The following is a 57,671-nucleotide window of genomic DNA, read 5'->3' as shown; positions in this document are numbered from 1 at the left end:
TTGAATTATCGCTTCTGTTATTACTCTACAGAAGCGATTTTTTTGCTTATCGGTCACTGATTTTTGGTTGCGCCACTAGTGGTTTTTCGGTATGCTGATGGTGAGTTGTTTTTTACAGCGAAAATTATATTTTAAAGGAGCAACACTATGACTCAAATTCCTAATTGTCCAAATTGCCAATCTGAATACGCTTATGAAGATCGCGGGCTGTTTGTTTGTCCTGAATGCGGAAACGAATGGCAAGAGCAACAAGCGGCGGAAGAAGCACCCGTATACAAAGATGCCAATGGCAATATTTTAGTAGATGGTGATACAGTAACGGTCATCAAAGACTTGAAAGTCAAAGGCGCATCTGGCGCCATCAAACAAGGAACGAAAGTGAAAAACATCAAATTAGTCGAAGGCGACCATAACATTGATTGCAAGATCGATGGCTTCGGCCCAATGAAACTAAAATCAGAATTTGTAAAAAAAGGTTAAAAACAAAATCTTCCAGTCATCTTCATAATTTTTTCACCACTTTAATGGTAAAATAAGGTCAAAGATTAAAAGGGGGAATTTTATCGTGTATGGTATGGGCGGATACGGGTTCGGCTTTTTTTATGACCCGACTTTCATTCTCGTAATTATCGGTATGGTGATTTCGCTAGCAGCGTCAGCGTATGTCAAAAGTACCTTTAACAAATATGACAAAGTCAGAAGTAAAAATAATATTACCGGCACAAAAGCGGCGCAGTACATCTTGCAGAGCCAAGGAATCAATAATGTTGGTGTGCAAGCGATCGCTGGTGATTTGACGGATAATTACAATTCAGGCAACAAAATGTTGAGTTTATCGCAATCCACCGCACAATCAACTTCGGTAGCAGCAATCGGTGTTGCGGCCCATGAGTGTGGTCACGCAGTCCAAGATGCCAAAGGCTATTTTCCTTTGCGTTTGCGTCATGCGATCGTACCGATCGCCAATATCGGAACCAGCATCTCGATCCCGTTGATTTTGATCGGGGTACTATTACGAGGCTCGTTTCTGATCAACTTAGGTTTGTTGGCTTTCTCATTGGCGTTTATTTTCCAATTAGTGACCTTGCCAGTCGAGTTCGATGCCTCAAAACGGGCGATCCGTATTTTGGCAGATGGTGGCTTGTTAACAGAAGAGGAAGTACCACAAGCGAGAAGAGTGCTCTTTGCCGCAGCGTTGACCTATGTCGCAGCTGCCGTAGCAACCTTATTGCAACTCTTACGTTTGATTATTTTATTTGGTAATAACAACCGTCGGAATTAATCGACAGTGTGACAGAAAAAAGACCAGCTCAGCATCCTGAACTGGTCTTTTTTCGTTATTCTACTATTAAGTAAACGTAATAGACGTTTTCAACGCTTTTTAAATTTTCTTCAGATAGATTGTTTTCCATTTCAGCAAATAGTTTTAGGTCACCGCCTTGTGCAATGTAAATCAAAGGAATCTCAACATTTTTTTTGATTTCTAGTGGATCTTCTTCAATGTGATAGATTGCTCCCCCGGGAAGATCATTGTCTTCTCCAAGAGAAATATACTGAAATGCCGTAAGATCTGTCGTTGTTTCTGATGCTCCGCCATTGGAAGATAAGTTTACGAACAGCTTTTTTTCTCCTTTAGAAATACCAATTGTTAAATAACCGTTATAATTGCTTTTGGTATCTGTCATTAAGGAAGCAATCAGCTTGTGGGTTGTTTTCTCGCCTTTTTGGTAGTGATTAAAGTAAACCGTCATCGCTCGAGCTTGGGTATTAAATTTTAGCTGTGAGCCAAAATCAAATAACAATCTGGAAAGATCCATTTGATTTTCGACTTGAACTATATGATTATCTGGAACACCCGCTATTTTTTCTCCTCGAAAAGGACCGTAATTGTAATAGTTTAAATAAAGCCCCCCAGGTAGACCAATCAATACTAACAAAGACAGTACAGCAATAAAAATTGTCCTACGTGTGTTTTTTAGTCGAGCTTTTTTCACGATTTTTTTAAATTCTTGATCTTTAATAGTCATGATTCTTTTCCTCCATTCGTTTTTTCAGTTGTTTTCTTCCTCGGTATAATGCTGTTTTGATGCTATCTTCCGAGCGATTCAGTAAGAAGCTTTTTTCTTTTAAGCTCAAATTTTCTGCGTACTTCATGATCAAAAGGGTGGAGGTAGAAACGGGTAATTCTTGAAGTGCTTCATAAAGATCATCATCAGTTTCTTGCCAGTTGATACTAGAAGCAGTCACTGGCAAATACTGCCTGACGATTTCTCGCCGTCGCTTTGTTTGTTTATATAAAGTAAAGTAACCATTGATCCCCACACGAAACAGCCACGGACGAATCGCTTCTGCGGATAAGACCGAATCGATTTCAAGGATTTTCACAACTGCTTCTTGAGCAATATCTTCGGCATCCTGTTGAGAAGCGCCGAGGGACTGCAGGTAATGAACCAAGTCATTCGTTAACTGCAGTAAATAATGTTCGTAAGCATCCAAACGCATTTTTCTCCCTCCTTAACAATACAACAACTGAAAATAAAAAAAGTGAACATCTTTCAACTGAAAAAATCGAAAAAAATCGAGAAAACGTTAAATTAATCGATTGAGTTGTGCTTATTTTCTCAAAGAACAAAAAGAATGACAATGATTGGTTGGAGAAAATCTAGAAATTTTAGCAGAATGAGTAAGAACTAAACGAAAATGAAAAAAACTGCAGTGAAATGACACGTGTTTTCATGTCATTTCACTGCAGTTTTTTATAAAAGGAGATATGCATCTCAGTTGTTTTTAATAGAATCGCTTAAGAATTAATGGATATGACAGATAGGTGCTCTGTCCAAAAATCAGTAAAATCTTTGATTGTTCCATCTTTATTTAGCTGTGCCTGTTCAAATACTGCATTATTTTTTCCGAATGGATCAATTGCGATAATTGTTCCAATCCCAGCACGCTTGGCAGCAAGCAAACCTGAATAAGCATCTTCGATAACAAGACAATCAGCAGGAGCTAAGCCCAATTTGCCAGCCGCTTTAAGAAAAATATCCGGTTGCGGTTTTCCAGGAAAAGAGCCATCGTCATAGACGATCTTATCCCAATCAAACCAGCGTGCTAAATCGAAAGTATCAAAATAAAAAGCAACATTCTCTTTAACAGTAGCCGTGGCAATCGTTAATGGAATCTGCTGGTCAGTCAGCTGATCAAGAGTCGCTTCAAGCCCCTTTGTCAATTGGAGATCGTTCTCATTTTGCAAGCAAAGCATACGATAATAGCTTTCTTTTTCTTCTGACAAGACGGCGATCTCAGAGACAGTCAAATGTTCTGAAATGAAATGTTTTAAAATCTCCGTATTCGTTCGACCATGGATATTTTTTAAAATATCCTCATCTGATAAACCATCTTTTGTATGATCATGAATCATGTGCAGCCAAGCAGCTTCATGTAGATGAGAGTCCAAAAACATTGTTCCGTTGAAATCAAAAATAATCCCTTTCATAGTTACACTCCTATAGTGGTATTTTCGGTTGAATCAGCAATTTGCAGATCGACATATTGTGCATAGTGCTCTTGCAGCTCAGGTGATATTTGACGATCCGTAATGAGTAGGTCGAAGTCATGCAAATTATAAAATACATAAAAATCATCTCGGTTGAACTTTTTGTTATCAACGAGCAGATATTTCTTGCGGGAATTATTTAATGCGATCTGTTGTGCTTCTCCTTCTTCTGTACTGTAAGTAGAAATGGCTTCGTTGTGTACCCCGTTTGAACTGATAAATGCTTTTGTAAACTTTAATCTTCTTAAATTGTCGTTAGTAATCGGCCCAACAAATGCACCGGTATTTTTACGAAAATCACCGCCAATTAGTAAAATTTCCGGTCCATCTGCTTGCGCAAGAATATCAAAAACCGGGTAATTATTAGTAATGATCCGGATTTTCTTGTTCAGTAAATGTGTCGCCAATAGTTCGATTGTTGTACCTGGTCCTAAGAAAATCGTTTCTCCTTCGTGAATCAATGAGGCTGCTGCGGCAGCAATTTCTTTTTTTTCTTGAATCTGTAAAGTGGCTTTTTCGGTGTGAGAAAGTTCTTGATCTAAAGTATAGGAAAGACTTTGGGCCCCTCCATGGATACGTAGCAGCTTGCCCGATTTTTCTAATTCATCTAAATCTCTGCGAACGGTCATATCAGAAACATCTAATTGATTGATGATCTCGTTAACAGTAAGAATTCCTTTTTTATTGACCATTTCTACGATAGTAAACAATCTTTCTTTTTTCAGCATCGTCTTCACCTCTAATTTAAAGATAATCTAACATATAATCGGATAACAGTCAATCCAATTCAAACAAAAACAAACATATTATACTTATTTCATGTTTGTTTCAATAAAATATATCATTTTTTTCCGATTTTTGTGATTATTTATGTTTGTTTTTGTTGACAAATGTTTTGGATGCGATTACAATTCAATCAGTTAGAAAACGCGGAAACTGATTATAGATTTGAGGAGAGATGTAAATGCTGAAATTACCAGAAGATTTTATTTTTGGTGGAGCCACAGCAGCCTATCAGGTTGAAGGAGCCACTAAGGAGGGCGGCAAAGGCGCTGTTGCTTGGGATGCTTTTTTAGAGGAACAGGGTAGATTCAGTCCCGATCCGGCAAGTGATTTTTATCATCAATATGCAAGGGACATTGAATTGTGTGAACGATTTGGTGTGAATGGGCTAAGATTATCCATTGCATGGAGTCGAATTTTTCCTGATGGAACAGGGGAACCGAACCCAGAAGGAATCGCTTTTTATCATCGTGTGTTCGAAGAATGCGCAAAAAGAAACGTAACGCCGTTTGTGACATTGCATCATTTTGATACCCCTAAACGTTTGTTTGAACAGGGAGATTTTTTGAATCGAGAAACAATAGAAGCATTCGTTTCCTATGCCATTTTTTGTTTTCATGAATTCAAAGAAGTGAAAGTGTGGAGTACCTTTAATGAAATCTATCCTGTTGCGACCAATCAATATTTGTTAGGCGTTTTCCCACCAGGAATCAAATATGATTTTACAAAAATCATCGCCTGTCTTCATAATATGATGGTTGCCCATGCACGTGTAGTGAACTATTTCAAAGAAAACGAACTTCCAGGCGAAATCGGTGTCGTTCACTCATTGGAGACGAAATATGCGGCAACAGATGCTCCAGAAGATAAGCATGCAGCCTTTTTAGACGATGCATTGTCGATCCGCTTCTTATTAGATGCTACTTATTTAGGCTATTATTCAACTGAAACCTTGACTGCTCTTGATGAGATATGTGAAGCAAATCAGGCCAGCTATCATTTTCCTAAAGAAGATTTCGTTGAATTGAAAAAAGCCTCCACGCGTAATGACTATTTAGGAATCAATCACTACCAATGCCATTTTGTCAAAGCTTACGATGGAGAAAACGCGATCCATCATAATGGCACGGGTGAAAAAGGGACCTCTGTTTATAAAGTGAAGGGGATCGGAGAACGAATTTATAAAGAAGGAATTCCTCGAACAGATTGGGACTGGCTGATTTATCCAGAAGGTCTTTATGACTTGTTGTTGCGAATTAAAAGCGATTACCCGCATTACAACAAAATCTATATCACTGAAAACGGCATGGGGTATAAAGACCAGTTTGAAGACGGCATCATTATGGATCAGCCGAGAATCGACTATTTGAGAGTCTATTTGGAATCCTTAAGCAAGGCGATAACAGCTGGAGTAAATGTGAAGGGATATTTTTTGTGGTCGCTTATGGATCTTTTCTCATGGACAAATGGGTATAACAAAAGGTATGGCTTGTTTTATGTTGATTTTGAAACCCAGAAGCGTTACCCCAAAGAGTCAGCATACTGGTACAAATTAGTTAGTGAAACCAAAACGATTATTTAATAAGTAATAATGGAGGAAGAAAAGATGAATAAAGAGGAATTACAAATGCTTGGTTTTGAGATCGTTGCTTATTCAGGGGACGCTCGCAGTACATTATTGAAATTATTGAAAGAAGTAAGACAAGGGAACTTTGAGCATGTTGATTCAGCACTGAAAGAAGCCGACGAAAATTTAACCCTTGCACACAATTCGCAAACAAAAATTTTAGCGGAAGAAGCATCGGGGAAAGAGATGGAGATGGGATTCATTTTTATCCATGGACAGGACCATTTAATGACCACTTTGTTGCTGAGGGATCTGATTCAAGACTTTATTGCACTGTACAAGCAGAATCAAGAATAGGAGAAGAACGCTATGGATGGAATCATTAAACAAATCGAAAAAGGAAAACCGTTTTTTGAAAAAATCTCACGCAATAGTTATCTGGGAGCCGTTCGTGACGGATTTTTAACAGCGATGCCGGCTATTTTATTCTCAAGCATATTCATTTTGATTGCTGCGGTTCCTGAGATTTTTGGTTATCAATGGCCTGAAGCTGTCTCCACTTGGTTATGGAAAGTCTATAATTATTCGATGGGGGTTGTAGGGTTACTTGTTTCAGCAACCACTGCTCGCTGCTTGGCTGATTCGATGAATCGCCGCTTACCGAAAAACAAAGTGATCAACACTACCTCTGTGATGCTGGCCTCTGTGGTAAGTTTCCTGTTGCTAAGTGTCTCTCCGATTGAAGGTGGATTTTCAACGGAATACATGGGGACAAAGGGATTACTGGCTTCCTTTGTCGCTGCATTTTTAACAGTTAATTTATATAAGTTTTGTGTACTGAAAGATATTACTATTAAAATGCCTAAAGAAGTTCCTGGAACGATTTCACAAACCTTCCGAGATATTTTTCCATTCTCTTTTTCAGTATTTGCGGCCGTTTTAATTGATTTAGGTATTCGGCAAATTTTCCAAATCTCATTTGCAGAAGCAATCATTACTGTCCTGCAGCCATTATTCACAGCAGCCGACGGTTATTTAGGAATCGCTATTATCTGGGGAGCGATGGCGCTATTTTGGTTTGTCGGTGTTCACGGACCGTCGATTGTGGAGCCGGCAATTGCGGCAATTATCTATGCCAATGTGGAAACCAATCTGCAATTGTTCAATTCCGGTGAACAAGCTTCTAAAGTACTGACAGTGGGTTTAGGGAATTTTGTAGGAACTATGGGAGGAACTGGGGCAACATTGGTCGTTCCTTTTATCTTCCTACTCTTTGCAAAGTCTAAACAATTGAAGGCAGTCGGGAAAGCTTCCTTTATTCCAGTAAGTTTTGCTGTCAATGAACCATTGTTGTTTGCAGCACCCATGATTTTGAATCCTTATTTTTTCATTCCGTTTTTGTTAACACCTGTTGTAAACGTTTGCTTGTTTAAGTTTTTTGTCGATGTGCTAGGCATGAACAGTTTTATGTACGTTTTACCTTGGGCAACTCCGGCACCAATCGGTTTGGTTCTAGGAACGGGCATGGGGGTATTAGCCTTTGTTTTAGCAGCGGTTCTAATCGTCGTTGACTTCCTGATCTATCTGCCATTTTGTAAAGCATACGATGCTGTCTTAGTAGAGCAAGAAGCACAAAAAGCAGAAGTGATCGCAACTGAGGAAGGTGCTTCTGCCACTATTCCTGAGGAAGTACCTGTGGCAGCGAGCCAAGTTATCAACGATGCAAATAAAGAAATCAATGTGTTGGTACTTTGTGCTGGAGCAGGGACAAGTGCGATGTTAGCTAATGCTTTAAAAGAAGGCGCATCGGAATCGAAAGCACCGATCAGTGCAATGGCGGGTGCTTATGGTTCTCATTACGAAATGCTACAGGATTTTGATATGGTGGTCTTAGCACCGCAAGTCAATTCTTACTATGATGATATCAAAGAAGATACCGATCGCTTAGGAATCAAGCTGGTTGCGACAAAAGGAGCAGAATATATCGGATTAACGAGAGATCCTGAAAAAGCCGTTCAATTTATTCTGAGCCAATTTCAATAAAGGAGGAGCAAATTAATGAAAAAGGGAGCTTGGTTGCGTAAAGCCGCTTTATTTGCAGCTGTGATAGGGACTTTGGGGGCTGTTTCAAAAACAGTTGAAGTATCTGCCAGCGAATTTATTCGCGGAGCAGATATTTCAATCCTGTCAGATATGGAAAAATCTGGTGCAAAATATTATGAAGATGGTTTTTCAAAAGATGCCTTAGAGATTCTAAAAAATAATGGTGTCAACTATGTTCGACTGCGTTTGTGGCAGGATCCTTATAATAGTAACGGAGAAAGTTATGGGGCAGGGACAAATGATCTGGAAACGACGATTGCCCTTGCAAAACGAGCAAAAAGTCTTGGACTCAAAGTGTTGCTAGATTTCCATTACAGTGATTTTTGGGTTGATCCTGGGAAACAGAATGTTCCTAAAGCGTGGCAAGATTTGACCTTTGAAGAAATGAATACGGCATTGTATGACTATACAAAGAATGTTCTGTCGGAAATGAAGCAGCTAGACGTTTATCCTGATATGGTTCAGATCGGCAATGAACTGAATAGTGGAATGCTCTGGCCTTATGGCAAGTCTTGGGGAGAAGATGGGGGAGAGTTTGATCGATTGGCTACTTTTTTGAAGTCTGGTGTCCAAGCTGTTCGAGACACTCAACCTAAAACAACTCCAGTAATGCTCCATTTAGCTGATGGTGGCGATACAGGAGCATTTACTTGGTGGTTTGATGAAATCACCAGTCGGGGAGTGTCATTTGATTTAATTGGAGTATCGTATTATCCGTATTGGCACGGTTCAATGAATGAACTTCAAACCAATATGAATACGATCAGCCAACGGTATGGCAAAGAAGTGATCGTAGTTGAAACAGCTTATGGGCATACAATAGCGAATGCAGATACTATGCCAAATGCTTTTGGCGAAGCCGAAGCAGCGGCGGGGGGATATGAACCAACACCGACAGGACAAGCAGAGTATTTGCTGGATCTGGCCGATCGTATTCAAGCGGTGCCGAATGATCGCGGGGCGGGCTTCTTTTACTGGGAACCTCTTTGGTACAACGGAAACGTGAGTTGGGCAACACAAGCAGGTATGAATTATCTCGGTGTTCAATCTACTATGGGAAACGAATGGGACAACCAGGCGATGTTTGATTTTGCTGGAAACGCCTTGCCAAGCTTGCGTGCGTTTAAACAAGCAGGGGCGCAAACAAATCTGGTTAAAAATGCAAGTTTCGAGAGCGATGGACCAACGACCAGTCCTTCTGATTGGCAAACGTGGTTTCAACAAGGAACAGCTGAAGGTACGATCAAAACGGAAGCAGGGACTTTTTTTGGAGACTACAAATTAACTTTTTGGCAGGATCAAGCTTACGAGGCATCAGCTTATCAGAATGTTAGTGGAATAAGCGATGGAACTTACACATTGAGTGCCTATGTAATGTCTGGGGGAGAGTTTGATACCAATCAGTTATATATCAAAAATTATGGTGGAGCGGAACTAAATACTGCGGTTGATAAAACAAGTGAATGGACAAAAATTACAATCAAAGACATTCCAATTACAACAGGTGTTTGTGAAATCGGGGTTTACAGCAAGGCTTCAGAAAATGCTTGGACGAACGTTGATTTTGTTTCATTGGTGAAACAATAGTCTAAGGATTACTACTATTGATTCTCAGATCCCTCTTTCAACCGCATCACTAGCGTAGAAGGCAGGAATCGAACCTGCACCTCGTCTTTGCCAAAAATAACCAGAAATACGTTCCGATCATTTTTACCAAAACGAGTAAAGCGCCAGACTTCATCTACACTTTGTATTATGCCAAAGAGAGTTCAACGATTTCGTAAGAAGCAATGAAAAAATTGCAAAAAGTTGTGCAGAAAACATGAAGGTTGTTTAAGAAAGAGTAACCTTAGAATGCCAGCGTGAAAAAGGAGGAACCAGCTGCATCGAAGCGTAAAGCGCTTCGTTTGGAAACCTCCGTTTTTTCTGAAAAAATCAGATAAAGTTTTCTTGACATTTGTGAGGTGAGAATGTATCATTCTGTTTGGGCACTCTTTACAAGAGTCAGAAAGTGATTTAGAATTTTCGCTCCCTATTCATTTATGGATAGGGAGCTTTTATTATTTTCTAAATGCTTTTCCTGTAAAATAGATTAAAGGAGTTTTTCAGTTTATGACAAAATATATTTTTGTAACCGGCGGTGTGGTTTCTTCTATTGGTAAAGGGATCGTAGCAGCATCATTAGGACGTTTGTTGAAAAATCGCGGCTTGAAAGTAACCATTCAAAAATTCGATCCGTACATCAACGTCGATCCAGGAACGATGAGCCCATATCAACATGGTGAAGTATTCGTAACCGATGATGGAGCAGAGACCGACTTAGACTTAGGTCACTATGAACGCTTTATCGATATCAATTTGAACAAATACTCAAATGTAACAACTGGAAAAATCTATTCAGAAGTTTTGCGGAAAGAGCGTAAAGGAGAATACTTAGGCGCGACTGTTCAAGTGATCCCGCACATCACCAACGAGATCAAAGAAAAAATCATGCGGGCAGCCAAAATGACTGATTCAGATGTGATCATCACAGAAGTCGGCGGAACAGTAGGGGATATTGAATCATTGCCGTTTCTAGAAGCTTTGCGTCAAATGAAGGCAGACGTAGGTGCGGACAACGTGATGTACATCCATACGACGCTGATTCCTTATTTGAAAGCAGCAGGCGAAATGAAAACAAAGCCGACACAACATAGTGTGAAGGAACTGCGCGGCTTAGGGATTCAACCAAATATCTTGGTCGTTCGGACAGAACAACCTGTAGGACAATCAACAAAAAACAAATTGGCCCAATTCTGTGACGTGGCACCAGAAGCCGTGATCGAATCTCGTGACGTTGAGACCCTGTATTCGATCCCATTGGCACTGCAAGCGCAAGGCATGGATCAAATCGTGTGTGATCATTTGAAACTGACTGCACCAGTTGCTGACATGACTGAATGGCAAGCATTGGAAGAAAAGGTGCTGAATTTGAAGAAAAAAGTACGCATCGCGTTAGTTGGAAAATATGTGGAATTGCCAGATGCTTATCTATCAGTTGTCGAAGCCTTGAAACATTCTGGTTTTGCCTTTGATGCAGACATCGAGATCGATTGGATCAAAGCCCAAGAAATCACACGAGAAAACGTGGATTCTTACTTAGGTGAAGTAGACGGTATTCTTGTTCCTGGTGGATTCGGTGATCGCGGGATTGAAGGAAAAATCGAAGCGATCCGATATGCTCGGGAAAACGATGTGCCATTCTTAGGGATTTGTCTAGGGATGCAAATGGCTTGTGTGGAATATGCCCGCAATGTCGTTGGCTTGGAAAATGCCAATTCCGCAGAAACAGATCCTGAAACAGCCAACAACATCATTGACTTGATGGCTGACCAAGAAAACATCGAAAACTTAGGTGGAACATTGCGTTTAGGCTTGTATCCATGTAAAGTGAAAAAAGGCACCAAAACAGCTGCAGCTTATGATGGGGAGGAAGTTGTTCAAGAACGTCACCGTCATCGTTATGAATTCAACAACAAATACCGTGAAATCTTTGAAGCAAACGGGATGGTTTTCTCAGGTGTGTCACCAGACAATCGTTTGGTTGAGATCGTTGAGATCCCAGAAAACAAATTCTTCGTGGGTTGCCAATTCCACCCAGAATTGATTTCTCGTCCAACTCGCCCACAACGCTTGATCAAAGCATTTGTTGGAGCTTCATTAGACAACCGCCAAGCATAATAATCGCTAGCGGCAAACCAAGGAATGAATGTGCGAAACTCCTCATCTCAAGATGGGGAGTTTTTTTGAGTTACGCCATCCCAGTAATCCGTAAAAGGTTGAAACTTGTTTGAGCATTGGTAGAAGGTATCTGTTTCTGCACACAAAAAACTTCCGTCAAAACGACCGGAAGTTTCTGGCTGATGCATTATTTTTTTCGCTAGCAGTTTGAATGAAATCCGCCAGCGGTAACGCATGTTGATTTGCTGGTGCCTAGAGAGGATTATTCTTTTAGCTTATACCCTTGATCCAAGAGCATTTCCTCTGTACGTTCCATGCTGATCCCATTTTCGGTGTTTCCTTCGAAACTAACCCCAGGCAATTGTTTCGCTGAATCATAATCCAACTCATCATAATTGATGGTCAAGGATTCAGTCGCTTCACTATCTGTATAGTCGAGGGAATAGTCCAATCCTTTGACTTGCTGATACTGCTCTGCGATCGGATCAAGTACCGTCTGTGCTTCTTCTTTGGTCGTTACCCCAATCGCTGAATACGGCATGACATTGTTCGCAGTCTGGGTTTTTACTTTATCGCCTTCATAAGTGAAGACCAGTTCCATCGAAACCCCATTTTGATCCATTGTGAATGTTTTGGTTTCTTCTTTGGCCCCCGAGCTGCAACTTGCCAAGAAAAGAACCCCGATGACTGCCAAAAATCCAATAAGCGCTTTTTTCATTTTATCCCTCCTTTTTTACATAATAATATAGCCGCTTTCACAAGGCTATTCTTATGCTCAGAGGAGAAGAAGGAAGGATTTACTGGAAGATTATGATAAAATGACGAAAAAATATGTGAAATTTTTCTCGAATTTTCACATGCCGATTTGTTATCTAACGACCGCAGACAGAAGAGAAAAACCTTACAGAATCGTAGACTTTCAGAAAAGATGATGAAAATGCTGGATTTTTATATTTGTGCAATCTTTTTTTGAAAAGAGAAATTCCTCTTTTTAGTAGCAAATACCGCAAATCTTTGCTAAAATAGCATTGTCGGTTAAGCATTGCTTAACAAATAAAGTTTTTCAAAACTTAGGAGGAATTTTTTATGCCAGTAGTATCAGGAGCTGAATTCTTAAAAGCTGCTCGTCAAGGCGGATATGCAGTCGGCGGATTCAACACAAACAACTTAGAATGGACACAAGCGATTTTAAAAGCTGCTGAAGCGAAAAAAGCGCCAGTTCTAATCCAAACTTCAATGGGTGCTGCCAAATATATGGGCGGATACAAAGTTGCTAAAGACATCGTTACAAACTTGGTTGATTCAATGAACATCACTGTTCCAGTTGCAATCCACTTAGACCATGGTGATTACGATGCAGCAATGGAATGTATCGAAGTTGGTTACACTTCTGTTATGTTTGATGGCTCTCACTTACCATTTGAAGAAAACTTGAAATTGGCTAAAGAAGTTGTCGAAAAAGCACACGCAAAAGGCGTTTCTGTTGAGTGTGAAGTTGGTTCAATCGGCGGAGAAGAAGATGGAATCATCGGTTCTGGCGAATTAGCTGACATCGAAGAATGTAAACAAATGGTTGCAACTGGTATTGATTACCTAGCTTGCGGAATTGGTAACATTCACGGTCAATACCCTGAAAACTGGAAAGGCCTTGCTTTTGACCACTTACAAGCAATCGCTGATGCAGTAGGTTCTGATGTACCATTAGTATTACACGGTGGTTCTGGTATTCCTCAAGACCAAATCGAAAAAGCAATCTCAATGGGTGTTTCTAAAGTAAACGTAAATACTGAATTCCAATTATCATTTGCTAAAGCAACTCGTGAATACATCGAAGCTGGCAAAGATAAAGAAGGCAAAGGATTCGACCCTCGTAAATTATTAGCACCAGGTGTTGCTGCAATCGTTAAAGATGCAGAAGAACACATCGACTGGTTCGGTTCAGCTGGTAAAGCTTAATCTTAATCAAAGATCAAAACTCTTAGAATCACTGATTCTAAGAGTTTTTTTGTTTTCTAAGAAAATATTCTTGATGCGGGGATCAAAAATATACTGCATCTTTTTTCTTTGAGTAATCTGTGCTAAAATTGGAATGATACACATAAATTAAAAAAGAGTATAGGTGGAATTCAATGAAAAAAATTGTCATCAACGGCAATCGTCCCTTAAAAGGTGAAGTCACCATTAGCGGCGCAAAAAACAGTGCAGTCGCATTGATCCCGGCAGCGATCTTAGCTGATTCACCGGTCATTTTAGAAGGAGTGCCCGACATCCAAGATGTGCACTCATTAATTGAGATTATCGAAATCATGGGCGTGAAGACCCATTTTGAAAACAATACGCTAGAGATCGATCCAACCAATATCGTTTCGATCCCGATGCCTAACGGAAAAATCAATAGTCTACGGGCTTCGTATTATTTCATGGGGGCATTATTGGCGAAGTTTGGTGAAGGCGTCGTTGGGTTGCCTGGCGGCTGTTTCTTAGGCCCGCGACCAATCGATTTGCATATCAAAGGCTTCGAAGCACTTGGCGCAAAAGTCACCAACGAGCATGGCGCCATGTATTTGCGTACCGAAGAAGAAGGCTTGACTGGCGAACGGATTTTCTTAGATATGGTCTCCATCGGAGCAACAATCAATGTAATGCTGGCAGCAGTAAGAGCCAAAGGCAAAACGATCATTGAAAATGCTGCACGGGAACCTGAGATCATTGATGTCGCGACCCTTTTAAATAATATGGGAGCGAAAATCAGAGGTGCAGGTACCAATGAAATTCGTATCGAAGGTGTGGAAGAACTGCACGGTTGTCGTCATTCTATTATTCCAGACCGAATCGAAGCAGGAACCTATCTTTCTTTAGCCGCAGCAGCGGGCGAAGGCATTACAGTCAAAAATGTGATTTATGAGCATCTAGAAAGCTACATTGCGAAATTGGAAGAAATCGGTGTGCGAATGGATATCAGCGAAGATGAAATCTATGTGCATCCCTCAAAAGAGTTGAAACCAGCGACTGTGAAAACTTATCCTTATCCGGGATTTGCCACAGACCTGCAACAGCCGATCACACCATTATTGCTAAAAGCAAAGGGAACATCGGAGATTATGGACACGATTTATGCCAAACGGGTCAACCATATTCCTGAATTAGCACGGATGGGCGCACAAGCAACGACAGAAGGCAACATGATTTTTGTCAGCGGACCGAGCCAATTGCACGGAGCAGAAGTTGTCGCTTCTGATTTGCGGGCAGGGGCTTGTCTAGTTATTGCCGGATTGATGGCGACTGGCACGACTAGCGTCTTTAATGTCGAGTACATTTTGCGCGGCTATGATCATATCATCGAAAAACTAACGGCTCTTGGAGCTGATATTCAAATGATAGAGGAGTAATTATGAGCGATTATCTTACGATGGCAGAGTTGGAAAACAAAACCTTAAAAGAGATCTACACCTTTGCCAAAGAGTTTCGAATTCCTTATTACAGCCAAATGAATAAAAAAGAATTGTCATTGGCTGTGATACGGGCGCAGGCGGAAAAACAAGGCTTCTTTTATATGGAAGGAATCTTGGATATCGTAGGCCAAGAAGGCTATGGTTTTTTACGTCCAATCAACTATGGACCGAGTGCAGAAGATATCTATATTTCTTCTTCACAGATTCGTCGGTTTAGTTTGCGTAATGGCGATAAAGTCGCCGGTAAGGCGCGCCCGCCTAAGGAATCTGAACGCTATTATGGATTGATGCACGTTGAGTCTGTTAACGGCAAAGATCCAGAAGATGCCAAAGAGCGCCCGCATTTTCCAGCGCTGACGCCCCTTTATCCGAACCGTCATTTAAAATTAGAAACAACGTCAGGACGTCTTTCGACTCGGATGATCGATATGCTGGCGCCAGTGGGTTTTGGTCAACGGGGACTGATCGTTGCCCCGCCTAAAGCTGGGAAAACCAGTATATTGAAAGAAATTGCCAATGGGATTACGGACAACTATCCTGAGGTGGAATTGATCGTACTTTTGATCGACGAGCGTCCAGAAGAAGTAACTGATCTAGAACGTAGTGTCAAGGGTGACGTGGTTTCTTCAACCTTTGACCTACAGCCTAGCAATCATACCCGTGTTTCAGAATTGGTACTAGAACGGGCGATGCGCTTGGTGGAAGACAAGCGTGATGTCGTGATTTTGATGGATAGTATCACTCGTTTGGCGAGAGCTTATAACTTAGTCGTTCCTCCAAGCGGACGTACACTAAGCGGCGGGATCGATCCAGCTGCTTTGTACAAACCGAAGAAATTCTTTGGCGCTGCCCGCAATATTGAAGAAGGCGGTAGTTTGACGATCCTTGCCACAGCTTTGGTAGATACCGGCAGCCGCATGGATGATGTCATCTATGAAGAGTTTAAAGGAACCGGCAATATGGAGCTGCAGCTTTCTCGCAGCCTCGCAGAACGCCGGGTCTTCCCAGCGATCGACATCAAGAAATCTGGTACCCGTAAAGAAGAATTGCTGATGAGCAGTGAACAATTGGAGGAAACTTGGCGCATACGCAACAACATGTTGGGGGATTCCTTGGAGTTCACAGAACAATTCATTCAATTCTTGCGCAAAACGAAAAAGAATGAAGAGTTTTTAGCGGCTTTTCATGATGTCCATTTCGGAGACAAGCGGCCAAAAAGAAATATAAAAAGATAATTGCATCTAAAATCCAAACATGGTAAGATAGTCATGTTGTAAAATCGACAAATCAACTCTGGTGAAGCAAATGAGCCAGGGCAAAGGAGAGAAGAAGAAATGAAACAAGATATCCATCCAGATTATCATCCAGTTGTATTCATGGACTCAACTACTGGTTTCAAATTCTTATCAGGTTCTACAAAGAATTCTCAAGAAACTGTTGAGTGGGAAGACGGCAACACGTATCCATTGATCCGTGTCGAAGTAACTTCTGATTCACATCCATTCTACACTGGACGTCAAAAATTCACACAAGCAGACGGACGTGTGGACCGTTTCAACAAAAAATACGGTCTCAAAGACAACAACGCTGCAGAATAAGACAAATAAATGTAAATGTTGTTTCGATAACATTTCTGAGGTTTCCCTTTTACGAGGGAAACCTTTTTTGTTTTTATAGGTAATAGACACTCAACTGCTAAACCGAAAGAAACCATTCAGAATCTGTTACAAACAAAGTAAAAGGAATCAATAAATCTGTAGGCAAGAATGTGGAAATTAGCACTGTAACGAATCCTATCTAGTAATTTTCGAAATGGAGCAATGATCAAGAGTGGTTTGATTTAATCATCGATTATTATTGAATATTCAAACTTCAATTGACATTTATCTTGAATAAAATTATCATTAAATTAATAATATTCCGTTATAAGTTTCTTATTTTTGACTTATTTTATCGAGTTCACACGATTTTTATTGAGAAAAGTAGATAGTTCTCTCTTTAAGAACCAGTTTCTATTCTACATAATTAAAGACCACTCACTAGCTATGCTTTAACGAATCACATCCAAAACAATCAAGAAAGGAAGAGACATGTTTTCATTTAAGAAAAAGAAGGAAGTCATTAATTTCCCAGAACTAAGCAACCATAATGAACGTACATACCCGAAAAAATTGAAAAAGATTGTGGCTCAATTAGAAACCTGTAAATCAGAGGATTTGAATTATATTGCTGAATGTATTTTACAAAAGATGGGATATACCGTCCAAAACATCGATGGTTACAAAGATGGTGGTATTGATGTGTATGCTTTTTCTAATAATAAAAAGGCAATAGCGGTCCAATGTAAAGCCTGGAATCCGCAAAAGACAACGGAGCGGATCAGTAAGCCACTTGTTGCCGCATTTAAAGGGATTTTTCCAGACAAAGGGTTTCCCAATGGGCTTTTCATCACTACACATTTTTTTACAGATCAAGCATTAGAAATAGCCGGTGATAATCTACTGCTGGTTGATAGAAAAAAACTGATTGAGCTTCTTGCACATTTTTATCCAGAGATGATCAGTGAGTTGTTTTATTATAAAACCTTGACGGAATTAGAAGAATGCAAGAGTTGTAAAAATGGGAAGAAGTTGAAACTCTACAATAAGAAGAAGCGCAATTATTACTATATCTGCGAAACGTGCGGTGAGTATAGCTCTTTTCATTATTCGTCATGAGAAAAAAGAACAAGAGAATAAGCAATAAAAAACAGACGTTCTATTAATGAATGTCTGTTTTTTATTAAGTGAAAACGCCAAAAAAAGGCGGGAACATAGTTTTATTCCTATTTTCTAAAGCTTTGTTTTTCACCCACCCAGTCACTCAATAAACGATCTGTTTCGGATTTGCATGGGCCAAAATAAATTCTTTGAAATTGCTGACTACAGGTGGTAAGTAAGTCTCTTTATTGTAGGCTAAATAAAAGTATCGCTCCCAACTGATGCCATTAAGTTTGATTCGCTTAAGGGGCAAAGAGTCAAGCATCGTCATATTGGGAATGATAGCAATCCCCAATCCTTGACTGACTAGTCCAGCGATCACTTGATCGATCTTGACTTCGTAGGCTACTTGATAGCTGACGTTGTTACGCTGATAAAGGTCATCGATGATTTCACGTAAGGCACTTTTTTTGCTGAAAATAATCTGGGGATATTCTGCTAAGTCGTCCAAAGAGATTTCATCAAATTGTGCGAGAGGATGATCCAACGCGGTGATCACGACAAGTTCTTGACTTGCAATCGGGACGAATTCAATGGTTGGTTCATTGGTGATGTAGGAACAAATACCGAGATCATAGCGCAAGGTTTTTAGTCCTTGGACTGTTTCGGTACTGACGCTATCTGAGTGAAATTCAAATTGAATCTTTTTTTCAGGATTTGCTTCAAGAAATTGTTTAGTGATTTTTGGTACGTAAGATGTACCGAGGACTTGCAAAAAAGCAAAGCTGATATGCCCAAAGCCTTTGCTGATTTTTGTTACTGTATCGATACCCGAATCTAAGTTTTCTAACGTTCGTATAACATGTTCATGGAAAATTTTTCCAGGCTTGGTTAGGATCACATTTCGTCCGTTTTTTTCAAAGAGTTGTACACCTAGCTCATCTTCTAAAAGTGAAATGGCATTACTGAGACTTGGTTGTGTGATGTTGAGCAATTTACTCGAACGTGTATAGTGTTCTTCTCTAGCAAGGATATCAAAATATTTTAAATGCTGAAGATTCATAGAAACCTCCTCTAAAATCCTTCTTTTTTTATCAGTATATCACAAGACTTATATCTTTTATCTATAGATCCATAAAGAAAAAACAATTAGAAGTACGGAGAGGGAAAAGCTATAATAACGGTAATAAACATTGTGAATAAAAACACAATTACTGCGGCCGCTTTTTAGTTCGTGTTTTTATTTCCAGCTGTAAACCAAGTAGTAGTTGTTTACAGACTTTTAAAGGGGGAAATAACATGAGAAACATTCCATTGACGATTAGCTCTTACACATTAGGGACAGAGATTAATTTTGAAGACAGAGTGAAGATCGCGAAAGAGGCAGGATACGACGGGATCGGTTTACGTGCGGAGACCTATATGCTTGCTGTGAAGCAAGGCTATTCTGATGAGCGGATGCTTGAAATTCTTGCAGAACATGACATGAAAGTAACCGAGGTCGAATATATCACCTTGTGGGCTGATCCAAATAAAACGATGGAAACACCGGAAACACTGCTGCAACAATTTAAAGAGCAAACGATCTATCATATGGCACGTTTGTTTGGTGTTGGGCACATCAATTGTGGCTTAATGGAAAAATACCCAGCAGAGGTTCATATCCAAGCCTTTAAAGAACTATGTACACGAGCAAAAGAATTAGTCATTGGGTTAGAATTCATGCCTTATAGCGGTGTTCCTGATCTAGCTAGTGCATGGAATATTGTCAAAGAGGCAGATTGTGAAAATGGGATGCTGATCCTAGATACATGGCACTGGGCGAGAGCCAACATGACAGCAGCTGACTTGGAAGGGGTCCCAGCGGAGAAAGTTGTTTCGATCCAAATTTGTGATGTTTTAGAAAGACGATATCCTGATACGATCTTACGGGATGAGTCGATGCACGATCGCTTATGTCCAGGAACAGGATGGGGTGATACCGAAGGCTTCTTACGGGCACTAAAAGCACACGGCATCAAGCCTCGTGTTGTAGGCACGGAAGTGATTTCTGATCCGATTTTAAGTCAAGGCTATCAAAAAGCAGCAGAGCAAAATTACAAAACGAGTATTGAAGTGATCCAAAACGCATGGCCAGAATTGCTTGCGTAAAAAAAAATCAAATAGAAAAGAGGAAATACGATGAGCGAAAAAATTTCGGGAAAAACGAAGCTCTTAGGATTGATCGGTACACCTGTTGGGCATTCTGGTTCGCCAGCCATGTATAATTATGGCTTTGACCAGCTTGATATCGATGCAGTTTATTTAGCTTTTGACATTAAAGAAGACCAAGTCGCCCAGGCGATCGAGGCATTTCGAACCTTCAAAATGAGTGGAAATGTCACGATGCCTTGCAAGACGGCAGCGGCAGAATACATGGATGAATTGACCCCCGCTGCAAAAATGGTTGGTGCCATCAATACTATCGTCAATGATGAAGGCAAGCTCGTCGGCCATATTACCGATGGTGTCGGCTTTGTTGATAATCTGCAAGCACACGATGTAAAAATGAAAGATCAAAAATTTGTTGTGATCGGAGCTGGTGGAGCTGCCACCGCGATCCAAGTCCAATTGGCGATCGAAGGCGCAGCCTCCATTGCAATTTTCAACATCAAAGATGCATTTTATGAAAAAGGCAAAGAGACCGTTGCTCGCATTAAAGAATATTACCCTGATCTAGTAATTGATATTTATGATCTGACGGATCAAGCGTTACTTGCTGAAAAAATAAAAGGAGCCGATTGTTTAGTGAATGCAACGACTGTTGGAATGGGTGAAGGAAATACAGCGACACCGATTGCAGACACAGAGGTACTGCATGCAGATTTGACGGTGGCTGATGCGATCTATAACCCACCAATGACCCAGTTATTGAAAGATGCCAGCGCAAAAGGGTGTAAGACCGTGGGTGGAAAAGGAATGCTGGTGGGACAAGGAAAAGCCGCCTTTAAACTGTTTACTGGCAAGGAACTGCCTGTCAGAGCAAACTAACTAGGGACCGAGTATCCTTTTCCTACGAAATACCCACAGGGAAATTTTCGTAGGAAAGCTGGATGTTCTTTTATAAGGAGCGTACAAATGAGAGCAAAAAAGTATATTTTGTCACTGGCAACTATCTATATGTGTTATTTCACTCATGGGATCCAAGCCATTATTTTAAGCCAAAATGCGACTTATTTTTCGGATAAATGGGGCTATACCGATGCTTCTGCAGGAGCCGCTGCGGTATCGTTGGCTATCACTGCGACCGGATTAGGAAAATTTTTGACCGTCTGGATCGGTGGAGAAATTTCGGATAAAGTGGGACGCAAAAAAATGGCGGTCATGGGGGCTGTTTTGTATACGCTATGCTTTTTAGGTCTGTTACTGACGACGAATATGGTGATCGCGTCTGTCTGTGCCTTTATCGCAGGGGTGGCGACTTCTGGTTTCTGGGATGCTGCGTTGTATCCCGCTTCTCAAGAAGCAGCACCGAAATATGCGGCTTCAGCAATGATTGGGATCAAGTTTTTTGTTTCTTTGTCAGGGGTTATCTATCCCTTACTTGTGGTAAATTTCATCGGGTCTGGGAATCAGTCGATGGGGATTATTATTCCATTAGTCCTATCGATCGTCTGCACGATTTTAGCAGCTATCGCGCCATTCGCCTATGATGACATGATGAAAGAAAAAGCGGCAACCGTCGATGGAAAAGAAACGAATGCGGTTCAAGAAGAAATTGCGGCAATGAAGGCCAAAATGCTTGTTAAGCCGAATATAATCGTTAACTTCTTCACAATGTTCTTTGGTTTTATCTGTATGTTCATCATGTACGGCGCCCAACAGTATACCAAAGCGTTTGGTTTGACGAATGCTGGTTTGACTGAGATGCAGTCAGCGGGGCTAACATCGATCTATACTTTTGGCTCAATGGTGGCTGTTTTGTTTTGGGCAGTAATGATGGGGAAATTGCGTTGGAATCCCTTAAAAGTCTTATTTATTGATACGGTATTCATCGCTCTTGCGTTAGGGATGGTATTAGTGATCCAACATGTCGTAGTGATTTATATCAGTATCGCCTTCTTGGGTTTCTTTGCTGCCGGAGGGGCGTTGCAAACTGGGCTAGGGGTACGACAAATGTTTTGCCCTGGACCAAAAGGTCGAAATACCGGGATCTACTATACTTGGATGGGCTTAGCAAGTACCTTTTTACCTTACATCGTTGCTTCCATGACTCGGTCAGTAGGAGAAACGCAAGCGATTTTTATTATGATGGGCTTATTACTCGCAGCTGCGGTTTTAGCGATCGTCATGATGGTTTATTTGTTACTGCAACACAAAAGAGTATTTGGCTACAGCGCATTTGATAAATTAAAGGACTAAACGTCCTGGAGGATAGTGGCCAACCACTTCCTCCTTTTTCGCTTTTGTTAAACGGCGGCTTTCGCGTATCTGGCTGCAGGTTCAAACGGCGTAATTTGTATGGAGGAGAAGAAGAATGGATAGCTTGATTGGCTTATTACTAGTAGTGTCATTTGGTGGCATGGTTTTTTATTGTATCAAAGGATATAACCTGATGATTGGTTTTATCGTTATGGCAACATTATGGGTGTTGTTGCCGCTTATAGGGAATGTCATTTCACCCAATCCGGCATTTGAAAACCTCCCTTTTACCGAGATGCTGGCACAGGTCTATCAACAGGCGCCAGAACGCTGGGGGGCTTCACAAATGAATATTTTTGTAGGAGCATTCTTTGGTAGGATCTTGTTGGAAACGGGCATTGCGGCAACTATCATTCGTAAGAGTGTGGAACTAGGTGGGGATAGCCCAGCGATTATTCTAGTAATTGTCAATTTGATTACCGGCTTTATCTTTTCATCCATGTCAGGTGCCGGATCTGTCATCGCGATCGCCGTGATCGTATTGCCAATTTTATTTTCGATTGGTATTCCTAAAGTCGTGGCATTCTTTAGTTTTTCGGCTTCCGTTGCAGCAGGTGTTTTCTTAAATCCAATCAATTTCACACAGTATCAAGCCTTTTTTGGCAATGTGAATGGTGGGGTTGATTACACCTATAATGATTATTTTTCGTTTGGATTATTGGCTTTCTTTGTGATGATTCTGGTTTCTTCGATTTTTGCTATTGGGTATTTGAGAGTAGAAAGTTTGACCTATGCTTGGGCGGTTGGAGAAGAACCGAAAGTTCAAGAGGTTCCTAGTTTGGCGTTACTTACCCCTTTTATACCGGTCGTAGGAGTCATCATCTTTCAATTTCCAGTGATCTTTTGTTTTATTGGTGCGAGTCTTTATGCCTTGTGGATTTGTGGTGTTTTAAAGGATGGGTTTAGAAAAGATTCTCAGATTTTGACACGTATTTTTGCAGATGGGGTCAAAGATACTGCGACCTTAGTTGCCTTTTGGATGACCCTTGCGATGTTCAATGCAGCTGCAACCTTCGCTGCACCTTATTTTGAATCATTGCTAGGAGGAATCATTCCGACGCATCCCTTAGCGCTTTGTTTGCTTTTTGGTTTTTTAGCTCCCTTGACCTGGTTTCGCGGGCCACTTTCTTTGATTGGTTGTGGGGCAGCGTTATTAGCAGTAATCAGCAATCAAACCAATTATCCTGTGACGTTTTTATATCCGTTGTTCATTTCTAATATGATCGGTATGGGTCATTTTGATTTGACCATTTCTTGGAATGCTTGGGGATTAGGCTTCAATAATATCAATACGAAAGATTACATGAAGGTTGCTTTTTTACCAGGAGTCGTCATTTCGCTGGTTCTTGAAATTGCGACGTTCCTGTTATATAGCCCGATTTAAAAAAGTAGGTGAAAAAAATGAGAAGAAGTGTCCGAATTGGCATTGATGTGGGTGGAACCCATACGAAAGCTGTCGCAATCAACAATGACACGCAAGAGGTGATTGGAAAGTCATCTGTAAAAACGACCCACAAAAGTGAGCAAGGGGTTGCAGAAGGTGTAGTGGCCTCTTTTATTAAGTGTTTAGCCGAAAATCAGATCCAGCCAGATGAAGTGGTCTTTGTCGCTCACAGCACAACCCAAGCCACCAATGCACTCTTAGAAGGAGATGTAGCGAAGGTCGGCATTATCAGTACAGCAAAGGGCGGCGTCGAAGGTTGGCTGGCAAAGTGGCAAACGGCATTAAAAGACATTGATTTAGGTACGGGAAGAAGTATTGAAGTCGTTGCTCGCTTTATTCCTAAAAAAGAGCTTTCAGAAGCAACAATCGAAGCGGCATTAGCAGAACTACAACAGGCACAAGCTCAGGTCATCGTGACTTCAGCAGCTTTTGGTGTAGATAATTTACAAACAGAAGAAAGAATCGCTGAAGTAGCCAAACGAAAGGGCATCGAAGTAACCTTGGCGTCGGAGATGACCAAACTATATGGGTTATCCCGGAGAACCCGTACCGCAGCAATCAATGCATCGATTTTGCCAACGATGCTGGAAACGGCAAATTCAACAGAAAATAGTGTTCGCCAAGCAGGTGTGGATGTACCACTGATGATCATGCGGGGCGATGGCGGGTTGATGGACATTGTTGAAATGAAAAAACGACCGGTGCTAACGATGCTTTCTGGTCCAGCAGCCAGCGTGATGGGAGCATTGATGTATCTGCGAACGTCGAACGGTATTTATTTTGAAGTAGGGGGAACTTCGACGAATCTTGGCGTGATCAAAAATGGTCGGCCAGTCATCGATTACTCAGAGATTGCAGGCCATAAGACGTATGTCAATTCATTAGATGTTCGCGTCCTAGGTGTGGCTGGCGGCAGTATGGTTCGAGTGAACAAAAAAGGCGTGATAGACGTCGGCCCAAGAAGTGCCCATATCGCTGGGTTAGAATATAGTACGTATCTGCCAGAAGAAGAGATCGTTGCACCAGAACTGGAGCTTTATGCGCCAAAAGAAGGTGACCCAGCAGATTATGTTGCAATCAAACTTGCTAACGGGAAACGAATTACGATCACGAATTCTTGTGCAGCGAATGTCTTAGGATATGTCACAAAGGATGATTTTTCCTATGGCAATGCCCATTCGGCCAGAAAAGCCATGCAGCCTTTAGCGAAGTACTTAGAAACGACGGTGGAGGATGTCGCACAGCAAATATTGGATCAAGCAGTCCAAAAAATAGCACCTGTGATTCAATCTTTTGCCCGCAAGTATCAATTAGAGCCTAACCAAATGACTTTAGTAGGTGTAGGAGGAGGCGTCTCTTCACTGATCAAACATGCAGCGAAACAATTGTCGTTGAATTATAAAATACCTGAAAATGCTGAAGTGATTTCATCGATCGGTGTGGCGTTATCCGTCGTTCAAGACGTGGTGGAACGAATTGTCCCGAATCCAACAAAAGCGGATATTGCAGCAATCAAGCAAGAAGCAGCTACTTTGGCGATCGAGAGTGGGGCAACGCCTGATAGTATTGAAGTCTATATTGAAATCGATCCTCAGACGCAAAAAATTACTGCGCGAGCCTCCGGTGCCACAGCTGCTCAAGCCGCTGAGCGTCAAAACCAAATCAACCGTGAAGAAGCGCAAGACATTGCCTATGCTGAGCTGCAAGTTGCTAAAGAAAACGTGGTTTCTTGTGCTACGAGTGAACATTTTTATATTTATGGCGCAGCGACAAAAAAAGGCGATCGTGTTTGTGTCATTGATCATCGAGGCTTTATTCGCGTGCAAAGAGACCATGCAGATGTCGTGAAAACGACGATCCAAAGTTATAGTGAACAAATCGCTCGTCTTTGGGAAAGTATGGCGAACTACCAAAGTGATCTAGTCATCCGGCCAGATTTTTATATTTGTGCTGGACCGCGTCTCTTTGATTTTAGTTCGACAGATTATACCCAATTGATGATGTTGATCGATATTGAATTAAGTCAGTTGATTGGTACAGAAGAGATTATTATTATTGCTGCGAACCGCTTGCAGTAGGCCAAGGAAGGAATGAGATCCGTGAAAGTAGAAGAATTTTGCCAACAATTTTTACACCTATGGTCTCGAGCAACCAATCCTCACCTGCAGCTGTTCAAACAAGACCCCCTTCACGCCAAAGTTGATCCTGCGCAGGCAGAGTCCTTTATTGAAACTGCTGAAAGCATAGGTAAGCAAGAAGCCCGCTGGTATCGAGAGCATCCTCAAGAATTGCAAGGAATCATTGATTCATTAAAGATCAATGAACTGCCTGAAGCGCAAGCGCAACAGGAGCGCTATACCTTTGCTGTCTATAAAAAAACAGATCATATTATGATTGATCGCAATTTCTTGGCGCAAGCGCAGCATTTTATCGAAGCACAGCAATTAAGCCGATTACTTCCTGCGACGACACTTACGGAATTGGTTTTCATGCATGAAGTGTTTCATGTATTGGAATATCGTAAAAATCTCTGGACCATTCAAAGACAACTGCACTATCAGATAGGTTTTTTGAAAAAACAGGCACGTCTCTATTCCTTGAGTGAGATCGCTGCTGCATCTTTTGTACAGACGTTTTATCAGCTGGAAAATTCCCCTACATTGCTTGCTAGCTGCATAATCTATTGTAAAAATCCTGAGCTCGCTCAAGCGCTCGTTACGACTGCGTTAAAGGAACAAACCATTCACAGAAGCTATTGATCAATGGAAAAAAAGAATTAGTTTCTCTGCTCATATCAAGGTATATTGTTAGTGAAGAATATAACAATATTAGAGGTGGTATAAATGATGGAGCAATCTTGGTTGAATCTTAAGAATGAAGTCGTAGTTATTACTGGCGCTTTAGGTGGTATGGGGAAAAAAATCGCACAGGACTTTGCTGATCAAGGCGCACAACTTGCATTAGTTGATTTGCATGAGGAAAACCTTGCCAACTATGCTGTACAGCTAGCAGATCAATTCGGTGTGAAAGTAAACAGTTATGTCTGCAATTCGACGATCGAAGCGCAGGTAGATGCATTGGCAGAAAAGGTCAAAGAAGATTTTGGCCGCATTGATGTTTTGGTAAACACAGCGGCTATTTTGAAATTTTCATTGCTTGAAGATCTACCATTTGAAGAATGGAAACAAGTGATCGACGTCAACTTAAACGGCTACTTCTTGGTTTCTCAAAGAATCGGGCGAGTGATGATCGCACAAAAATCAGGGCGGATGGTGCATGTCTCAACGATCGCCTCAATCAGCCCTGAAACATATTCTGGTGCGTATAGCCCAAGTAAGGCTGGAGTTAATATGATGTCGAAACAAATGGCTGCAGAGTGGGGGCAGTACGGCCTTCGCAGCAATTGTGTCTTGCCATGCTTTGTGAAGACACCTTTATCCGCAAGCTTTTATGCAGACCCAGAAGTTGAAGAGGGGCGGAAACGTTTAACTGCCAATAAGCGAATCGGCGATGTGCAAGACATTGCTAATGCAGTCCTTTACTTAGCCAGCGAACGTTCCGATTATACGAACGGGCACGAATTACGTGTTGAAGGCGGTTTTGGGATCATGATGGGGGATCAAGTACCAAAACCTGGTGGGCGTAAACAGTATGCCATCAATTCTCGGCCGGAAAACCAAAAATAAATGGGGAAATGAAGTAAGTAATAACTGAACAGGGGAGACACTCATCTTTTCGACTTGTCCGAAAAAGATGGGTGTATTTCGTGATGCCTTAATACATGCGGTCTGACGAAGCAAGCTATTTGAAAGGAACTGATTTTTATGAAAAAAGAATTATTTGAACCGATCAAACAATCTTCTGGCGTTGAACTTAAAAATCGACTCGTTATGGCACCTATGACAACTCAATCTGCTTTTTACGATGGTGAAATAACGGAAGAGATCATTGAATACTATCGCTGTCGTGCCGGTGCAGCTGCGGCAGTGATCGTAGAAAGCTGCTTTATCGAAGAACATGGGCGTGGGTTTCCGGGAGCACTCGGGGTAGATACAGACAAGAAAATTGCTGGGCTCACTAGATTAGCAAAAGCCATCAAAGAAAAAGGCTCAAAAGCGATCCTGCAAATTTATCATGCTGGACGAATGGCATGGCCTGAGTACAATGGTGGAGTACAACCGATTTGCGCAAGTCCCGTCGCAGCGTTACGACCAAACGCACCTGTTCCGAAAGAAATGAGTAATGATGAGATCCTAACGATGATTCAACGATTTGGAGACGCGACTAGGCGTGCCATCAAAGCTGGTTACGATGGCGTGGAGATACATGGTGCGAATACCTTTTTGATCCAACAATTTTTCTCGCCTCACTCAAATCGCAGAAACGACTATTGGGGAGGCAGTCTGGAAAAAAGAGCGCACTTTCCATTAGCCGTATTAAAAGAAGTACAGCGGATCCGTCAAGAAGAATCGGTTGAAGACTTTGTTATCGGTTATCGTTTTTCGCCAGAAGAAATGGAAAAGCCTGGGATTTGTTTTGAAGAAACGATGTACTTGTTGAATCAACTAGCGAAAAGCAAGCCAGAGTACCTTCATTTTTCAATGGGAACGTACCAACGAAGCTCTATTATTGATAACGAGAGCAGCGAGCCATTAATTGTGAAGTTTTTAACAATGCGTTCGCCTGAACTTTCGACTATTCCGATTATAGGAGTGGGCTCTATCTTGCAACGAGAAGACGCAGAAGCAGCACTGAAAATTGGCTACGATTTGCTTGCCATCGGGAAAGGATTTTTAGTCGAACCTAATTGGGTTCAGATGATCGCCGAGAAGAAAGTTGTTCGTCATTTTGCTCTTAGTCATGCGCAAAGTGAGTTGAAAATCCCAACACCATTGTGGCAGTTTATGGAAGATATGGTCATTGATCCAGAAGAGGAGAAACAAAAGCATGAACGCTTGAAAGAACTCCAAAAGCGGAAAGTCGCTTACCAACCAGGGACTTATCTTGTACAAGCCCAAGGACACAATAGTCCGATTGAAATGCAAGTGACTTTTTCAAAGGAAACGATTGAAAAGATTACGATTGATAAAGGCAATGAATCTGAAGGTTTATCTGATTTAGTCTTTACGAGAATTCCGGCACAGATCATTGAAGGACAAACGCTGAATGTCGATGCTGTTTCTGGTGCTTCTGCTTCCAGTCAAGGGGTGATCGCAGGGGTGGAAGAAGCGGTAAAACTTGCAGGCGCCGATGTAGAGGTCCTCAAAGCACGGCCAAAGCCAGTCGTGGCTTGGTCAGAAGAAGTGGTTGAAGAAGCAGTTGATGTAGTGATCATTGGCTCAGGCGCCGCTGGGCTTGCTGCTGCATTGCGAGCGGATCAGTTAGAACGAAAGGTCATCTTACTGGAAAAATTAAGTTTTGTGGGTGGAGCGATCTCTATTAGTGGTGGAAACCAAATCGTGACTGGTTCGAAACTACAACAGATTGCTGGTGTAAAAGATGATACACCGACAGCAATGGTGGCTGATTTTCTGGAAAACGGGAATGGGCTGAACGATCGAAACCTTTTGACCCTTTTCGCTGAGAACGTAGGAGAAACCACAGATTGGGTCCATGAATACTTAGGTGTAGCCTACGATATGGAGCAAGGGCTGCACGTCCTACCAGAATATCAAAAAAATCGCGAACTTGCTTATCAAGGGGGCGGCGCTGGATTTGCCCAGACCGTCCGTAAAACACTACAGAATAGTGGGGTTCAGGTCTTGCTCCAAACGAAAGCCCAACAGCTACTAGTAGATGATCAAAATAATGTCATAGGCGTCAAAGCCGTCGAAGAATCAGGGAAAACTCATATGATCTATGCCCCAACGGTCATTATGACAACCGGTGGCTATGGGAATAATGCCTCCTTACTCAAGGAAAGATTCAAGCAAATTTTGTATTATGGACCAAAATCTGCCACCGGCGATGGTCTGTTGATGGCAACCATTCCTGCTTTAAAGGCACAAACGCGAGCGATGGATCAAGGAAAAATCTATCCCAATGGATTGGAAATTTCTCAAGGGGTGGCGAAATCAACGATTGGTGGCAATCTGATCGTGTTGAAAGAAAACGGTATTCTAGTGAATCAATTTGGAAAGCGGGTAGTAAATGAGCGAGCTAGCAATAAGCTAGTATTAGAAGCATTATTAAGACAACGCTCGCCAATGCTTTATTTATTGCTAGACGGCAAACACTTTGAGCATTTCAGCCAAGGTGTAGCAGAAGGCGGAATCACCAGTGAAGAGCTGGCTTGTTGGATTGCGCAAGAAGGAAAGGCCACACCTCGTATTCTTAAAGCTGCCACGTTAGAACAGTTAGCCATCAAAGCGCAGATGCCTGTAGAACAACTGATCGAAACAGTGGATAATTTTAACTACTGGGTAGCGCAAGGAAGCGACGAAGAGTTTCACCGTGCACCTGAATACTTGCAAGAACCGATTGGTGCAGGTCCCTATTATCTTATCGAACAAAAGCCTCGGTTTGCGACTACGCTAGGTGGGTTAGCGGTCAATCGTTCGTTGCAAGTTTTGAATCAGCAAAACCAGCCCATTAAAGGGCTCTATGCTGCAGGTGAAGTTGTGGGAGGCGTCATGGGATCAGACTCTCCATCAGGTGCCAATAATGCCTGGGCATTGACTTCTGGGAAATTAGCAGCAGAAGCTGTTTGGGAAATGACGAAAAGACCGAAAAAAGCGTAGAATCCGCTTTTTCGCTTTATTGCTAAATTGAGAAACCAGCGTCGATGACGGATCAGCTAGGAGAATCCTTCTATAATTCTCTTTCAGAAATTTGGCTAGAATCAGAGCGATTTAGGTCGTTTCTCTAGATAATCAAATCAGCAAAAAAACCAGAACGATCCTTTCGGGGGTTCTGGTTTTTTCGTGTGATTTTAACAAACTTGTCGTTTACGACTGATTGGTCGCCTGTAGCCACTGTCAATCTACTTTGCAAAAAAACATAAGTGGTACATCGTTCTACCTCGGACTTGGAAGAGTGATCGGCGAACGCACGGCATCCACAAAGGTTGCTGCGAAGATGGGGACGATATCACCGACATCAAAGGTGCATATGTTGCTTTCGCTAGACTTGATAAAGAGCAAAAGAACAGCGATTTGTTTGAAGGTGGACACAAATTGTGTGTGTCTAATAGCTTCTAAATCGGGTGTAATGACTAAAACAGCCTCGTTTGTTTCGGTAGGTTCGTAGCCATCTCCCCGTGTTTTTGACAACTTAAAGTGTATTTGAATAGAAGAAAACGTAAGAAATGGCAATCAAGCAAACCAACAATAAACCAGAGAGTGACAGAAAAAGCAGCATGATTCGTTTCTTCTTCAATCCAAGTACAAGTATCACTACATTCAATAGAAAGAAAACAAGTAAAATCGCTAAATATTCCATAACTGGTCCTCTTTTACGTTTTTATTTATCTTACCAGAGATTGCTTGCTTTTCCTAGCCAGTTTTTGTCTTTAAGGGGATAAATATTTACAGTATATCAGTGACGTGATTGCTCAAATAAAAAGCGACTGAGCAATTTTACAATTATCGAAAAGAAAAAGAGCACCAATCATTAGAGGATGCGTCTTCAATGATTGATGTCTATAAGGGCTTCTTGCTTGTTCTACGAACCCGTAGAAATATAATTCTTCAAACCTACTCGCCAAAAGAAGAAGGCGGGAAAGGCAAAGAGCAGACAAACCAACGGTGATAAGATCCACCAAGGATTAGTTACCCGACCAATGACATACAAGAATGGATAATACTGAAACCAAGCCATCGGCACGACGTAGGTCAACAAACGCAAGACGTGTTTTCCGTAGATACTAAATGGGTAGCGGCCAAATTCTCGGGCACCATCGGTAAAAATATTCATAAATTCAAGTCCTTGGATCGTAAAGAAGGAAATGGCGGCATACACTAAGAACAATAGGGCGAAAAAGAGGGCGCCGCAGACGATCATTAGAAAAAGAGTCAGGACATTTCCAAAATGCCAAGTAATTCCACTATTGGGAATCGCATAAGCAAACAACAGCAAGGCTTGAATAAAACGACCGAGACGAGAGAACTCCATTTTGGAAGCTAAGACTTGAAAGATCAAGGAGCGAGGGCGCACGAGTGCCCGATCGAACTCGCCATTACTGATCATTTGTGGAAAAAGATCGAACCCGCGAAAGAAGCATTCCGCAATCGAAAAGGCAAACAAAACCGTCGCAAAGGAAAGCAAGACTTCTTCAAAGGTGAAGCCATCCACTTGATGAAACCGGGTAAACATAAACCAAATGCCTAAAAAAGCAGTAAAGGAACCTAGAAATTGTCCCAAAGCAGTTAACACAAAGGAAACTTTATATTGCATCTGACTTTTGAGATGAATACAAAAATAATGCCAATAAACCATATTCCTTAACCTCCTTGCACAACGACACGCTTGAGTGCCTGCTGCAGCCAAATTTTTCCGATCACGATCAAAAGTACGAGCCAAAACGCTTGTAAGAGCAATGCTGAAACAAGCGCAAAGCCAGTCAGATCCCCGTTGTAAATTCGCAGCGGGACGTTTTGCATGGAAGCAAAAGGCAATAGTTCCACGAATTGGCGAAAAGGCTGTGGAAAGAAAGGCAGAGGAATGACCCCGCCAGCTAAAAATTCACCGATGGAGCTGATGACGATCCGCACCCCGATGGAGGATAATGTGTAAAAAGTCGAGATATAGACCAGCTGCGACATAGCGATCACTACACCTAAACTCAGCGCCATAGACAAAAGAAACAAGAACAGGGCAACGATGTTTGCTGGCAGAATCAAGCGATAAGGTGCTGGCAGTAAAAAGGCAATCACAAAAATCGGTCCGCAACGCAAGACGGCTTTTGCTAAGCGATTGGCAGCCGATTGGCAAAACCAGCGATTGTATAGATCCATCGGCCGCACAAGTTCGTAGGCGATCGTCCCTGTGGTGATGGTATTGAAAATTTCTGCCTCAAAGAACCACAACATAAATAAAGACAAGAAGGCTTGCTGGAGCCAAACATAGGAGACGGTTTGTTGAAAGGTCATGGGAAAGGCACTAGGATCTGCTTGGTAAAAGGCGTGGAATGCCAGAATTTCCATCAAGCCCCAAGCTAGTTGCGTAGCCATCCCGGCAATTGCCGCCGAGCGGTATTGCAAGGTATTGATAAAGCGAATGCGGAAAAATGCCTGATACTTCCTCATATTTGATACTCCTGATACAGCTTAGCGACCATTTCTTCGGCGGTGATACTGGCAACGGCCAAATCGGTGATCTCGACTTGATTGCTGAGCAGACTGAGCAGCTGAGCGACCGACACTTCTTTGGGATCAAGTTTCAGAACAAGGCGACCAACGTCTTTTTGAAGCAGCTGGACGTTTTCTGGCAGATGAGGTTCATTCCCTTGATAGTCGATCTCCAGCGTTTTGACATCAGAAAAACGATGCTTTAGTTCATCGAGGCGACCATCCAGCAAAATTTGCCCTTTGCCGATCAACAGAATTCGCTGTGTCAGCGCCTCGATATCTTGCATATCGTGGGTCGTTAGGATGACTGTGGTGCCTTTTTCTTGGTTTCTTTTTTTAATAAACTGACGCACGGCAATCTTTGATACAGCATCTAAACCGATGGTGGGTTCATCAAGAAATAAGATTTTGGGGTCATGGAGTAAGGAGGCGGCGATCTCACAGCGCATACGCTGACCGAGACTCAAGGACCGAGCAGGGGTTTTTAAGATCTCACCTAAATCTAGTAAGGTGACTAATTCTTCTAGGTTGCGCTGATAACTAGCAGCGTCGACTTTGTAGATATCACGGATCAAATCAAAGCTGTCATTGACGGGGACATCCCACCAGAGTTGACTGCGCTGCCCGAAGACGACGCCGATGTCTTTGACATGTTGAATACGTTCTTGCCAAGGCGTACGACCATTGATGTGACAAATGCCTTGATCAGGGGTCAAAATCCCGCACATGATTTTTATGGTGGTACTTTTTCCAGCACCATTAGGCCCGATGTAGCCAACCATTTCGCCTTCATTGATGGTAAAGCTGATGTCTTGCAACGCATGGACGGTGGTGGTTTCACGAGAAAGAAATGCTTTGGCTGCTTGGCGAAAGCCGCTTTTTCGCTTGGACACTTGGAAGGTCTTGCTGAGGTGTTCTACTTGGATCATTTGGATTCACTCACTTTCTTTTGACAAACGCGACAAAAAGAGCATTCGAAATCGAATACTCGCAACGAGTTGGTCCAAACGAACATGGTTGGGGCAGCGGTTCGTCAGCCAAACAAAAGTAGGAACAGTGTAGCATAAGAGAGCGCTTTTTTCAAACACTACTTATATTTTTTTGAGGGCAGCGAAAGAAAAAACGTGGTTTGTTGGATAAAATACGCAAAATAACTGTTTTTATTTTTTATTTGTTGTAAATACTGAGGAAACTCAGTATCATTAGAAACAAGCCGATAGCGGCTAAGTAGTTTCTGGATATATGGGGAACCAAGTGATGGACTGTGTCATGATTTGTCGTAACCCAATCCTGCAAAATGCAATGAGCAAACGATGGAGGAGAGCATGAAAGCAGTAAAGAACTTATTTATTTTGATTGGCTTATTCTTACTAAGTCAAGTAGGGATGACCGTATTCAGTGTGGTAAAAATCTATTATTTGGAAGCAGGAGAGCCGAGGATTCCTGCGATGATGAGCTACGGGTTGATTGCCTTGCTTTTGGCAAACATTGGCCTACTGATGTATTTGGCTCGGAAGCTAGGACTTGCCACCTTTGACTTTGGCTGGTCAACGAAGCGCAACTGGCTATGGATCATCGGTGGTTTTGTTTTAGGTCGATTCGTTGCTGTTGGTGGTACCATGTATCTGCAGCATATATCCGATCAAGAGGCGACCGCGAATGATGCATTGTTAGGGGAACTGTTTACAGGCGAAAATCCGCTTTTGATCTTCCTATTGATCGCTGTGGCGGCGCCAATCATGGAAGAAATTGTTTTCCGTGGTGGGTTTATCGGCCTTTTATTCAAGAAATACCCGATAGTCGGGATCATTTCAAGTGTAGCCGTTTTTAGTATCATCCATTCCGTCACCAATCTGGTCGAGTTTTTGATCTACGGTGCTATGGGGCTGATCATGGCGTTGATTTATGTAAAAACCAAGCGCTTAGAAACAGCCATCGCCATGCATTTTCTCAATAATGCCTTGGCGGCGATCGCAATGATCTTGTTAGGTTAAGAAGTCAGCAAAAAACCACCGATCAAAACGATTCGGTGGTTTTTGTTTACTCTGGCAGTTGTCCTTGTTCAAAGGGTAATTGTTCCAGTTCTTCTGCAGTAAAGAGGAGATCGCCTTCGTCTTCGATAGAAAATGCGTCACCTGCTGCAGATTTTTGATAGGCGCGCGCTTTATTCATATTACGAAGATAAAGATCCTTGTTTGCATTTAATTCTGGTGCAGCTAAATTGTCTTCGCGATTGCTGCGAATGACGATTTTGCTTGTTTGCGTGCCAAAATGAAAACCGTGATAACCCGAAACCATTAATTGGCTGGCATTTTCGCTGCTGTATTCTTTATAACCCGATAGACGGCCCGTTTTTACCATTGGCCGGTCGATCGTATAAGTGATCAAGTATTCCGTATCTTCAGGCAGCTGAATCACTTGTCCGGTTTCCTGATTCGTTATCTCAGTGGCAGGCAAGTGGTACTTTTTAATAGAAGTGATCGTTAGGTCTTCTTTTGTGAAAAAGACTGGATCGATCCAAAATCCTGCCAGCAAAATCGTACTTAAGCTAATACTGAGAACAGTCAAAAGGGCGATCAATACGAGGCCAATTCGTTTTCGGTGGGTGGTCAGATTGAGTTCTTGGACCATCTGTTTGTCTTCTTTTAATAAATAGTCCAAGGTCAATTCAAAATAGTTGCTCAGTTTGACTACTTGGTCTAGATCAGGATAGCTCTTGCCGTTTTCCCATTTTGAAATCAGTTGCCGAGTGACAAAAAATTCCTGCGCCAATTGTTCTTGCGTGAGATTTCGTTTGGTGCGTTCTTCTTTAATAATTTTCCCAATATCCATGTGTCTGTTTTGCCTCCATCATTCTTCTTATATATTATAGCAAACTCTTTTCTATGCGAACGAGGATCTATGAAATTAACGATGCAACAAAGGGTAACATCCTTTATTTATCAATGTTTCTACTTGTTGCACTGTCTTTCTATTCTGGAAGCTTTCAGTGCTGGTCAGAAAAAGAAAGGTCCAGTAGAGTGAAGTATGTTTGATCAAATTTGACGGAGAAAGGAGAAACGATCGAATGAAGACAAAACACCTTATGGTTCCAATTGGCTATACCCAATTCTTCGCTTCCTTACTGGTGATTCTCGTTCACTGTGGTCGACTGGCAGAAAACAACGGGCTTCATTTTTTGTTAAAGAGTCTCTTATGTCGTTTGGCGGTTCCTTTTTTTCTGCTGCTGAATGGCTATTTTTTTCAAAAGAGCACCTGTTCATGGCAGCAATGGTGCAAACGACAACTCAAGCTTTATTTGCGTTGGTCGATCGTGTATCTTCCCTTAGGTTGGTTTTATTTAGGACAGCAAAATCTTGCCGATCCATTACGGGTCATCGGTTTGGCTGCTGGCTTTTTAACAGTAGGGGTCTGGTACCATCTTTGGTATTTTCCAGCGTTGCTCTTTGGCATGTGGTTAGTAAGGAAAACCCGTTTTCTTGGCTATCGGTGGCAGTTTTTACTGGCGATCAGTTTGTATTTGATTGGCTGTCTTGAAACGTACAGCAGTTATTTAAGTGGACCTTTATTGGTATTTTATCAAAATTATCGGACCCTATTTTTTACAACGAGAAACGGTCTTTTTTATGGGTTTCTTTTTTTGCTGTGCGGGTTTTGTTTAGGTGAACACCAGAAACGTCCTTTTTTCACGAAGCATCTTGGCAGAAAATTCGCGGTCTCTCTTTGCTTATTAGGCATTGAAGGTCGACTGGTGTATCTCAATCAGGGGGACGATAAGAATTTCATGCTGTTCTTTGTGCCGACGACTCTTTTTTTCCTTGCTTGGCTGATCAAGCAGCAACCACAAAAGCGGACTTGGCAAGCAAAACAAGCAGCTGAGGCTAGTCGATTGATCTTTCTGAGTCACCCGCTGTTTCTGGAATCCGGGAAAGTCTTTTTTTCACTAGGAGGGTTTCCGTTGTTCTTTTATACGATAGTTTTAACGGGAGCCTTTCTCGGCTTGAGGAAAGTGGGCAGCCGTTTAAAATCCTATGCTGTTGGGTTTGCTAAAAAAACAGTTGATGAAAAGAAAAGCGCCTAAAGTATTACTGTACCAAGGATAATACCAAATTGCGCCTTTTTTAAATAGCAGCAGAGTTCTAAGTTTTTCTTCATTTCAGACCCTAGACGTAGGCTTTGCAAGAAAACCTATAGTACAATAACAGCAGTAAGAGGGGAAAATCCCTGAAAAAGAGATCAACACTTGGAGGATATAGTGATGAAAAAACAGACTCGAAAACCAGCGATGATTTTAGCGACTCTCTTGGTATCTAGCCAAGTTTTATTAGCAGCACCACAAGTTTTTGCTGACGAAACCAGTTCAACGACGAGCAGTTCCACTGCAACAAGCAGTTCTACCGCAACGACAGCCACTACCGACAGTCAAACAAGTACCTCTGACAGCAGTTCAGATCGTTTGCAAGTCAATGCTGTGGCGATCGGAAATGCCTTGACGAAAGCACAAGAAGACTACACACTTGAGCGCTTAGGCATCCAAGGCGAAACACCGATTTATACGACAAACGGTAATGACTTGATGAAATACATTCCCGATGGCGGCTTTACTGCAGATTGGGCGGTCTATAGCTCGGTCAGAATGCAGACTTTAGAAAGCGGGGCAGGAATCACTGTCGATATCGCGACACCAGATAACATTACCCGCATCACTGCAGCCCAGTACCAAAATTCAGCGCTGACGGCAGGAATCACTGATGCGAAGCTAACGGTCGCTTCTGCCGTACCGATCGACGGTTCCGGAGCTTTAGCTGGGGTATACAAAATCGTTGAAGAATCAGGCGGCGTCATCAATCAGAATCGAGTAGCTGTAGCTCAAGATGAGATGGATGTGCTTTCTACGATCACCGAAGAGAACAAAGACAAAGAAGGCTATTCCGATGAAGCTTTGAATGCTGCGCAAGAACAAGCGAAAACCGATTTGGCTGCTCAAACCGCAGATGGTACGGAATTGACTCAAGCAGATATTCAAGAGACAGTAGAAAAAGCCTTGAAGGACAACGGACTGGAAGGAATCGTTACGGAAAATCAAATTTCTGAATTGACCTCTTTAATGAGCGACATGCGAGACAACAATATCTTCGATGACTTCATCAAAGAATTGGATCTGTCAGAAGCTCGCAAGCAAATCGAAGAAACCTCTAAGGGCCTTTGGGAAAATATCAAGAGCTTCTTTAGCGGCATCTGGTCTTCGATCACCGGTGTCTTCGGCAATGACTCAAATGAATCAAATAACAGCAGCGAATCAACGGTTGATTCTGGACAATAAGCATTTTACAAAATAACGTATTTCGCTTGTATTAAGAAAAAAGAGAAGAGCGCAGGGGAAGGAGCAGGGACGCTAGTGCACATCTGAGTGCTAACGATGTCCTCTGCTTTCTTTGCTAAAACAGGAGCAGTCTTTATTAAAAAAGAAGGAGGGCAATCAGATGAATTTTTTAGGCAACGTGATTTGGTTTGTCTTTGGCGGCTTGATCGGTGCGATCTCATGGTTTTTGGCTGGGTGTTTATGGTGTATTACCATCATCGGCATTCCCATTGGTCTGCAATGTTTTAAGTTTGCGACTTTGTCATTAGCACCATTTGGGAAAGACATCGTTTACCGTGGCGGTGGCGTGTCCGTGATTCTCAATATTTTATGGTTGATTTTTTCTGGTATACCACTGGCTTTAGGACATTTAGCTAGCGCAGTCCTTCTAGCCATCACGATCATCGGCATTCCATTTGCGGCGCAATCATTGAAAATGGCGCGCTTAGCGTTGATGCCCTTTGGAGCAGAGATTGTGTCTAGTCGTTATTGATTTACCCCAAAAAATAGTCTTAAAAAACCACATTACAGAGCGGATAGCTTTGTGATGTGGTTTTTTTGCGAATATCAGCAAGAGTAAGGGACAAGATTTTTGGCAGGCTCACCGCAGTTGAATTTCAGAACTGAAAAAGTTGTTAAGAAACCAAAGAAGAGGACAGGAAAAAACACACAAGTTTTTTTGCATATCAACCGTGATTCACAAAAGATTTAGCGAAACACAGAAAAATGTTAAGTTTTTTTCTTCCCTTCTCAGGGTTCTTTGATTTTTGAAATGGAGCGCCGAATTTTGGCAATCGATTGTTGTGCTTTGTCTCGATTAATAAACATTAAGATGACATAGAGGGAATCCATGATGCTCAGTTGAGCGATTCTGGATGCCAATGCCTCTGAGCGAAACTCAGTTTCTTCGGAAATAGAGATGAAAACCACGTCGCCGAGTTTGGCTAAAGGAGAAGCAGCATGGCTAGTAATGACGATAATTTTGGCACCATTGTTTTTGGCAACTTGAGCTAGTTCAATGGTTTCTCTTGATTTTCCAGTATGAGAGATAAAAATGCCGCAATCATCTGGCGTCAACAATGAAGCCTCCATCAGTTGGATGTGATAATCACTGCTGTGGAAAACAGTGATCGGCGAGCGCAAAAATTTGTGATAGGCATCGGTTGCCACGATTTCTGAACCACCAACGCCGAAGAAAAAAAGTCGTTTAGATTTATTGATCATTGCAGCAGCAATCTTTAAATCTTCTTCTTTTAAAAGATTTTTGGTATCAGTCAGTGTGGTCATATTGGAATCAAATACTTTTTGAGCCATAGTCAATTCATTATCAGACTTCTGGATATTTTCATGGATCGAAATGGCAGAAAAATCATTTTCCTGCATCAGCATTGCCATTTTGAAGTCTTTAAATCCGTTGTAACCGAGTTTTTTTGTGAATTGAAAAAAGGTCGAATCAGCGATGCCTAATTCATTGGATAAATCACTGATTGAACTGTGGCTGACTTTACTAGGATTTTCCAAAATGTAGTCGGCAATCGCTTGTTCTTTGAGACTTAAGTCTTTATAAAGCGTTTTTATTTGCAGTCGAATCGAAACAGTCAAAGACGGTTACCTCCTTTATATGAACATTATCATCTTTGTATTGTTACGTTACCTCTTTTAAAGAAAAAAAGCAAATAAAAATTATTTTTATTTTTATTGTTTACAAAAAAATATTTTTTTGTATAATGGAAGTATGAAATGGAGGCGCTATCATGGAGGTAGGAATTATCGGACTTGGAAAAATGGGATTGAACTTAGCCCTCAATTTAAAAGATCAAGGTTATCAAGTAAAAGGGCTGGATCTTTCGGTACATGCGCAGAAAACAGCGCAAGAAGCTGGAATCACACTCTATCAAACGCTAGCTGATTTGACGAATTCCTTTAGCGGCCGACGGATTTTATGGTTGATGCTTCCTGCGGGAACGGTGACTGAGGGGGTTCTTGAAGAACTATGGACCCTTGTATCAGCGAAAGATATCGTGATTGAAGGCGGAAATTCTAATTACAAAGATTCGATTCGCCGAGCAGCCTGGTTTAAAGAAAAAGAGGTGCATTACTTTGATTGTGGGACTTCTGGTGGGGTTTCCGGAGCTAGAAAAGATGCATGTTTGATGATTGGCGGGAATGAGATCGCTTTTTTAGAGGTGGAATCTTTGTTTGCAGATGTGGCTGTTTTAGGAGGCTACCTTTACGCAGGGGAATCAGGAAGCGGTCATTTTCTAAAGATGGTCCATAACGGTATCGAATATGGAATGATGCAAGCGATCGGTGAAGGCTTTCAATTGATTGAACAAAGTGCCTATAACTTTGATTTGGCTTCCGTCGCGGAGGTATGGAATCATGGATCGGTTATTCGCAGCTGGCTGATGGAAATCGCAGCGGCCCAATTTAATGAGAGCCCTAAGTTGGAGGAATATCGCGGGGTTGTTGCAGATTCTGGTGAAGCTAGGTGGACAGTGGAAACGGCTTTGGAGATGAATGTTGCTGTACCGACGATCGCTATGAGTTTGTTTATGAGAAATTTGTCCCAAGAAGAAGACAGTTTCTCAGCAAAAGTCGTCTCTGCGCTAAGGAATGGTTTTGGTGGTCATGAGATTGTTGCAAAAGAGTAAGGAGGAAGAATATGGAACAGTTTAAGATCGCTATAGTGAATTCCAGCAGCTTTGGAAAAATCTTTCCGCAACATATCGAGCGGTTGAAAGCAATCGGAACTGTCAGTCCTTTCACGTTCGATAGCGAAATCAACGGGAAAGAATTGGCAGAAAAGCTTAAGGGATACAACATCATTATAGCAAGTGTTACCCCATTTTTTACCAAAGAATTTTTTGAGTACAAAGATGAATTGCTACTGATCACACGCCACGGGATCGGCTATAACAATATTGATTTAGAAGCAGCGAAGGACCACCAAACGATTGTTTCGATCATTCCAGCTTTGGTCGAGCGTGATGCAGTAGCAGAAAATAATGTGACCAATCTATTGGCGCTTCTGCGCTGTACAGTTGAATCGAATACAAAAGTCCGCGAAGATCAATGGGAAAAACGAGCGAACTTTGTCGGACGCGCACTATTTAACAAGACAGTAGGCGTGATTGGTGTCGGCAATACTGGAAGTTGTGTAGTAGAAATATTGAGAAATGGTTTCCGCTGCGAGATTTTGGCATACGATCCATATAAGTCCGCTTTGCATATTCAAAGCTATGGCGGAAAAAAAGTCGAGCTAGACGAGCTGCTAGCAAAATCAGATATTATTTGTCTATGTGCTAACTTGACGGAGGAAAATTATCATATGATTTCCTTTGAAGAAATTTCAAAAATGAAAGATCAAGTGTATCTCTCCAATAGTGCCCGTGGCGCACTTTTGAATGAAGAGGCAATTGTAAGCGGATTAAAAAGTGGGAAAATCGCTGGTCTTGCCACCGATGTCTTAGAGGAAGAGCCTGGTCATAAAGATCATCCGTATTTAGCTTTTGAAAATATAGTTATGACACCGCATACATCAGCTTATACTATGGAATGCTTAGAAGAGATGGGAAACAAATGTGTAACGGATATTGAACGAATCGTTAAGGGACTGCTGCCAGACCGTGCTGTTCAAGCGGAAAGTCGGTTTTTGGCTGTATAAAGGAGAGTGAAGCTCGTGCTAACGGATTTAAAAGTAAAGGTTGGACCGCAAGTTTATCGTTACCATGAAGGCGCGATCGACTATGTGCCGGAAGTATTAAAAGAGTACAAAGTAAAACGACTGCTGCTCGTACATGGAACGGTTTCATGGGAAAAAGCGAAACCAAAATTACCCTTTTTAGAAGATGGGCATTTGGAAATTTTTTATCATCGCTACACAGGAGAATGTAGCTATTATGGCGCTGGACTGATTGCTGATCTTGTTGAAGAACTGGCGATCGATTTTATTCTGGGGGTTGGTGGCGGGAAGTTAGCCGACTTAGTGGGATATGCAGCACATGTAGTCAATCGACCCTTTGGACTGATCCCAACATTGGCCAGTAATTGTGCACCATGGACACCCTTGTCTGTCATGTATAAAGAGTCGGGAGAATCTGAAGGGAAGTCGGAACACTATTTAAGACAGGCTGCTTTTTTGATTACCGATCCGACGTTAGTGATCGATGCACCAGTCTCCTACTTTATCGCCGGTTTAGCAGATACGTTGGCAAAGTGGATTGAATCGGAAGCAATCTTAGCCCAACCACATTTGAAAAATGAGCCTTTCTTGCAACTGGCAGGCTATACAGCAAAATTATGCGAAACAGCTATTTTGACACAATCGAAACAAGCGATTGAAGATATGAAGCGGCAGGAAGTGACAGACGCCTTTTGTCATTTGTCGGAGATCGTTATTGCAGTTGCTGGAATGGTAGGCGGGCTAGGCGATAAATATGCCCGCAATGCAGCGGCGCATGCGATGCATGATGCCATCAGTAAATATCTGCCTGAGAGTCATCGTTTTCTTCACGGGGAAAAGGTTGCCTATGGGATGTTTTATCAATTAGCGCTTGAAGAAAAATGGACGGTCATCGATCAGTTGATCCCCTTTTATCAAGAATTGCACTTACCAATGAGTTTACATCAAATGGGTATTTTTCCTGAAGATGCACAAGTCATTGATCAGTTGGTGCAGTTCATAGATTCAAAAGAAAAAGTACACTTGATTCCAGTCTTAATCACCAAAGAACGCTTGAAAGAAGCTGTTCTTGATTTAGAAAACTATTTGAAAGAAGTTTAGGAGGAGGAAAAATGGATACATTAAGTGTTACACAAAGTTTACTGATTGCGCTATGGGTTGCAGCAGTCATGTCTCGTTGGCTCGGCGGAGGCGCCACACTGACTTTACGTTTTTCACCGTTGATGACGGGATTAGTTGTCGGACTGGTGATGGGAAATGTGCCTCAAGCCATGATCGTCACTGCCGCTTTACAAATGATTTACATGGGGGTATTTTCTCCCGGCGGATCCATGCCGGCGGAACCTTCGATTGCAGCGGCGATTGCCGTACCGGTAGCTTTGCTAGGAAATCTGCAACCAGAAGCAGCGATTGCTGTTGCCGTACCTGTTGGTTTGCTAGGGAGTTATTTGTATCAGTTCCGTTTCTTTATCAATACCTTCTTAGGAAAATATACGGATAAAGCAGTGGAAGATCTTAATGACAAAGCAATGACTCGTTCAATTATTTTATACCCAACGCTGGCTTCATTTATTTTATTTGTTCCGCTGGTATTTATTGCACTTTATTTAGGCGCTCCACTGATTGCTGATGTCATCAATGCTCTTGAGGGGACAGTCGTTATCCATATTTTAGAAGTAGTCGGCGGCGGATTGGCAGCGATCGGGATTGCAACTACCGTCTATGTGATCGGTCGAAAAGATTATATGGTCTTTTTCTTCTTGGCCTATTTCATGAGTGTAGTTTTCAGTTCGCTAGAAATTACCATGGTCACCTATGCGATTTTTGGTATTTTGATCGCGTTGATTTTTGTTCAGTCACAAAAAGGAAAATTGGCCCCAGCCCCAGAAACGAATACAGCATCACCATCCTTTGATGATGACGATGACTATGATGACGGGTTCTAATCGATAAGGAGGAGCAGTAATGACCGAAATAATTCAAAAAGCGCAAGGCGCACCGGAAGAAATCACGAAGAAAGATGTCACAAAAGCATACCTAAGATGGCATTTCGCCAATGAGATCCCGCATTCGTTTGAACGGTATTTATCACCATCGCTTTTATACGCCATGATGCCGATTTTGCGCAAACTTTACAAAGACGATGAGGCACTGAAAGCTGCCTACAAACGCCAACTGTTGTTTTTCAATACCCAGCTAAGTTGGGGTGGCGGTGTTATTACTGGGCTGATGTCATCAATGGAACAACAGCGGGCCGAGGAAGAGCATGAGAAAAAAGAGATCTTGATGCAGGATGATCTAATGTACAACACGAAAGCTGGTTTGATGGGTGCTTTAGCAGGAATCGGGGATGCCATCGACTCAGGAACCGTTCAATATATCTTTATTGCGATTGCCGTCCCTTGGGCACAGCAAGGAAGTCCGCTAGGTGCGTTGTTTCCGTTCATTTGCTTTGCACTGTATCAAGTTTCTCTAGGAATGTTTTTTGCCCGCCAAGCGTTCTCAATGGGACGCAACGCAACTGGCTTGATGCAGAGTACAGGTGTTCAAACTGCCATTGAAACACTGTCGGTTCTCGGTTTGTTTATGATGGGGGTTCTGGCTGGAAACTATGTCAAAGTCAGTTCTTCGCTGCAGTTTGATATTTCTGGACGAGAATTTATTATCCAAGATATCCTTGATCAGATTGTACCAGGGATCTTGCCGTTAGCAGTTGTAATGGGCGTCTACTGGTTCTATACAAAGAAAGGATTAAAAGTCACGCAAGCATTGCTATGGCTGACTTTGATTCTGATTATTTTAGCCGGTGTCGGTATTTTATAAGAAAAGGAGTGTCAAAAATGGGTGTAGTAAATTTAGCACGAGTAGACGAGCGATTGATCCATGGGCAGGTCATGATGACCTTGTCGCAAAAAAGCGGAGTCAATTCGATCTTTGTAGTGGATGAAGTAGTAGCTAAGGATAAGTTCATGCGGGAACTATACAAAAATGCCGGTAGCCGAACAGGGCAAAAAACGATCGTCGTTACACCAGAAAAAGCCAAATTTTACTGGGATGAATACAACTTCAAAGATTACAACTGTATCTTGATCGCCAAAACCGTCAGCGTGATGTACGACTTAGTCAAACACGGCGTGCCGATGAAAGAATTGAACATAGGCGGTATTGCCCAAAAAGATCCCGAGAAGGATCTCTTGGTAACAAAATCTGTTTATTTAAATCAAGCTGATGCGCAAAAACTCAAAGAAATGAATGAAGAATATGGTGTGGAATCAATCTATTTTCAGGCAACGCCTTCTGCACCGAAATCAACACTGAAGGATGTTTTGAAACAGTTCAAGTTATAAGTAGCATACTAATTCATTTATATCTAAGGAATATTGTGAGGGAAGCTGGGGGATCTCGCAAGGAAAAGAGGTCCTCCAGTGTCAGTAATTTGTGAATAGGAGAATCTGCCATGAATCAAACAGAAGCATTTCGTGATTGGCTTTTTCGTTATCGGTATGTCTATCGGTCGCGATCAACGGATAAAAGCAAACAAAGATTTTTGAAGGCACTCATCGCGGATATCATTCCATTTCGCAAAGACCTTCAGGTGATCGAGTATGATCACACGAAAAAAAACGCCTCACGCAATTTGTATGTTGGTGATCTGACCAAAGCAAAACGGATCATCTGCACATATTATGATACACCGCCAGAGCATTTCGGCGATTACCATTTTTTTGATCGGCAGGAGCAAGGCCGTAAAACAAATCAATTTATTCTGACTGCTTCAGCAGTGATGATTCTTTTAGGGTTGTTGGGGACTTGGCTTTATATCCACTTTGCCTCAGGGAGATTTCCCTTATTGTCTTGGCAAACAGCGCTTTTTGCTTCAGGGGTCGGTATTTATTTTCTGCTATTAAATCGCGTAAGCCGCGGGGCAGGATTTCAGCAAAATCTAACCCGCAATACCTCCTCTATCTTAGCGCTGCTGTCCTTGATCAGTCAAAACAGTCAAACAGCGACGGCCTTCGCATTTCTTGATGACGGAAGTTACGGAGAACGCGGGTTGGAAGTGTTACGTGATTCAGTAAGGCCGAATGCGAAGATTTATTATTTAGATTCTATTGGTGCCGATGCTCCGATTCGAGCTATCGGCAAGCAATTCAATGAAGGGCAACTGCAGCAGTTGGCGATCGAACACAGTAGTGAAGCAATGGGCAGCATCAACTATCTGTTTTGTGCAGAAAAGCAGCAGGATCAGACGTATGTGCTGCCTAGAAAACAATTAAAGCAAAAAGAGCTGAATCTGAGGAATATGCAAAAAGTTCTTGCGTTATTTGGTTAGGAAGCGAAAAAGGAGGAATAACATTTGTTAGGAATCGTATTGGCAACTCACGGACAGCTGAGTACTGGTTTTAAAGATGCTGCAGAGGTGATCATGGGCAGTGTCGAAAATATTGCGGTCGTTAATTTGAACCACGGAGAGGATATTCAACTTCTGGGAAACAAAATCCATGAAGCGATTCATGAAACAGATCAAGGGGACGGTGTCTTGGTGTTTGCTGATCTATTGAGTGCCAGTCCCTACAATCAGTCGGTTGTTACGATCAATCAATTAGATGAACCACTTCAGGAAAAGACGTATGTGATCGGCGGAGTGAATCTACCGATGGTATTAGAAGCAATCAATCACCAATTTTTGGCGACACCGATTGAACAGGCGGTGGCAGCAGTGATCCAGCAAGGAGAAAACAGTGTAGCGCTTTGGCACAATTCTTCAGCAGGTGATAGTAGCGAAGAAACTGATGAGGACGATGATTTTTAAAAACGAAAGGATGACAGCAAATGCAATGGGGGTTTCGATGGTACGGGGAAGGGGATACGATCCCGTTAACGAATATTCGACAAATTCCAGGAATGCACGGCATTGTAGGAACACTTCTAAATAAAATGCCTGGAGATGTCTGGGAGATTTCCGAAATCAACGCACTAAAAGCATCAATTGAAAAAGAGCATCTTTCACTATTAGGGATTGAGAGTGTGGCGATCCACGATGCGATCAAAGCCGGAACAGAGGAACGGGATCACTACATCGATCAATATATTCAAACAATTCGGAATTTAGCAGCTTGTGATGTACATATGATCTGCTATAGCTTCAAACCGATCTTCGGCTGGGCCAAAACAAATCTATTTTATCAAAACGAGGATGGCAGCTTCTCTTTGCTCTATGATCAAGCCGTTGTGGATGATATGGAACCTAGTGAGATGTATACGCTGATCCATAGCCAATCAAAAGGCTTTAAATTGCCAGGCTGGGAAGAAGAACGACTGAAAAAGTTCCAGCGTTTGATGGCAACTTATGAAGGGGTCACTCAAGAGATCCTCTTTGATAACTTAAGCTATTTCTTAAAGCGGATCATTCCTGTGTGTGAAGAAGTAGATGTGAAAATGGCGATCCATCCGGACGATCCACCTTGGGAAATTTTTGGTTTGCCACGGATCACCAAAAATTTAGAGGACTTGAAAAAAATCATGGCCATCGTGGATTCGCCTTATAATGGGGTAACGTTGTGCACCGGTTCGTTAGGTGCCGATCCAGAAAACGACATGGTGGAGATCGTTCATGGCTTAAAAGGCCGCATCAACTTTGTTCATTTTCGCAATGTGTTGTTTATGGGGGAACGCAAATTTAAAGAATCTGCCCATCTTTCCACTGAAGGATCGTTAGATATGTATGCCATTATGAAAGCCTTGGTTGAGGTCGGTTTTGATGGTGTCATCCGTCCTGATCACGGGCGGACGATCTGGGGGGAAGTGGCGATGCCAGGCTATGGTCTGTATGATCGCGCGATTGGTATCAGTTATCTTCAAGGGCTTCATGAAGCCGTCTTGAAAGAGCAAATGCAATCGAGGGGAACGAAGGGAGGAGAGAGCGTATGACACTCTATGAACAATTGGCAAAAACAAGGGTGTTGCCTCTTTACACTGCAACAGACCTTACCTATTTGCCAGTAGTAGAATCACTGCTGATTGAGCATGAACTGTATTTTATTGAAGTGACCTTCCGCAGTGACCTTGCTTTAGAAGCGATTGAAAAACTCTCTCAATCGGGCAAATTGATCGTAGGCGCAGGCACGGTCCGCACCTTAGAACAAGCGAAAGCAGCGGTTGAGAAAGGGGCGCGCTTTATTGTTTCCCCTGCTCTTGTACCTGATGTGGTGGAATTTTGTCTTGCCGAAAACATTCCAGTGTTTCCAGGGACAGCTACGCCAAATGACATTCAACGGGCAATGGATTATGGCTTATCAGTTGTGAAATTTTTCCCTGCGGATATCTACGGGGGCTTGCCGGCAATCAAAGCCCTCAGTGGTCCGTTTTATGATATTCGATTTGTCCCAACTGGCGGAATCACTCTCGAAAATGTTCAAGACTATTTATCTGATCCGCAAGTATTAGCGGTTGGCGGCTCCTTCATTCTGTCAGAAGCGCTAGTAAAAGAAGGGCGGGAAAAGGCTGACAGCCATTTGGCGCATGTAAAATCATTGCTAAGTTGAGCAGTCAGCTGTAAATAAACAAGATGAAGCAATGGGTGCCAAAGGATTTTGGTACCATTGCTTTTTTATTCGCAGAAAAGCAAAGGAGGCCATAGGATGGAGAAGATAAAACTGGTGATTTTTGATATGGACGGTTTGATGTTTGAAACAGGTCGGTTAGCTTACCGCGCCTATTTAAGAGCCGCGGAGGAGTATGATTTTGAAGTTTGCCAAGATGTTTATTATTACCTGACTGGCAGAACGGAAGCAGATATTCGTAAAGGGATGCAGGAACTTTATGGCAGTACGGTACCAACGGATCGGTGGCGAGAAGCGATGAATCGTCAGAAAGAAGTGATTTTAGCTGAAGAAAAACGGGTGTTCAAAAAGCCCGGCCTTCTTGAACTATTGGAAGCATTAAAAAAACAAGATTGCTTGATAGCCGTGGCGTCCTCTTCGTCGAAAGAAAAAATCAAGGCGTATTTTGAAATGGAACAGATGCCAGATTGGTTTGATACGGTGGTTTCTGGGGATCAAGTGCGAAAGGGCAAACCTGATCCAGAAATCTTTCTGACAGCATGCCAACAATTAGGCGTAAAGCCTGAAGCAGCCTTGGTATTAGAAGATTCTCTAGCCGGCATAAGAGCCGCAAAACAAGCCAAGATCCCAGCTTTTCTGATTGCGGATGATTTGAGTATTTTGCCAGTCAAGAAAAATGGGAAATATCCTTTGCTTAAACAGCCAAAACTTGAGCAAGAAGTAGCTGCACAGGTGAAAACTTTTTCTGATCTGACGGAAGTCAGAGACTGGCTAGTCGTGAATCATTTTTCTTGGGCTTGATCGTTATTCCAAGAAGCTTCGATAAAGCAAACGGCATTAAGCAAGAACATACGGTGCTGTAAATCAGGCATAGCGTTGCGGAATCGGTAAAACAACAAAGGTTCATTTTGGCAATTGGTTTTTTCCTGCTCATTTCTCTATGAAGAAGGGGAGCGTTTGAACGTTTTTCACTACTTTCTGGGAACGTGGCAAAAGGCTGACTAGAATAACGAGTAAGATTGTAGCAGCTCACTTTATAGGTAAGTGAAGCTGCTTTTTTGTTTTGCTATTCCTTCAGCAATGAAAAATGAGCATTGTGTGTTAAGCGGTATTCTTTCGGAGTCAGTGAGGTCAAAGCTTTGAAATTTCGATTGAAGGTTCGCACATTTTGAAAGCCAGCCTGTTCTGCTACTTCCGTAATCGGCAAGAGACTATGAGTCAGCAAAAAAGAGGCATGGCGAATTCTTGCTTGATTCAAAAGCCGAGGAAAGGTGCTTTTCAATTTCTCAGTGATCATTCTGGAAACGTAGACGCTACTATAACCGATACTGCTGCTTAGTTTTTCGAGCGTCAGCTCTTCTTTGAAGTGTGACTCGATATAGGCAAGCAGCTGGATCAGGATATCCTCTTGGTTTTTGGCTGGTAGTAAAGTCGTTTGGTGCTCAAAAAGGTAAAGGACTTGATACAGTGCCGATTTTCGTAAATAGAGGGAATCCGTTTCAAATAAAGGATAATACAGCTGATTTGCGACAGACGGATCAATGGTGATAACGGGATCTGACAAAGCGAAATCTTTGGTTTTGGCATAAAAATCTGGAATAAACTCCGGCGAAAAAACCAGAATATGCAGTTGTGATTCCTTAGGGGTTTCGATGGCATGGGTCTGGTAAGGCATGACTAATAACACTTGGCCAGTTGTAAGGACATAGGGACTTTCTTCGATTTTGACAACCGCTTCGCCGTCACTACAAAAAAGCAATTCAAAGGAACGATGAAAATGTTCCATGTAATTAAGCGAGTAGGGATGGTAACTGGAAACGCCTAGGTATTCGCCAAAATGATATTCTTCTAAAATGGTCACGCAATCTTTCCTCCATTTTTTGTCTATCGATGTGTGGAAATCGTCCTGTGAATGATAGCGATTTCATTTTATAATTATGACAGTTCAGCTGAAGAAAGTAAATAGAACAATGATTAGTGAATATTTTTAAAATGGACTGCAGTAACAAGTTTCTTTTTTTAGTTAGGTATATTAGTAAAGAAAACTTACTAACTGAAAGAAGTTCATTCCTACTGACTCTCAGTTGAATCACAAAATGCCAAAAAGGGAAAGAGGAGGAAATTTTTTTGATTACCAATCCGATACTAACAGGCTTTCATCCAGACCCGAGTATTTGTCGTGCAGGAGAAGATTATTACATTGCTACGTCGACCTTTGAATGGTTTCCAGGTGTGCGCATCTTCCATTCAAAGGATTTGAAGAACTGGCGCTTGATCAGTACACCAGTCAATCGTGTCAGTCAGTTGAATATGCTGGGAAATCCTGATTCTGGGGGCGTTTGGGCGCCAAACTTAAGTTACAGTGATGGTCGTTTTTGGTTGATTTATTCAGATGTCAAAACACAATCCAATAGCTGGAAAGATGTGAACAATTATTTGATCACCTGTGAAACCATTGATGGGGATTGGTCAGAACCAATCTATATGAACTCTTCTGGTTTCGATCCCTCGTTATTTCATGACGACGACGGCAAAAAATATTTTCTGAACATGGTATGGGATTATCGCCCGACAAACCATTCCTTTTATGGGATCGCTCTCCAAGAGTTTGATTGGCAAGCCAAGAAATTGGTGGGGCAGCCCAAAATTATCTTCAAAGGAACAGAGCGCAAATTGACTGAAGCACCGGTTATGTATAAAGTAAACGGCTATTATTATTTATTGACGGCAGAAGGTGGCACCAAGTTTGAACATGCAAGTACCATCGCTCGTGGAACGCACATCGAAGGGCCTTATGAAGTTCATCCTCAAAACCCTCTGATCAGTTCCTGGGGACAGCCAGAGATCCTGCTACAAAAAGCTGGCCATGGTTCATTTGTGAAAACGCAGACCGATGAATGGTATTTTGTTCACTTAACAGGGCGAGCGCTGAAGTATCCAGAAACGCCCCTCTTAGAAAATCGCGGCTATTGCCCGCTCGGACGGGAAACAGCGATCCAGTCTGTTTATTGGGAAAATGATTGGCCGTATATCACAGGCGGAAACTTTCCAAAAGAGGAAGTCCCACAGCCACAGCTGCCCGAACATCCGTGGGAAACAGAATCAGGCTTTGATGATTTTGAAGAGGCGTCGTTGGCACCAGTGTTTCAAACCTTGCGGATTCCTTTTTCTGAGGAAATAGGTAGTTTGACCGCACGACCAGGGTACTTGCGCTTGTATGGGCGAGAGTCGTTCAATTCCTTGTTCCATCAAGCACTGGTGGCAAGAAGATGGAGCGATTTTCGTTTCGAAGCAACGACTGCCGTCGAATTTTCACCGACCTCGTTTCTACAGTTGGCAGGCATGACGAATTACTACAATACACAAAACTGGTCGGCGATCTACATCACTCATGATGAGACGAAAGGCAGAATCATCACTGTATTGGCAAGCGAAAAGGGCCAACTGAAGAGTCAAAAAGCACCAGAAGTTGTGATACCAGCCGATGTACAAACAGTCTACTTCAAAACGATCGTTAATTATGCCCACTATCAATACGCGTACTCCTTTGATCAAAAAGAGTGGCAGGTCATCGATCAGCTATTTGACAGCTTGCAATTGTCTGACGACTATGTAGCAGAACATTACGGTGGGTTCTTTACAGGGGCTTTTGTAGGGATGTTTGCGATCGATACGACCGGCAATCGTTTGGCGGCTGATTTTGATTCATTTGACTATCAAAAAATCGAGGAGGAAGAATGATGAAAAATTGGAAACGGGTCTTACAAACAGCGTCAGTGGCGGGCTTAGCGGCTTTTATGCTTAGTGGCTGCGGGAATGGTTCAGGAAACAGTGGCTCGGATAACAGCGCAACGGGAAGCAGTGGCAAGGATGAACTCGTGGTTTGGACCTTTACTTCAGAATTATCAACGATGATCAATGATTACTATTTGCCGGCGCATGACGATTTGGCCTATGACATTCGGATCGTGGAGATTCCTTCTGACCAATTCGAGACCAAGCTCGATCCGATTCTCGGTTCCAAAGATGCACCAGATGTGATTGCTTTAGAATCTGCCTTTGTCAAAAAATATGTGGAATCAGGGATGATGGCAGACCTTGGTTCACTGGGACTTGATGAAGCCGCGGCAGATACGTATCAATATGTCAAAGACGTAGGAACTTCAAAAGACGGGGTTCTTCATGCCTTGGCTTGGCAAGCTGCTCCTGGCGGGTTTTATTACCGAGCATCGATGGCAGAAGAGCTGCTAGGAATCGATGATCCAGCGGCTGCGCAAGCGGCATTGTCAGACTATGACAAGTTCTATGAGCAAGCCAAAGCAGTCAAAGAAAAAAGTGGTGGAACCACCTATATGATCTCTAGTGTCCAAGATTTGGCGAAGCCTTTTTATGGACAACGCGAACATGGCTGGGTTGAAGACGGCAAATTAGTGATCGACGACAGTTTGTATGACTTGTTGGATGTATCACGAAAATTTGTAGAAGAAGGCCTGACACAAGATACAGAAGGACAATCAGAAGCTTGGTTTGCTGGAATGAATGGCGACAATGTATTCGGTTATAGTTTGCCGACATGGGGGCTGCACTATTGGTTAAAACCAAATGCGACAGCTGCCGATAACTCCAGCTCAACAGAAGGGGACTGGCGCATGATCCAAGGACCGTCGTCGTGGTTCTGGGGCGGCACATGGATCGGTGCTACGGCAAATTCTGAGATGCAAGAAGAAGCTGCGCAATTGGTGGCTTACTTGACCACAGATCAAGCATTTTTAAAACAATGGGCCGAAGATACCGGTGATTTTGTATCGAATGAGCGAGTCGTTGAAGAAATTAAAGGCGAATATGAAGAGGAATTTTTAGGCGGACAAAACCACTATGCAGAATTTGCCGATATGGTTCAAGACATCAACGCGAAAATTCTGACCGAGTATGACCAGACGATTGAAACCCTCTTTACGGATAGTTGTTTGACACCATATTCAAAAGGCGAAGTGGATCAGGAAACGGCGATCCAAAACTTTAAAGATGCGGTCGTCAATGCTTATCCAGATGTTCAAGTAGATTAGGTGTTGTTGAAACCGGCACCGAAGACGGGGTCGGTTTCAACCTTTTCTAGGTACTATGCGCTGCTTAAAGGGCTTGTCTTTACAGGCAGAAGTTGGCAGTAGAAGAAAAAAATATCAGGGGGATTACGATGCAGAATAAGAGAAGATTTGAACAGTATCATCGCTATGGGCTATTATTTATCGCACCATTTTTTCTAGCATTCTTGGTTTTTCAGCTTTATCCAATTCTCTATACGATTTACCTGAGCTTTACAGATCTAAAAGGGTGGAATCCAGCTGCCAATCTTGTCGGACTGGATAACTATTTTGCGATTTTTCGCAACCCGTTATTTTTAAAATCGATCAGCAATACTTTTATTTTGTGGGGCGTAAACTTTGTCCCTCAAATTGGCTTGGCTTTGTTGTTGGCGGCATGGTTTACCAATATCAAGCTGCGCTTGCGAGGGAAAGGCTTCTTCAAAGTCGCTTTTTACTTACCCAACATCATTACTGCGGCTTCAGTAGCAATCTTATTTTTTGTTTTGTTCAGTTTTCCGTTAGGTCCGATCAACCTAGTCTTGCAGCATTTCGGTGTTTTGGACCAGCCCTATGACTTTTTCCGTAGTGAAACGGGCACTCGGCTGATCGTTTCCTTCATCCAATTTTGGATGTGGTATGGTCAGACAACGATCGTTTTGGTTTCGGGCATTTTGAGCATTGATGATGCTCTTTTTGAATCAGCAATGGTCGATGGAGCCAATGATGGTCAAATTTTTCGCAAGATCACGCTGCCTTTGTTAAAACCAATCTTGCTTTATACATTGGTGACGTCCTTGATAGGCGGCTTGCAAATGTTCGACATTCCTTTTTTGCTGACAAACGGTAATCCCAACAATAGTGTCTTAACGATCACGATGTTCATCTACAACCAGGCCTTTACCGGGAGTCGGAATTTCAACGTTGCCGCAACCGCGTCGGTACTATTATTGGTACTTTCAATCGTATTAAGCACGTTATTGTTTCAATTTTTCAAAGAAAACAGCAAAGTGGGGCGAAAATAAATGGAAAATAGCTATCGAGCAAAACGATTGTTGATCTATGTCTTTTTGGTGTTGCTGACCATCCTAAGTATACTGCCGTTTTGGGTCGTCTTAGTCAATGCAACCCGTTCAGCGGAACAGATCCAGCAAGGGCTGTCCTTGTGGCCCGGCGGTAATCTCCAATACAACTGGTCCGTCTTAATGGGCAGAGGCTTCAATGTTTTCAATGGGTTTAAAAATAGTTTCCTGATTGCTGCTGGTGCTACCGTTCTCAATGTGTATTTTTCGGCGCTGACGGCTTATGGCGTGATCGCCTATGAATTTCGTGGCAAGAAAGTCCTGTTTGCTGTCATTCTTGGGCTGATCATGATTCCTCAGCAAATCAGCATGATCGGTTTTTATCAATTTATGAATCGCTTAGGACTCTTAAATAATTTTCTGCCATTGATTTTACCAGCGATTGCATCACCCGCGACCGTTTTTTTCTTAAAGCAATACTTAGAAACGATCTATCATCCTGATTTGGCAGATTCTGCTCGTTTAGACGGAGCCGGCGAAATCAAAATTTTCCATCGCATCATGTTGCCTTTGATGAAACCGGGCTTAGCTACCATGGCGATTTTCTCGTTCGTGACCTCGTGGAATAATTTCTTGATGCCCTTGATCTTGATCAACGATACGGAAAAGTATACGTTGCCGATGCTGGTCCAATTGTTGAAAACTGATGTTTACCGTACTGAATTTGGCAGTATGTATCTAGGGATCTCATTAAGTATTATTCCTTTACTGCTGATTTACCTGTTTCTATCGAAATACATCGTGGGCGGTGTGACGGCTGGCGGAATCAAAGGATAGCGAGACCCTTTTACCAAAAGAAAACGCTGGACTGAGTTTTCAGTCCAGCATTCATTTAACGGATCGCACGGGAGAGATCAAGTGCCGCAAAGCGCAAATCGTTGATATTTAAGAAATGTTTTGCCACTAAAACGTTGCCGCCAAACAGCGGGGCTTGATCGCCTAATCGACTGTTTTTGATCTTCGTGTTTTTGGTGAACTGGCTGGTCAATTTTTGCTGCAGCGCCAGCAATAAATCAGGAATTTTGCGATAGATCGAGCTGTTGATATAGACTTCTTCGGGATCAGAAAAAGTGATGACATTATTCAGCCCAATACTAAGAAACTCAACATTTTGTTGCGCCAATTCGACTGCTGATTTTTCTCCGGCATGGTAGGCTTGTGCGAAGGTATCCGAATTAACGAACGCAGTTTTTGTATAGTGGCTATAGGTATCAAACAAGACTTTGTTCGAGGCATATTGCTCTAAGCAACCTCGATTGCCGCAAGGACACAAGTTGCCGTGAGGAAAGAGCGTAGAATGGCCAACTTCCCCCGCCATGCCGTGAGTACCGGTTTGCAGCTGCCCATCAACGATGATTCCGACACCGATCCCGCTATGGACGCTGACGCTTAGTAAATTCGTGGAATCAGAAGAAAAACAGTACTCGCCTAAAGCCGTCAGATTGGCTTCGTTCTCTATATAGACCGCCGTATTGTATTTTTGGCTCAAAGGGGCGATCAAATCAAAGTGTTCCAAGTCGTAGTAGGGGGCAAAGGTGATCGTCTGATTGTGAACGATGCCGTGGATCGCCAAACAGATTCCTACTAATCCATGAGTGGTTTGCGGCATTTGCGGCCAAAATTCTTTCATCATGGAATCGATCGTCGCTAGTACATTTTCTTTGGTGATCAATTCATGGGAATGGTCGGCGGAGGCGATCATCTCGCCATTGATATAAGAAAGCATTCCACGAACATAGTTATAGCCGATGTCAAAGGTAACAGCTAAGCTGCTGCGGTGATTGAATTGCAATTGAATCGGTTTGCGACCACCGATCGAAGTGGAATCCCCAATGCCGACTTCGCGAACGAAGTCCGTGTCGATCAGTTTTTTGGTTATTTGAGAAACAGACGCTTTATTGAGATGGGTCAAATTTGACACTTCCGCACGTGACACATTTTCATTGTCAATGATCGTCTTCAATACAGCCGCTTCATTTTGTTCGCGTATGCCCATTTTATTGATAATCATGTGTTCTCCTCTTCATAGATGTGATTAGTGTTAGTTTACCGTGCAAATTAATATTGTGCAAGCTGAAGAATAAAGAAAAGAGGAAGAATGTAGGAGCAGCAGTTTGAGAACGAAAATCAAAGAAAGAATCATTGAAAGCGCTTGACAGAAATACGAGAATCGTTTACTATCCAATTAGTTAGTTTTGAATGCTAATTAACCGATTGAGAGGCAATGGTTAACTGCTTCAAACAGAGGAAGGAGAGAAGAGATGGCTTATTTTTTAGGGTTGGATCTAGGAACAAGTGCGTTAAAAGGCTTAGTTTTTGATCAAACCGGGGAACTCCAAGGAACAGCAAGTGTTGACTATCCATTGTCATCCCCTAGACCGGGGTTCAGTGAGCAAGAGCCGGTGCATTGGCAAGAGGCGGCAGATAAGGTAATCAAAACCTTGATCCAGCAGCTTCCAAAGCTGCAGAAGGAATTGATCGGCATCAGCTTTTCCGGGCAAATGCATAGTCTTGTTTTATTGGATGAAGAAAACCGAGTCATTCGCCCGGCAATATTATGGAATGACGTTCGAACCACCAAACAATGTCAAGCGATCATGGCATCCTTTGGAGAGGAAATAAAAGCAATCACCAAGAATGTTGCTTTGGAAGGGTTCACCTTACCCAAAATTTTATGGGTCCAAGAACACGAGCCTGAACATTGGCAACAAGTTCGTCACATGATGCTGCCAAAAGACTACTTGGCTTTTTGGCTGACTGGTAACTATTCGATGGATTATTCTGATGCGGCGGGTACGTTACTGCTGGATATCGAAAAAAAGTGCTGGT

54 protein-coding genes (1 of these 54 running past the window's edge) are annotated in these 57,671 nt (G+C 42.3%); 40 read left to right on the top strand and 14 right to left on the bottom strand.

The window, feature by feature from the left end; translation table 11 throughout:
* The first annotated feature begins 147 nt into the window (after window positions 1-147).
* Window positions 148-480 (top strand): zinc ribbon domain-containing protein YjdM, encoded by a 333-nt coding sequence (locus tag IGJ42_RS13580; RefSeq protein WP_005233964.1) that lies wholly within the window; start codon window positions 148-150, stop codon window positions 478-480.
* 94 nt (window positions 481-574) lie between these two features.
* Window positions 575-1,282: a zinc metallopeptidase gene (locus IGJ42_RS13575; protein ID WP_016612795.1), complete on the top strand. Its 708-nt coding sequence runs from the start codon at window positions 575-577 to the stop codon at window positions 1,280-1,282.
* Window positions 1,283-1,337: 55 nt separating this feature from the next.
* On the opposite strand, the gene IGJ42_RS13570 is transcribed toward IGJ42_RS13575, so the two are convergent.
* From IGJ42_RS13570 to IGJ42_RS13555, 4 genes are all read right to left on the bottom strand, one after another.
* Window positions 1,338-2,027: a hypothetical protein gene (locus IGJ42_RS13570; protein WP_016621697.1), complete on the bottom strand. Its 690-nt coding sequence runs from the start codon at window positions 2,025-2,027 to the stop codon at window positions 1,338-1,340.
* Complete coding sequence (locus IGJ42_RS13565) at window positions 2,017-2,502, bottom strand: RNA polymerase sigma factor (RefSeq protein ID WP_016621695.1); 486 nt, start codon at window positions 2,500-2,502, stop codon at window positions 2,017-2,019. The genes IGJ42_RS13570 and IGJ42_RS13565 overlap by 11 nt, the downstream gene beginning before the upstream one ends.
* Window positions 2,503-2,800: 298 nt before the next feature.
* A complete protein-coding gene (locus IGJ42_RS13560) occupies window positions 2,801-3,493 on the bottom strand; it encodes an HAD family hydrolase (RefSeq protein WP_144330899.1) in 693 nt (230 codons plus the stop codon).
* Between the two features lie 2 nt (window positions 3,494-3,495).
* Window positions 3,496-4,281, bottom strand: a complete 786-nt coding sequence (locus IGJ42_RS13555) for a DeoR/GlpR family DNA-binding transcription regulator (RefSeq protein WP_016621693.1) — start codon at window positions 4,279-4,281, stop codon at window positions 3,496-3,498.
* A gap of 236 nt (window positions 4,282-4,517) precedes the next feature.
* Between IGJ42_RS13555 and lacG the strand changes: the two genes are divergently transcribed.
* From lacG to IGJ42_RS13530, 5 genes are all read left to right on the top strand, one after another.
* Window positions 4,518-5,918: a 6-phospho-beta-galactosidase gene (gene lacG, locus IGJ42_RS13550; protein WP_016621692.1), complete on the top strand. Its 1,401-nt coding sequence runs from the start codon at window positions 4,518-4,520 to the stop codon at window positions 5,916-5,918.
* A 24-nt stretch (window positions 5,919-5,942) separates the two neighbouring features.
* Window positions 5,943-6,260 (top strand): PTS lactose/cellobiose transporter subunit IIA, encoded by a 318-nt coding sequence (locus IGJ42_RS13545; protein WP_034858641.1) that lies wholly within the window; start codon window positions 5,943-5,945, stop codon window positions 6,258-6,260.
* A gap of 12 nt (window positions 6,261-6,272) precedes the next feature.
* A complete protein-coding gene (locus tag IGJ42_RS13540) occupies window positions 6,273-7,946 on the top strand; it encodes a PTS lactose transporter subunit IIBC (RefSeq protein ID WP_016621691.1) in 1,674 nt (557 codons plus the stop codon).
* Window positions 7,947-7,961: 15 nt separating this feature from the next.
* Window positions 7,962-9,593 carry a glycoside hydrolase family 53 protein gene (locus IGJ42_RS13535; RefSeq protein WP_016621690.1) on the top strand — a complete coding sequence of 544 codons (1,632 nt, stop codon included), beginning with the start codon at window positions 7,962-7,964 and terminating at the stop codon, window positions 9,591-9,593.
* A 525-nt stretch (window positions 9,594-10,118) separates the two neighbouring features.
* Window positions 10,119-11,726, top strand: a complete 1,608-nt coding sequence (locus IGJ42_RS13530) for a CTP synthase (RefSeq protein ID WP_008380521.1) — start codon at window positions 10,119-10,121, stop codon at window positions 11,724-11,726.
* A 262-nt stretch (window positions 11,727-11,988) separates the two neighbouring features.
* Here the strand turns inward: IGJ42_RS13530 and IGJ42_RS13525 are convergent, their stop codons facing one another.
* On the bottom strand, window positions 11,989-12,444 hold the full coding sequence (locus tag IGJ42_RS13525) for a YehR family lipoprotein (RefSeq protein WP_005233973.1): 456 nt from the start codon (window positions 12,442-12,444) through the stop codon (window positions 11,989-11,991).
* A gap of 368 nt (window positions 12,445-12,812) precedes the next feature.
* Here IGJ42_RS13525 and IGJ42_RS13520 point away from each other — a divergent pair, with 368 nt between their 5' ends.
* The 5 genes from IGJ42_RS13520 to IGJ42_RS13500 all read left to right on the top strand — a co-directional run bounded on the left by IGJ42_RS13520 (window position 12,813) and on the right by IGJ42_RS13500 (window position 17,895).
* Window positions 12,813-13,682: a class II fructose-bisphosphate aldolase gene (locus tag IGJ42_RS13520; RefSeq protein ID WP_005228297.1), complete on the top strand. Its 870-nt coding sequence runs from the start codon at window positions 12,813-12,815 to the stop codon at window positions 13,680-13,682.
* Between the two features lie 173 nt (window positions 13,683-13,855).
* Window positions 13,856-15,115 carry a UDP-N-acetylglucosamine 1-carboxyvinyltransferase gene (locus IGJ42_RS13515; protein WP_005233977.1) on the top strand — a complete coding sequence of 420 codons (1,260 nt, stop codon included), beginning with the start codon at window positions 13,856-13,858 and terminating at the stop codon, window positions 15,113-15,115.
* Between the two features lie 2 nt (window positions 15,116-15,117).
* Window positions 15,118-16,413: a transcription termination factor Rho gene (gene rho / locus IGJ42_RS13510; RefSeq protein ID WP_144330902.1), complete on the top strand. Its 1,296-nt coding sequence runs from the start codon at window positions 15,118-15,120 to the stop codon at window positions 16,411-16,413.
* A gap of 99 nt (window positions 16,414-16,512) precedes the next feature.
* Window positions 16,513-16,776 carry a type B 50S ribosomal protein L31 gene (locus tag IGJ42_RS13505; protein ID WP_008380527.1) on the top strand — a complete coding sequence of 88 codons (264 nt, stop codon included), beginning with the start codon at window positions 16,513-16,515 and terminating at the stop codon, window positions 16,774-16,776.
* 492 nt (window positions 16,777-17,268) lie between these two features.
* Window positions 17,269-17,895, top strand: a complete 627-nt coding sequence (locus IGJ42_RS13500) for a restriction endonuclease (protein ID WP_008380529.1) — start codon at window positions 17,269-17,271, stop codon at window positions 17,893-17,895.
* A gap of 145 nt (window positions 17,896-18,040) precedes the next feature.
* On the opposite strand, the gene IGJ42_RS13495 is transcribed toward IGJ42_RS13500, so the two are convergent.
* Window positions 18,041-18,940, bottom strand: a complete 900-nt coding sequence (locus IGJ42_RS13495; protein ID WP_144330904.1) for a LysR family transcriptional regulator — start codon at window positions 18,938-18,940, stop codon at window positions 18,041-18,043.
* 236 nt (window positions 18,941-19,176) lie between these two features.
* On the opposite strand from IGJ42_RS13495, the gene IGJ42_RS13490 reads away from it, so the two are divergent.
* From IGJ42_RS13490 to IGJ42_RS13455, 8 genes are all read left to right on the top strand, one after another.
* Window positions 19,177-20,028 carry a sugar phosphate isomerase/epimerase family protein gene (locus IGJ42_RS13490; protein WP_005234024.1) on the top strand — a complete coding sequence of 284 codons (852 nt, stop codon included), beginning with the start codon at window positions 19,177-19,179 and terminating at the stop codon, window positions 20,026-20,028.
* Between the two features lie 30 nt (window positions 20,029-20,058).
* Entirely contained in the window at window positions 20,059-20,907 is an 849-nt protein-coding gene (aroE, locus tag IGJ42_RS13485) for a shikimate dehydrogenase (protein ID WP_008380533.1), read from the top strand.
* Between the two features lie 87 nt (window positions 20,908-20,994).
* A complete protein-coding gene (locus tag IGJ42_RS13480) occupies window positions 20,995-22,278 on the top strand; it encodes an MFS transporter (protein WP_144330905.1) in 1,284 nt (427 codons plus the stop codon).
* A gap of 115 nt (window positions 22,279-22,393) precedes the next feature.
* Entirely contained in the window at window positions 22,394-23,722 is a 1,329-nt protein-coding gene (locus IGJ42_RS13475; RefSeq protein ID WP_144330906.1) for a citrate transporter, read from the top strand.
* Between the two features lie 17 nt (window positions 23,723-23,739).
* Window positions 23,740-25,860, top strand: coding sequence for a hydantoinase/oxoprolinase family protein (locus tag IGJ42_RS13470; RefSeq protein WP_430615744.1), 2,121 nt, complete (start codon window positions 23,740-23,742; stop codon window positions 25,858-25,860).
* Between the two features lie 12 nt (window positions 25,861-25,872).
* Window positions 25,873-26,541, top strand: a complete 669-nt coding sequence (locus IGJ42_RS13465) for a hypothetical protein (protein ID WP_086332675.1) — start codon at window positions 25,873-25,875, stop codon at window positions 26,539-26,541.
* Between the two features lie 87 nt (window positions 26,542-26,628).
* The gene (locus IGJ42_RS13460; RefSeq protein ID WP_034878349.1) at window positions 26,629-27,468 is read left to right on the top strand and encodes an SDR family NAD(P)-dependent oxidoreductase; all 840 of its coding nucleotides are present in this window, start codon (window positions 26,629-26,631) and stop codon (window positions 27,466-27,468) included.
* Window positions 27,469-27,606: 138 nt separating this feature from the next.
* Window positions 27,607-30,522, top strand: coding sequence for an FAD-dependent oxidoreductase (locus tag IGJ42_RS13455; RefSeq protein WP_429946774.1), 2,916 nt, complete (start codon window positions 27,607-27,609; stop codon window positions 30,520-30,522).
* Between the two features lie 532 nt (window positions 30,523-31,054).
* Here the strand turns inward: IGJ42_RS13455 and IGJ42_RS13450 are convergent.
* From IGJ42_RS13450 to IGJ42_RS13435, 4 genes are all read right to left on the bottom strand, one after another.
* Complete coding sequence (locus IGJ42_RS13450) at window positions 31,055-31,222, bottom strand: hypothetical protein (protein ID WP_005234033.1); 168 nt, start codon at window positions 31,220-31,222, stop codon at window positions 31,055-31,057.
* Between the two features lie 222 nt (window positions 31,223-31,444).
* Window positions 31,445-32,218 (bottom strand): ABC transporter permease, encoded by a 774-nt coding sequence (locus tag IGJ42_RS13445; RefSeq protein ID WP_086298045.1) that lies wholly within the window; start codon window positions 32,216-32,218, stop codon window positions 31,445-31,447.
* Between the two features lie 5 nt (window positions 32,219-32,223).
* Window positions 32,224-33,027, bottom strand: coding sequence for an ABC transporter permease (locus IGJ42_RS13440; RefSeq protein WP_016621669.1), 804 nt, complete (start codon window positions 33,025-33,027; stop codon window positions 32,224-32,226).
* Window positions 33,024-33,998 (bottom strand): ABC transporter ATP-binding protein, encoded by a 975-nt coding sequence (locus tag IGJ42_RS13435; protein WP_005234036.1) that lies wholly within the window; start codon window positions 33,996-33,998, stop codon window positions 33,024-33,026. Before IGJ42_RS13435 ends, IGJ42_RS13440 begins: the two co-directional genes overlap by 4 nt.
* A 396-nt stretch (window positions 33,999-34,394) precedes the next feature.
* Here IGJ42_RS13435 and IGJ42_RS13430 point away from each other — a divergent pair, with 396 nt between their 5' ends.
* Entirely contained in the window at window positions 34,395-35,063 is a 669-nt protein-coding gene (locus tag IGJ42_RS13430) for a CPBP family intramembrane glutamic endopeptidase (RefSeq protein WP_144330908.1), read from the top strand.
* Window positions 35,064-35,109: 46 nt separating this feature from the next.
* Here the strand turns inward: IGJ42_RS13430 and IGJ42_RS13425 are convergent, their stop codons facing one another.
* Complete coding sequence (locus IGJ42_RS13425; protein WP_008380558.1) at window positions 35,110-35,901, bottom strand: helix-turn-helix domain-containing protein; 792 nt, start codon at window positions 35,899-35,901, stop codon at window positions 35,110-35,112.
* Window positions 35,902-36,136: 235 nt separating this feature from the next.
* Between IGJ42_RS13425 and IGJ42_RS13420 the strand changes: the two genes are divergently transcribed.
* The 3 genes from IGJ42_RS13420 (at window position 36,137) to IGJ42_RS13410 (ending at window position 38,924) form a co-directional block, all read left to right on the top strand.
* The gene (locus IGJ42_RS13420; protein ID WP_144330909.1) at window positions 36,137-37,150 is read left to right on the top strand and encodes an acyltransferase family protein; all 1,014 of its coding nucleotides are present in this window, start codon (window positions 36,137-36,139) and stop codon (window positions 37,148-37,150) included.
* Window positions 37,151-37,327: 177 nt separating this feature from the next.
* On the top strand, window positions 37,328-38,392 hold the full coding sequence (locus tag IGJ42_RS13415) for a DUF1002 domain-containing protein (protein ID WP_430615743.1): 1,065 nt from the start codon (window positions 37,328-37,330) through the stop codon (window positions 38,390-38,392).
* Between the two features lie 160 nt (window positions 38,393-38,552).
* On the top strand, window positions 38,553-38,924 hold the full coding sequence (locus IGJ42_RS13410) for a YccF domain-containing protein (RefSeq protein WP_008380564.1): 372 nt from the start codon (window positions 38,553-38,555) through the stop codon (window positions 38,922-38,924).
* A gap of 257 nt (window positions 38,925-39,181) precedes the next feature.
* Here IGJ42_RS13410 and IGJ42_RS13405 read toward each other — a convergent pair whose 3' ends face one another.
* Window positions 39,182-40,033, bottom strand: coding sequence for a MurR/RpiR family transcriptional regulator (locus IGJ42_RS13405; protein WP_008380566.1), 852 nt, complete (start codon window positions 40,031-40,033; stop codon window positions 39,182-39,184).
* Between the two features lie 152 nt (window positions 40,034-40,185).
* Between IGJ42_RS13405 and gnd the strand changes: the two genes are divergently transcribed.
* From gnd to IGJ42_RS13350, 11 genes are all read left to right on the top strand, one after another.
* Window positions 40,186-41,085: a phosphogluconate dehydrogenase (NAD(+)-dependent, decarboxylating) gene (gene gnd / locus IGJ42_RS13400; RefSeq protein WP_430615742.1), complete on the top strand. Its 900-nt coding sequence runs from the start codon at window positions 40,186-40,188 to the stop codon at window positions 41,083-41,085.
* An 11-nt stretch (window positions 41,086-41,096) separates the two neighbouring features.
* Window positions 41,097-42,098, top strand: a complete 1,002-nt coding sequence (locus IGJ42_RS13395) for a D-isomer specific 2-hydroxyacid dehydrogenase family protein (protein WP_008380570.1) — start codon at window positions 41,097-41,099, stop codon at window positions 42,096-42,098.
* Window positions 42,099-42,113: 15 nt separating this feature from the next.
* Window positions 42,114-43,217 (top strand): iron-containing alcohol dehydrogenase family protein, encoded by a 1,104-nt coding sequence (locus IGJ42_RS13390; protein ID WP_008380572.1) that lies wholly within the window; start codon window positions 42,114-42,116, stop codon window positions 43,215-43,217.
* Window positions 43,218-43,228: 11 nt separating this feature from the next.
* Entirely contained in the window at window positions 43,229-44,062 is an 834-nt protein-coding gene (locus IGJ42_RS13385; RefSeq protein WP_008380575.1) for a PTS mannose/fructose/sorbose/N-acetylgalactosamine transporter subunit IIC, read from the top strand.
* Between the two features lie 19 nt (window positions 44,063-44,081).
* Window positions 44,082-44,939, top strand: coding sequence for a PTS system mannose/fructose/sorbose family transporter subunit IID (locus IGJ42_RS13380; protein WP_008380577.1), 858 nt, complete (start codon window positions 44,082-44,084; stop codon window positions 44,937-44,939).
* 17 nt (window positions 44,940-44,956) lie between these two features.
* On the top strand, window positions 44,957-45,463 hold the full coding sequence (locus tag IGJ42_RS13375) for a PTS system mannose/fructose/N-acetylgalactosamine-transporter subunit IIB (RefSeq protein ID WP_005234049.1): 507 nt from the start codon (window positions 44,957-44,959) through the stop codon (window positions 45,461-45,463).
* Between the two features lie 110 nt (window positions 45,464-45,573).
* Window positions 45,574-46,449, top strand: coding sequence for a hypothetical protein (locus IGJ42_RS13370; protein ID WP_016621659.1), 876 nt, complete (start codon window positions 45,574-45,576; stop codon window positions 46,447-46,449).
* A 24-nt stretch (window positions 46,450-46,473) separates the two neighbouring features.
* The gene (locus tag IGJ42_RS13365; protein ID WP_016621658.1) at window positions 46,474-46,929 is read left to right on the top strand and encodes a PTS sugar transporter subunit IIA; all 456 of its coding nucleotides are present in this window, start codon (window positions 46,474-46,476) and stop codon (window positions 46,927-46,929) included.
* 20 nt (window positions 46,930-46,949) lie between these two features.
* A complete protein-coding gene (gene uxuA, locus IGJ42_RS13360; protein WP_005234052.1) occupies window positions 46,950-48,047 on the top strand; it encodes a mannonate dehydratase in 1,098 nt (365 codons plus the stop codon).
* Entirely contained in the window at window positions 48,044-48,661 is a 618-nt protein-coding gene (locus IGJ42_RS13355) for a bifunctional 4-hydroxy-2-oxoglutarate aldolase/2-dehydro-3-deoxy-phosphogluconate aldolase (protein ID WP_430615741.1), read from the top strand. Before uxuA ends, IGJ42_RS13355 begins: the two co-directional genes overlap by 4 nt.
* 96 nt (window positions 48,662-48,757) lie before the next feature.
* Window positions 48,758-49,480, top strand: a complete 723-nt coding sequence (locus IGJ42_RS13350) for an HAD family hydrolase (protein ID WP_087664630.1) — start codon at window positions 48,758-48,760, stop codon at window positions 49,478-49,480.
* A gap of 265 nt (window positions 49,481-49,745) precedes the next feature.
* Here IGJ42_RS13350 and IGJ42_RS13345 read toward each other — a convergent pair whose 3' ends face one another.
* Window positions 49,746-50,540 (bottom strand): AraC family transcriptional regulator, encoded by a 795-nt coding sequence (locus tag IGJ42_RS13345; RefSeq protein ID WP_172634710.1) that lies wholly within the window; start codon window positions 50,538-50,540, stop codon window positions 49,746-49,748.
* 266 nt (window positions 50,541-50,806) lie between these two features.
* On the opposite strand from IGJ42_RS13345, the gene IGJ42_RS13340 reads away from it, so the two are divergent.
* From IGJ42_RS13340 to IGJ42_RS13325, 4 genes are all read left to right on the top strand, one after another.
* Window positions 50,807-52,420 (top strand): glycoside hydrolase family 43 protein, encoded by a 1,614-nt coding sequence (locus IGJ42_RS13340; protein WP_430615739.1) that lies wholly within the window; start codon window positions 50,807-50,809, stop codon window positions 52,418-52,420.
* Entirely contained in the window at window positions 52,420-53,745 is a 1,326-nt protein-coding gene (locus IGJ42_RS13335; RefSeq protein ID WP_086316542.1) for an ABC transporter substrate-binding protein, read from the top strand. The genes IGJ42_RS13340 and IGJ42_RS13335 overlap by 1 nt, the downstream gene beginning before the upstream one ends.
* Window positions 53,746-53,873: 128 nt before the next feature.
* Window positions 53,874-54,785 carry a carbohydrate ABC transporter permease gene (locus IGJ42_RS13330; protein WP_015510298.1) on the top strand — a complete coding sequence of 304 codons (912 nt, stop codon included), beginning with the start codon at window positions 53,874-53,876 and terminating at the stop codon, window positions 54,783-54,785.
* Entirely contained in the window at window positions 54,786-55,619 is an 834-nt protein-coding gene (locus IGJ42_RS13325; protein WP_005228444.1) for a carbohydrate ABC transporter permease, read from the top strand.
* 55 nt (window positions 55,620-55,674) lie between these two features.
* Here IGJ42_RS13325 and IGJ42_RS13320 read toward each other — a convergent pair whose 3' ends face one another.
* Window positions 55,675-56,853 carry an ROK family transcriptional regulator gene (locus IGJ42_RS13320; RefSeq protein ID WP_005234059.1) on the bottom strand — a complete coding sequence of 393 codons (1,179 nt, stop codon included), beginning with the start codon at window positions 56,851-56,853 and terminating at the stop codon, window positions 55,675-55,677.
* A gap of 250 nt (window positions 56,854-57,103) precedes the next feature.
* Between IGJ42_RS13320 and xylB the strand changes: the two genes are divergently transcribed.
* Window positions 57,104-57,671, top strand: partial view of a xylulokinase gene (gene xylB, locus IGJ42_RS13315; protein ID WP_086316540.1) — the start only. The gene runs 929 nt beyond the window's last position; only the first 568 of its 1,497 coding nucleotides appear in the window; its start codon is at window positions 57,104-57,106; its stop codon lies beyond the right edge, outside the window.

Origin of the sequence: Enterococcus sp. DIV1067f (assembly GCF_050543505.1) — a bacterium.
GTDB classification, from domain to species: Bacteria; Bacillota; Bacilli; order Lactobacillales; family Enterococcaceae; genus Enterococcus_D; species Enterococcus_D entomosocium.
This window is presented reverse-complemented; position numbering and strand designations above follow the sequence as displayed.

What these genes read in the sequence shown, in the direction of transcription:
- IGJ42_RS13465 (WP_086332675.1), top strand. Translation starts at nt 25,873, where the DNA reads ATGAGATCCGTGAAAGTAGAAGAATTTTGCCAACAATTTTTACACCTA.
- IGJ42_RS13385 (WP_008380575.1), top strand. Translation starts at nt 43,229, where the DNA reads ATGGATACATTAAGTGTTACACAAAGTTTACTGATTGCGCTATGGGTT.
- IGJ42_RS13440 (WP_016621669.1), bottom strand. Translation starts at nt 33,027, where the DNA reads ATGAGGAAGTATCAGGCATTTTTCCGCATTCGCTTTATCAATACCTTG.
- IGJ42_RS13330 (WP_015510298.1), top strand. Translation starts at nt 53,874, where the DNA reads ATGCAGAATAAGAGAAGATTTGAACAGTATCATCGCTATGGGCTATTA.
- IGJ42_RS13570 (WP_016621697.1), bottom strand. Translation starts at nt 2,027, where the DNA reads ATGACTATTAAAGATCAAGAATTTAAAAAAATCGTGAAAAAAGCTCGA.
- IGJ42_RS13455 (WP_429946774.1), top strand. Translation starts at nt 27,607, where the DNA reads ATGAAAAAAGAATTATTTGAACCGATCAAACAATCTTCTGGCGTTGAA.
- rho (WP_144330902.1), top strand. Translation starts at nt 15,118, where the DNA reads ATGAGCGATTATCTTACGATGGCAGAGTTGGAAAACAAAACCTTAAAA.
- IGJ42_RS13415 (WP_430615743.1), top strand. Translation starts at nt 37,328, where the DNA reads ATGAAAAAACAGACTCGAAAACCAGCGATGATTTTAGCGACTCTCTTG.
- IGJ42_RS13560 (WP_144330899.1), bottom strand. Translation starts at nt 3,493, where the DNA reads ATGAAAGGGATTATTTTTGATTTCAACGGAACAATGTTTTTGGACTCT.
- IGJ42_RS13335 (WP_086316542.1), top strand. Translation starts at nt 52,420, where the DNA reads ATGAAAAATTGGAAACGGGTCTTACAAACAGCGTCAGTGGCGGGCTTA.
- lacG (WP_016621692.1), top strand. Translation starts at nt 4,518, where the DNA reads ATGCTGAAATTACCAGAAGATTTTATTTTTGGTGGAGCCACAGCAGCC.
- IGJ42_RS13425 (WP_008380558.1), bottom strand. Translation starts at nt 35,901, where the DNA reads ATGGATATTGGGAAAATTATTAAAGAAGAACGCACCAAACGAAATCTC.
- IGJ42_RS13460 (WP_034878349.1), top strand. Translation starts at nt 26,629, where the DNA reads ATGGAGCAATCTTGGTTGAATCTTAAGAATGAAGTCGTAGTTATTACT.
- IGJ42_RS13445 (WP_086298045.1), bottom strand. Translation starts at nt 32,218, where the DNA reads ATGGTTTATTGGCATTATTTTTGTATTCATCTCAAAAGTCAGATGCAA.
- IGJ42_RS13450 (WP_005234033.1), bottom strand. Translation starts at nt 31,222, where the DNA reads ATGGAATATTTAGCGATTTTACTTGTTTTCTTTCTATTGAATGTAGTG.
- IGJ42_RS13525 (WP_005233973.1), bottom strand. Translation starts at nt 12,444, where the DNA reads ATGAAAAAAGCGCTTATTGGATTTTTGGCAGTCATCGGGGTTCTTTTC.
- IGJ42_RS13395 (WP_008380570.1), top strand. Translation starts at nt 41,097, where the DNA reads ATGGAACAGTTTAAGATCGCTATAGTGAATTCCAGCAGCTTTGGAAAA.
- IGJ42_RS13435 (WP_005234036.1), bottom strand. Translation starts at nt 33,998, where the DNA reads ATGATCCAAGTAGAACACCTCAGCAAGACCTTCCAAGTGTCCAAGCGA.
- IGJ42_RS13515 (WP_005233977.1), top strand. Translation starts at nt 13,856, where the DNA reads ATGAAAAAAATTGTCATCAACGGCAATCGTCCCTTAAAAGGTGAAGTC.
- aroE (WP_008380533.1), top strand. Translation starts at nt 20,059, where the DNA reads ATGAGCGAAAAAATTTCGGGAAAAACGAAGCTCTTAGGATTGATCGGT.
- IGJ42_RS13430 (WP_144330908.1), top strand. Translation starts at nt 34,395, where the DNA reads ATGAAAGCAGTAAAGAACTTATTTATTTTGATTGGCTTATTCTTACTA.
- IGJ42_RS13375 (WP_005234049.1), top strand. Translation starts at nt 44,957, where the DNA reads ATGGGTGTAGTAAATTTAGCACGAGTAGACGAGCGATTGATCCATGGG.
- IGJ42_RS13475 (WP_144330906.1), top strand. Translation starts at nt 22,394, where the DNA reads ATGGATAGCTTGATTGGCTTATTACTAGTAGTGTCATTTGGTGGCATG.
- IGJ42_RS13325 (WP_005228444.1), top strand. Translation starts at nt 54,786, where the DNA reads ATGGAAAATAGCTATCGAGCAAAACGATTGTTGATCTATGTCTTTTTG.
- IGJ42_RS13530 (WP_008380521.1), top strand. Translation starts at nt 10,119, where the DNA reads ATGACAAAATATATTTTTGTAACCGGCGGTGTGGTTTCTTCTATTGGT.
- IGJ42_RS13535 (WP_016621690.1), top strand. Translation starts at nt 7,962, where the DNA reads ATGAAAAAGGGAGCTTGGTTGCGTAAAGCCGCTTTATTTGCAGCTGTG.
- IGJ42_RS13500 (WP_008380529.1), top strand. Translation starts at nt 17,269, where the DNA reads ATGTTTTCATTTAAGAAAAAGAAGGAAGTCATTAATTTCCCAGAACTA.
- gnd (WP_430615742.1), top strand. Translation starts at nt 40,186, where the DNA reads ATGGAGGTAGGAATTATCGGACTTGGAAAAATGGGATTGAACTTAGCC.
- IGJ42_RS13420 (WP_144330909.1), top strand. Translation starts at nt 36,137, where the DNA reads ATGAAGACAAAACACCTTATGGTTCCAATTGGCTATACCCAATTCTTC.
- IGJ42_RS13540 (WP_016621691.1), top strand. Translation starts at nt 6,273, where the DNA reads ATGGATGGAATCATTAAACAAATCGAAAAAGGAAAACCGTTTTTTGAA.
- IGJ42_RS13350 (WP_087664630.1), top strand. Translation starts at nt 48,758, where the DNA reads ATGGAGAAGATAAAACTGGTGATTTTTGATATGGACGGTTTGATGTTT.
- IGJ42_RS13505 (WP_008380527.1), top strand. Translation starts at nt 16,513, where the DNA reads ATGAAACAAGATATCCATCCAGATTATCATCCAGTTGTATTCATGGAC.
- IGJ42_RS13410 (WP_008380564.1), top strand. Translation starts at nt 38,553, where the DNA reads ATGAATTTTTTAGGCAACGTGATTTGGTTTGTCTTTGGCGGCTTGATC.
- IGJ42_RS13470 (WP_430615744.1), top strand. Translation starts at nt 23,740, where the DNA reads ATGAGAAGAAGTGTCCGAATTGGCATTGATGTGGGTGGAACCCATACG.
- IGJ42_RS13490 (WP_005234024.1), top strand. Translation starts at nt 19,177, where the DNA reads ATGAGAAACATTCCATTGACGATTAGCTCTTACACATTAGGGACAGAG.
- IGJ42_RS13355 (WP_430615741.1), top strand. Translation starts at nt 48,044, where the DNA reads ATGACACTCTATGAACAATTGGCAAAAACAAGGGTGTTGCCTCTTTAC.
- IGJ42_RS13480 (WP_144330905.1), top strand. Translation starts at nt 20,995, where the DNA reads ATGAGAGCAAAAAAGTATATTTTGTCACTGGCAACTATCTATATGTGT.
- IGJ42_RS13495 (WP_144330904.1), bottom strand. Translation starts at nt 18,940, where the DNA reads ATGAATCTTCAGCATTTAAAATATTTTGATATCCTTGCTAGAGAAGAA.
- IGJ42_RS13575 (WP_016612795.1), top strand. Translation starts at nt 575, where the DNA reads ATGGGCGGATACGGGTTCGGCTTTTTTTATGACCCGACTTTCATTCTC.
- IGJ42_RS13580 (WP_005233964.1), top strand. Translation starts at nt 148, where the DNA reads ATGACTCAAATTCCTAATTGTCCAAATTGCCAATCTGAATACGCTTAT.
- IGJ42_RS13555 (WP_016621693.1), bottom strand. Translation starts at nt 4,281, where the DNA reads ATGCTGAAAAAAGAAAGATTGTTTACTATCGTAGAAATGGTCAATAAA.
- IGJ42_RS13380 (WP_008380577.1), top strand. Translation starts at nt 44,082, where the DNA reads ATGACCGAAATAATTCAAAAAGCGCAAGGCGCACCGGAAGAAATCACG.
- IGJ42_RS13565 (WP_016621695.1), bottom strand. Translation starts at nt 2,502, where the DNA reads ATGCGTTTGGATGCTTACGAACATTATTTACTGCAGTTAACGAATGAC.
- IGJ42_RS13320 (WP_005234059.1), bottom strand. Translation starts at nt 56,853, where the DNA reads ATGATTATCAATAAAATGGGCATACGCGAACAAAATGAAGCGGCTGTA.
- uxuA (WP_005234052.1), top strand. Translation starts at nt 46,950, where the DNA reads ATGCAATGGGGGTTTCGATGGTACGGGGAAGGGGATACGATCCCGTTA.
- IGJ42_RS13520 (WP_005228297.1), top strand. Translation starts at nt 12,813, where the DNA reads ATGCCAGTAGTATCAGGAGCTGAATTCTTAAAAGCTGCTCGTCAAGGC.
- IGJ42_RS13370 (WP_016621659.1), top strand. Translation starts at nt 45,574, where the DNA reads ATGAATCAAACAGAAGCATTTCGTGATTGGCTTTTTCGTTATCGGTAT.
- IGJ42_RS13545 (WP_034858641.1), top strand. Translation starts at nt 5,943, where the DNA reads ATGAATAAAGAGGAATTACAAATGCTTGGTTTTGAGATCGTTGCTTAT.